The following is a 56631-nucleotide window of genomic DNA, read 5'->3' on the forward strand; positions in this document are numbered from 1 at the left end:
ACCAAGGGTGTTGTGTGCGCTATGACCGAGGGTGTTGCGCTCGCTATGACCGAGGGTGTTGTGTGCGCTATGACCGAATTGCTATTCATCTTGACTCGTCTGAAGTTATGCGTGAGCCATGAGGACTAGATCGAATGCATGGTAGTGAGAAGAAGAAGATGCTCCCTTTGCCCACTTCACTCTCGAGCCACATCCGCCCACCATGCAACTCGACCAACCAGCGGCAGATCGAGAGGCCCAGACCGGTACCAGCGTGATGGCGAGTATCGGCATTTTCTACCTGCTCGAATTGCTGGAAGATCCGTTCTTGATCGGCCGGTGCGATCCCGATCCCGGTATCGCGCACCCAGAGTACCACTTGGTCGGTCTCGGCGCGTGCTCCAACGGCAATCTCTCCCATGTGGGTAAACTTGCACGCATTCGAGACCAGATTGAGGAGCACCTGCCGGATGCGCACCTCATCGGCGAAGACGGTTGGCAATGAGTTATGATACTCACGCCGCAACTGGATCGGACGGTCGCCGATTAACGCTTGCGCCGTGCGGATGGTTTCGTCAAGTAACGGTGGCAAGGCGAGATTCGTGCGATTAAGCTCAAGTTTGCCGGCTTCTATCTTCGCCAGATCGAGAATATCGTTGATCAAACCTAACAAGTGCTGACCACTGCGTCGGATTTCGGCAATATCTTGCAAGATTTGCTCGTCAATTTTGACATCACCGTACATTTCAGGGTGTTCGATCATTGCCGTGCTGAAGCCGATGATAATATTGAGTGGTGTCCGCAGTTCATGCGACATCGTCGCCATAAAGTTCGATTTTGAGCGGTAGGCTGCTTCAGCAGCGGCGCGTGCCTCTTCCAGCTCAAGCGTGGTGCGGTACAGTTGCTCGTTGAGCAAATCCCGTTCGAGCAAAGCGCGCTCAAGCGTGGCCTGCGTCTCGCGCAGTAACTGCTCGCGCCGTTCAGATTTTTGCGCAGTATCAATTGCCCAACTAATGGTGCCACGTACCACATACGCTGCGGCCCAACTCAGCGTTGCAGCGCTGAGCAACAGGATCACGAGAAAGAGAATCTCACCGATCGCGGAAAACCATGTTGGGCGTGGTTGGCCGATGATATCGGCAGCCAGGAGCAAGATGATGTAGAGCAGAATAGCCGCTTGCGTCGCTTGATAGGGTGCGCGCGACGAGACCATAATCCCGGCAGCAAATACCCCCAGTACCGATAGATAGACGAAGTTGTTGTCGGTGAAGCCGAAGGCCGCGCAACTCAGTATCGGTAAGAGGGTCGTTGCTGTGACAATCGTGATGCTAGCCCGCTGCAGTTGACCATGTCGCCGTAGCCGGTCACTGGTTGCAGTTGCCAAGATGAGCAACAGAATGATCGCATATGCCCAGCCATTACCGTCCCAGCGGTTCAGCAACAGAATACCGAGTGCTGCACCGGCCAACGTCGCCAACAAAACGAGCATTGGTGGCAAAAGATCAGCGACGAGACTTTCATCAGGTGTTGCGACGGCGGTGCGGGCGGGAACGATGTTGCGCGCAACCATGATGGGTATCCTTGCTATACGTAGGTGGACGAATGTTCGTTCTTAATATTGTAGCGTGTACATCGCGGGTACAACATTGAAAGCTGATGAATTATCTGCTTAGATACCGGTGACAGCGGTGTCAAGCACCTTACGGAAGACTTCCATATCTCGGCGTAAGTCGGCGAGTCGCGTTTGCACTGCACCGCTGGCCGAAGAGATGGCGACTGCGTCGGCTGTACGGAGCCGAATGATCTCGGCCAGCGTCGTATCAAGACTGGCGTCGATGTTGGCGAGTTGGGCCAGAATCCGGTTGAAGTAAGTTTGTAGATCGTTGATGTGCTGTTTCTGGGACAGTAAGGCTTGGCGTCGCTCTTCGAGTTGTTGGCGGGTAAAGGTGTCGATGGTAGCGCTGATCTGCCAATCGAGCTGAGTTATCTGTTGATCGATTCGTTGTACATCATTCGCTGCCAAATATTTCTCGATAATCTGACCTTTATCGGCCATTACGTAAGCGTCGGTAAGCAGATCACGAGTTTGATTTACAATCGTGCTGAGCAGTCCGGCCAGAGCACTTTGGGCGGTAGCGGCGGCCCGCTCTACCTCACGTTGCGACCGCTCGATCTCGCTAATAGCCGCGCGCAGGCGCGGACTGGTGATCCGTGGCCGTGGTATCGGCGGTGGTGCAGTCAGCATGGGGTCGCGCATCGCCAGCCACGTTGCTACTACGTATACCGCCAGACCGAGCGGTAGCCACCAAATCGTCAGCGTTAAGCCACCAAACAAGGCTGCGACCAGTACGAGCAGGTTTAGTGGTTGAAGAGCAGCAGTGCACAGGATTGTCATACGATTTTACCGATAATACAGGAATTGCTTTTGCAATTATATCACGTTGTTCTTTCGATGCCGAGACAGTCTCACATCACCCGTGTTGCACACATGTGCGATGGTGAGACTGCCGCTTACCGTCCAACATCGTCGGTGGCGTGGGCTGATTAGAAATATCGGCTCAGGTTTTCAAAAATTTGGGCAATATCACCGGTATCGCCGACCACGACAATCGTGCGCGAAAATTCGGCAATCGCATCAAGCACCTGTCGGTCGGCGTCGCTACCATAAGCCACCGGGAAGATGCTGATCCCGCTCTCATCGAATAACGTGCGGATGTCATCGAGTGATTTCTGGCTTGCATTGTCAGCGCCATCCGAGAGCAACACAATCGCGCGAATGCGATCATCGTCTGCAGTTGGTAACTGATCAAGAACCTGCTTCCCGAGTATCAGTGCATCGAACAACGCAGTACGCCCGCTGGCACGCATCGCTTGCACAGCATCTTGTAAGGCGATCCGGTTGTCGCTGAGTGGTGCCATCGGTACCACTAATCGGGCAGTTGAGTCAAAGGTGATCAGACCGAGGCGATCTTCAGGCAAAATCCGCATCAGAAAGGTTTCGATCCCGGCCTTGACCATAGTGAGCTTATCTCCTTCCATCGAACCAGAAGTATCAACTATTAGCACGATGTCGGCCCGCTTGCGGTTGAGTGACCACGAGTTCTTGATTGCGACGATCACCTCTGCCGTCGGCACGGCCAAGACGGTCTGCACACCTTGCGGATCGACACCGAACGCCGGGCTGATCGGATCGGTCAATGGCACGTCGGGGTTGGCCGGGCGAAAGCCAAACGACATTGCGGCCCGCTGGCTCTCTTCACTGAGCAGAAATTCGTAGAACCGCTCGGCAGCATCACGTTCGTCAGAATTGGCACTTGCCATAATGATGAAGGGGTTGTCGTGCCAGAAGGTACCTTCCGCCGGATAGATGGCGACCAGCGGTGTCTGTGGTGGATTGAACTTGTTAAAGTCGATGAGCGTGATCTCTTCCATTGGGAAGGCTGAGATGTAGCTCATGCCAAACTTCTTCATGTTTTCGCTGAAGATCAACGTATTGTAGCCGTAGTGCTTAATACTGCGCCCTAAGTCACGGATGAAGCGGGTTGCCTCCTCGCTTTGGACATCGGCGATGGTTAATCCCTCTCGTTTGCCGGTTGCAGCGTAGAATTCGGCAATGAGTGTACTCAGGGCAGTTGTACTTATTTCGGGATCGGTATGGCCCCATGAGAAGCGGCCCCATTCTGGATGGCCGAAGCGGCCCCAGCCCTGCGGGTCGTTGGTGAGGTCGAGAATGTCCTTCCAGCCAATTGGTTTGTTCGGCCAGCCCATCGCCTCGGCCATGGGCTTCCACATCGCAATTACGACCGGGGTGAGCACGAGCGGCTTGTTGGAAACGGCTACATTCTGATTACCGGTCTCTTGCTTCAGCACTTCCAACCACGTGCTGGCCGATGGACTCCACACTGTTACTTGAAGTGTCCCGTTCTTGATCTCGGTGCGGGCTGCGCCCGAAGACTTGTTGATCCCTTCGACGCGCACTCGGCGGTCGTTGACGATGATCCGCTGTTCGTTGAAACGGGAAATCTGCTCGGTCAGCCATTTGTCCTTTTCCGGGCTGTACGCGATGGTAATCGTGATAGCATTAGCGTCACTTCCATCTAGTAATCCGTCAAGATTACCACAGCCGCCGAGCAGGATGGTCAGTAGGGTCAGCAGAATAAGCAGTTTCAGCGGTCGTGCGAGCATAGGAGTTCCTCTTCATGAAATTACTGTTGTCGTTCTGTCGCTGTGCGCCATGTATTAATCAGTGCCGCGACGACGTCGGTTGTTGGTAGCGCGAGTTGTGATGGAAAATCGAGTTGGACGCCGTTGTCGCGGTATCGTCCGAACAAGGATGATGAATCGTCGAGGTCGATCCTTACTTGCGGATTGACCGGACGAAAGCCATACTCACGCATGGCAATAGTCTGTTCAGTTGGACTGAGCAGAAATGTGCGTAGACGTATTGCAGCTTCGCGTTCAGCGTTTCCCACCCATGGCGCATTCAGAATAACAAACGGATGGTCACTGATAATCGGATTCGCGGGGTACGCAATCCGTAGCGATTGTAGGCCACGCCCTTCACCCTGTCGAAATGCTTGCAACGCGAGATTTTCGTAGGTGGTAATGATGTCGTACACGCCAGGCCGGATGACAAAATCGGTGGTGAGTGCCCCGGTGCTGTCCGGCCAGTTGACGACTTGTCGGCTCAAGCGTTTTAGCCAATCGCGGAATCCGCTGTCCTGAGCTTTGGCGATGGTTAGTTCGGTAGTCTGGTGATACTGAGCAGCGAGCGTAATCAGCGTTTGCAGACCTCCATTGCTTAACACCGGTGACGAGATACCGATCTTAAGCGAGTTGATCTGGTCAGGGAGTTCACGCTGCCACAATTGCCACGGATTATCGATGCCCTCGGTACGTATGAGAGCTACTACTGGCGAGAACGCCAATGGTTGGGCCGGTTCGGGTAACCAATCGGCTTGCCACTGCTGCAATTCGGCCAGTTGGAGGGTACTGGCCGGGCTAACGACGGTTGGCTGATAGCCTTCGCGTTCAATCGCCGTGATCAGATCACGTGATCCGGCGACGCGTATACGTACTTTAATGGCACGACCGTTGACGGTTGGGTTGGTGCTGGCAAATCGTTCGAGCGCGCTGCGTAGCCAGGCCTCTTTTTCCGAACTGATCGCAATATCGAGCTGAATCGGTGGGGCGACGGTTGGTAATGGAAGTGGCGCCCAACCTACCGCCCCACTTATGACGGTAATCGCAACGAGAACAAGGGTCGCGATGAGATAGGTGCCGGCAATCAAGCGGGATAGACGGAGCATGCCAGTTTCTCTCTGACTACTGCGGTGCCTACTTCTATGGTAGCACGTCCTGATTATCAGCGCTCTCCAAACGTGAACTGCTAACCTCTGTGAAAAGATACGTTTGGTGCCCGATCCTCGTTGCACATCCATACCGGTTATCGCTGAGTATTGGTGCTTTAACAGTTGTTTAGTGAAAAATTCATTTTTACTTAATACTTCAATGATGATTGATTAATCTTGTTCGAATAGGATAGCTCAGTTACATGTAAAGACTAAGGATCGTGCAACAATGGCCCTGCAAAAGTCCCGTCAAGAGCGCCATCCGAACACATTACGACGTGAACATCGCGAGTGGTTGCTTTTTACACTCTTTATCGGCCCGAATCTCCTACTTTTTGCCGTCTTTACGTATTGGCCGCTGATATACAACGTCTACCTTAGTCTGGTGCGCTGGGATTTTTTGCGCCCGACAATGACGTTCGTAGGTCTACAAAACTACATTACGGCATTTGGTGATCCTCGCTTTTGGAACATCATCTGGCAAACGGCCACGTTTACCGTGTGGTCGGTCGGTTTAACATTGATCTTGGGGTTGTTGTTGGCCTTGTTGCTCAACCAACCGCTCCGTTTCCGCAACACCGCCCGAGCGATTGTTTTCTCGCCGGTAGTGATTTCAGGGGCAGTGGTGGCGGTTGTGTGGAGCTATATCTTCGATCCACGCTACGGCCTCATCGACCAGTTGTTGGCTTTGATCGGTCTAGATTCACCCAACTGGTTGGCCGATCCCTTCTGGGCTATGCCGGCGGTCATTATCGTGTATGTGTGGAAGAATATCGGTTATGCAGTGGTGATTTATCTCGCCGGTTTGCAAAATATTCCCCGTGAGTTGTACGATGCCGCTCGCGTCGATGGCGCCGGTGCGTGGGAACGGTTTTGGCACGTTACGCTTCCTGGCCTTTCGCCGGTGGCCTTCTTTCTATCGGTCACGAGTATTCTCGCCTGCTTTCAAGCCTTTGACATTATTCGCGTGCTGACCAACGGTGGTCCCGCCGATGCAACGACTACCCTGATTTTCCACCTCTACGAGCTGGGTTTTGTCTCGTATGACGCTGGGAAGGCAGGTGTGGTCGCTGTGGTGTTGTTCTTCATTATGCTTGCGCTGACTATCGTGCAAATTAGGTATCTCGAGCGGCAAGTGACGTATGGATGATGGCCGGAGCCACGAATTTACGCGGGTGTAGGTGTAGGTTAGGTATGGCAGTGACAAATGATCTTGAACGTGTGATTACACTGATGACTGCGCGACGACGATCGCAACCACTTTCGCTGCTGTTGTGGCGTATCGCCGGATATGGCGCGCTTGTTATAGCTGTGGTTACGATCGGTCTACCGGTCTACTGGACGGTAATGGCCGCATTTAAAACGAGCCGTGAGATTTATTCGTTGCCGGTGACATGGTGGCCGGCTAATCCGACGCTGACCAATTTTCCGGCAGCGTGGCAGGCGGCGCCATTTGCTCGCTACTATCTCAATAGCTTTATTACGACCTTTTTCGGAGCAGCAGCCGAGGTGATTTTAGCTATCTTCTCGGCTTACGCTTTGGCATATCTGCACTTCCCCCGTAAAGATTTGGTCTTTCTCTTGTTGTTGGCGGCATTGATGATACCGGTCGAAATCACTATTGTGCCGAATTATCTGACCGTAGCTCGTCTTGGCTGGATCAATACCTATCAAGGCATGATCGTGCCGGGTGCAGCCATTGCCTACGGGACCTTCTTGCTTCGGCAGGCGTTTTTGGCCGTGCCACACGAGATTCTCGAAGCAGCGAAGGTTGATGGAGCCGGTCACTTCCGCGTTCTGGCTAGTATTGTTGTGCCAATCGCACAGCCGGCAATTGTGACGATGGCGTTGTTGTCGGTGGTCAGTAAGTGGAACGATTTTCTCTGGCCGTTGATCGTCACCAATACCACCGATATGCGCACGTTGCCGATAGGTGTTTTCTGGCTGCGTAACAGTGAGGGTTTAGCCAATTGGGGCGTAGTAATGGCCGGTTCGCTCTTTCTCATCGTGCCGGTGTTGATCGGGTTCTTGTTGGCGCAGCGTGCCATTGTCGAGGGGATGACCGCCGGTGCGGTGAAAGGTTAGTCCTTCTTACTTGTGCATGATGGCAAGGTAGCCGTATGCAATAGATGCCTTGGTGTATAACTGTACAGGGGAATGATCATGAACATGAAACGTACATTCACCCGGCGCGAATTGTTGCGCCTTGTGGCGGCAGGGAGCGGTGCGGCGGTATTGGCGGCGTGTGGTACGCAAGGCGGGCAGACGGGAACGCAGACCACTCAAGCACCGGCCGTGGTCAGCCAGCCCGGCTCGAAGGTCAAGATTACCTACTGGGGTTCGTTCAGTGGGAATCTGGGCGAAGCTGAGCAGGCGATGGTCAAGGCGTTTAACGATTCGCAGAATGAGGTCGAGGTTGAATATCAGTTTCAAGGTAGCTATGAAGAGACGGCGCAGAAGTTCACCGCTGCCTTGCAAGCTAATACCACGCCCGATGTCATCCTACTCTCGGATGTCTGGTGGTTTGGTTTTTACCTGGCCGGTGCGATCACGGCGCTCGATGACCTCGCCAAACAGGTGAATCTCGATTTCAGTGACTACGAACCGGTGTTGCTCAATGAAGGTGTGCGCAAAGGTGTCCATTACTGGATCCCATTTGCACGCAGCACACCGCTCTTCTACTACAACAAAGACATTTGGGCTGAAGCAGGGCTGCCCGATCGTGCCCCAGAGACGTGGGCCGAGTTTAGCGAGTGGGCCCCAAAGTTGGTGAAGAGTGATGGCAGTCGGGCGGCGTTTGGTCACCCTAACGGCGCAAGCTACATTGCGTGGCTCTTCCAGGGAGTGGTGTGGCAGTTTGGCGGTCAGTACTCGCAACCTGACTTCACCATGACGATGACCGATCCGAATACGTTGCGGGCAGCCCAGTTCTATCAGGATACGGTAGTCCAAAATAAGTGGGCGATTTTATCGCCCAACCTTAATCAAGATTTCATCGGTGGCGCGATTGCTTCGATGATGGCCTCAACCGGTTCATTAGCCGGGATTCAGGCTAACGCTACCTTCCCGGTGGGCGTCGGCTTCTTGCCGAAAGAGACTAACTTCGGTTGCCCGACCGGTGGCGCCGGTTTGGCGATTGTCAGCCGTGCTCCTGCCGAGAAGCAACTGGCGGCCATGAAGTATATCGCGTTTGCGACCAACCCTACCAGCGCCGGTGTGTGGTCGCGAAGCACAGGGTATATGCCGGTGCGGATTAGCACCAAGCAGATGCCGGAGATGATCGAGTTCTTCAACCAAAACCCCAACTTTAAGACGGCGGTTGATCAGTTGCCTAAGACTCGTGCGCAAGACTCGGCACGTGTGTTTGTGCGCAACGGTGACCAAATTATCGGTAAGGGACTCGAGCGAATTATCGTCAACGGTGAAGCGCCGAGTGCAGTCTTCGCCGAGGTGAATAATGAGTTGACCGAAGGAGCAAAGCCAATCCTTGAAGATCTCAAGGCACGTGAAGGTTGATCGCACGGGAAACGTAGCAGGTACATCGGCATATGCAGGGTGCATGAGCAAAACCCTCTTGTGTCGGTGTACCGCTATCTGGTACCAGGATAGCCGGTCGCTATGTTAACCATCGCCAACCCCAAAATAGCCGGCTTCACCCCACGCTGGGCTACTTTTCGTGGTCTCACTATTCTCTTCGACAATATCGGCCTCCGTCGAGATGGGCCATGGTTACGGCTCGATTGCGCACTCGATGCCATTCCCGAATATACGCTTTACCGTGGTTTGCGTAAGGCGATGTGTGTGCTCGACACCGATCTCCTCTTGCGTCGGTATCTGTTCTGTGCGCTGCCACCGTCTACCTATCACGTTACCCTATGGGATGGACCAAGCGATGGTAATGTTGCTCAGGCCCTACCCCACATCCGGCCACGACTTAATGATCTGCTGATCGATGTACCCGGTGCGCTGCTCCACGGCCATTTTATCAGCGGTACCGTGGCCAGCTCACCGCTCATCCGACGTAAAGGTTGGCGGGTTGGGTTTACCGTTAGTCAGTTGGCGATTGTACATCGGTCGGCACTGGTCGCCTTATTATCCCCTACCGCTGAGATGCACAACGCCTTTGCGATATTGGTCGAACTACGTCGTTCGTGGAATGCTACGTTTCACCGTCGTTTTGGGATTGCCGCCTACGAGCCGTATATGCCACATATAACACTTGGCTACTTCGCCGATCCGGTGCTTGCCGATGAAGCGCAAGCCGAATTGTTGCACTGGGAGGAAGTTGTGCTTCAACAGACTGCCGGTACGCATATCACCTTTACTAGTGCCAGTCTGTATGGTTTGCTGGACATGGTAACGTTTTTTCGTACCGCCCGTTAGTTCTGCTATAACGTGTTCGCTAATGCTATACTACACGTATCGTAGATAGGCTGCGATAATTGTGAAGAGGTGAAAACGATGAGCACAGGTAAAACGTTGGTCGATTTGATTCGGGAGAAGACGGGAGTCAGCGCGGAACAGGCTCAGCAGGCGATTGATGTAGTGATCGGATTTTTGAAAGAGAAGTTGCCGGAACCGATTGCCGGGCAAGTAGATCAGGTATTGAAGGGCGATGTGAGTTCGCTAGCCGAGCAGATCGATGCTGCTAAAGAGATGCTCGGTGGCCTGTTTGGTGGTAAGAAGAATAATTAATTCGGTCAGTGGTGGCACAGCGATGCCTTGGTAGCGCACTTGTGCCACGTGTTGTTATGTGCTAAGTGGGAGGACGCACTACATCGTGCGTCCTCACGTATCCGCGAGAGCGTATGGGTCTGGTTTTTTACCGTGATGCCCACCACGCTGCGACATCGGTGAAGAATGGGTCGCCGGGTTGCAACTGGGCGGCACGCTCCAGATCGGTGTCGATGGCCGGGTCGGTTGGATCGGCGAGAAAACGTCCCCAGGCCCAGATAACGTAAATCGCGGCCCGTTCGGGTGCGACACCGGCAGCTTTTTCAGCTTCAGTGCGCACATATTCACTTAATGTCTCGACCCATCCTTCGGCGACGGTACCGACGATCAGTGGCGACTCGGCATTGAAGATCGCTTGCGGCGAGTACGCACGCATCTCGGCTACAGCGCCGTCGTAATCACCGGCGAACACCTTGTTGAGCAGAGGGTAAGCACTCTCAGCGATTGCGTTCATGTGCGCTGTATGCGTCATCTGGATCAAACGCTGATTCCACCGCAGTGTACCGGCTTGCGTGGTCGGATCGGCGGTACCGGCTTGTGCAACGGCTGCATTGATTGCCGCTAAGGCATCGGCCCATAGATCGGCTTGCGCTGAGGTGATTGCTTGCCGGTTGAGATCGGCGAATGGTTCGGTTTGCCCATCTGTCAGGTCACTAATCTGTAATGCGACCATACGTTCATCTTGCCATCGGTAGACCTGATACGCCGGGTAGTAGACACCGCATGCATAACAGAAGATGTACGGTTCGGAACGATTAAGGACAACCTCACGGATCCCATCGCCGTCGAGATCCTCGGTATGACCAAAACCGGGGTAGGGCGAGAAGGCGGCCACTTCGGTTCGTAACTCAGTACCGTCGAAACTCAGTAGATGATAACTGCCACCGTGTGCACCGATCCCACCTTCAATCTGCAACCAGATGCGTCCAGGGGCGATCGGTACTTGTTGTACACTCCCCACAAAATCTGGTCCATCGCTGAATGACTCTGTGCTCAGCGTAGTTCGTTCCCGTTCTTGCCAGCGATCATTGGTATAGGTGTAGAGTGCTAGCGTATGCGGTACAAGCGGGTTAAGGTCGAAATTGCGCATACCGGTACTGTAGACGATCCAGAGTTGACTGCCGTCGGTGGTTTGTACCGGTTGAGCAGCCAGGTCGTTGAAAGCATTTGCCGGTAGGTTCGCTCGGAAGAGTGCCAGTAGCTCGCCGATCGGTGCGGGGATGCCGGTAGGGTCAGGTCGTATCGTCGTCGAATCATACTGCTCACCGGGGCGACATTCACCACGGTAGAATGCCCATTCTTCGCAGAGGCTGTTATCGGCAAAAAGGCAAACCCCGATTTGCCCACCATCACCAGTAGTCCGAATCTCAAGATAACCACTCTGCTCACTACAATAGACCGCGGCCGGATTCGCGAGGCCGGTCATCGCGGTTGGCACTGGGGTTGTAGTGGGTGGTCGGGACGGAAGTCCTGTCGTGGTTGGCGCGATGGTTGTGGGTTGCGCTGAATTGGGAACAGGGACGCAGCCGGTGTTGAGACCTACCAAGACGATGGCAAAGGCCAGCGTAAGCGTGCGATGTAGGCTAGATGTCATTGGATTTCCCTTTTAATCGAAGTGGCGTCCCATTGCATAGAATTCGTCGTTTGGACGTAATGCGCTCATATTCGCGAGCCGATTACTCATCGCGAAAAAGGCGGCAATCGCGCCGATCTCCCAAATATCCTCTTGAGTGAATCCGTGCTGGTAGAGGGGTTGCCAATCTTCTTCACCGATCCGTGCTGAATCGACGGCGACTTTCAATGCGTAATCGAGCATTACCCGCTGGCGTGGAGTGATCTCGGCACGACGGTAGTTGGTGGCGATCTGTTCGGCGAGACGGGGGTTCTTGCTGCGGATGCGCAGGATCGCACCGTGCGCAATCACGCAGTAGAGGCAATCATTAGCTGCCGAAGTCGCTACGACAATCATTTCCTTTTCGGCTTTGGAGAGGTTCGAGGGTCGTTCCATCAGCGCATCGTGGTAGGCAAAGAAGGCACGAAACTCGTCGGGGCGGGCGGCTAGCGCCAGAAAGACGTTGGGAATGAAACCGCTCTTTTCGGCGACCTTTTCGATACGTTCACGGATGTCTGGTGGTAATTCATTAAGCTGTTTGGGGTACGGAAAACGGCTGAGGGGGCGGTCGTCCATAGTCACCTCACCTTGACTCTGCAATCATCTCATCTAAAATGTGATTTCATTATATACCAAGTGAAGAAGGTGGAACGGATAGTTAACCTGTTCGTTTTTCTGGAGCGCAGTTTTAGCGCTAGATCAGGAACGTTGCCAAGCAGAGGTCATAACGATACAATCGTTTCACGAAACTAAGCGACAAAGGGAAGTTATTCGTATGTTTTACTTCATACTGGTTCGGTATAGGAAATTGTTGTTTGGTATATTACAAATTGTGTTTAGTGTAATCATCGTTCCTTTCATGATATTTATCCTTGCCGCATGGCCGATAGATTATAGTCTTAGTTTTCATCTTCCCATTGATGTGCTATCATCGGGGATTAGCTCAGTTGAGATTGGTGAAAAGGGTGAATTTCGCTGGTTTGCTACCGAAAGTGAGATTGCTTTTCCGCTGCTAAGTCGGGCCGATCATCGGCTCGTGCTTGAAATTCACGGTGGTGGGACCAATTCAAGAACCTTAAAGATCCGGTGGAATGGCGAGCGTTACACTTCTACCGTGCTGCGAGCCGGTTGGAATCGATTAATACTCCACATACCGTCGTCGATCATTCGTGAAGGTGAGAATGTGTTATCCTTTTCAATTCTACCTCTGCCGACTTTGCCACAGGAAAAAAATTTGGTATGGCGGTTACCAAACTACAGGTGCAGCAATGTGAAGCACGGTTAGCACCGGTTACCATTTTAGGGTGGCTAAGTGCCATCGGTTGTATGCTCTACCTGTGGCTAGTGCTTTTACGCTTGTCTGCACACGAACGGCTAGTCATTCCGGTCATTGTCCTTGGCTTCATCGGATTCGGTACAGCGCATATCCGCTTCCAGATGGCCGTGTTGTGGATGTGGTTATTAGGTGTTGCGTTATTTATCACCGGCGGTTTTCTCTTTCTTCGGTTTATCCTGTGGTGGCAACGAAAATCATTATCAATATGGCTCGCGCGGTTGTCTCTACTTGCTGCACTTTGGTTCGGATTGCATGTAGTTGGGATGAATGTACCGGTCTTTATCGATCATCGGGCGCGGGCTAATCATTCCCTTTTGATTGCCCAGGGAATGGCCGATGTGGTCCAAAGTCGGTTGGCGAATCAGTACGAGTGGGGGATCGCCACTATTCCATATTCACTCCTGAGTTATTACTTGTTAGTTCCGATAGCGTTTATCTTCCCGGAGACATACGAACTTACCGCTGCAATGAAATGGATTGTCAGTCTGATACATGCAACAACGCCATTCTTGCTCTATCGGCTGGCAGTTCGTTCTGGGTACAGCGCGCGGGTCGGTTTCTTGGCCGGGGCGTTGTTTGTTAGTCTGCCGGTGACCCATCTCTACTTTCACGACGGTAGTTATCCGACGATTATCGGCGTATGGTGGGTTGTTGTCACCTTGACCTTAGTGAACGAGTTCGTCTATCGTGAAAGGTGGTCTTGGGTTGAAGTTGGTCTTATCGGATCGGCATTGAGTGTTGCTCTGCTCATATACGTTACCCATGTGGTGTTTGTACCACTGGTCATCGGCATTGCGAGCCTGTTGGCAATTTGTTATTCGTCTGCACATTACCGGGACGGTGATCTTGCTCACCCTCATATTCAGCACGCTCATAGCAATGGCCGTATACTATGGCCGCTATCTGGTTCCGGTACTCATCGCCGTGCTTGACCGGTTGGCTACCGGTCAGCGGGTTGGTCACGATCGATTACCATCACCTTTGATCGGTTCGTTGGTGGAGCAGATCTGGGGCCATACCCGTGTTATCCCGATATTGTTGCTTCCTTTAGCATTGGTTAGTATCGTGCGGCGTGGAATAACCTGGAACGGGTATGTGCTGATCGGTTATGTCGTAGTACTGCTAGGGGCAATTGTCGTTGATTGGCAGTTTAGCCTCTGGAATAAACATTGGTATTTTAGTCTGCCGGCGTTGGCCTTTTTGAGAGGCATTGCCCTTGATACGGTGTGTATACGTTCGCGAGCAGGGCGGGTGGTCGCAACCGGATTGGTTGGGTATTTGTGGTATGAGAGTGTAGCCGCATGGCTGGTACGAGAATTCTTGCATCAGTGGTCTTTGCAGACACTGTAAAAATTTGTGCGTTCTTTACTCAATACAAATGTTAATTGCATACTGAGTAAAAGTTTATTATGAAACTAATAGAAAATGATGTAATTGAACTTACGATTGACGGGATTGCGCAAGGCGGCGACGGCGTGGGCCGGCTGGGTGAGCTGGTGGTCTTTGTGCGCGGAGCATTACCGGGAGAGCGGGTACGCGCACTCGTGTACGAACGTCATGCTCGGTTTCTACGTGCAACGGTCAGCGAGATCATCCGTCCTTCACCGGACCGGGTAGCACCCTTGATCACTCCCGGCGACCATGCTCTGTGGCAACACATTGCTTATCCGGCGCAGGTGCGATTAAAGGAAGAAATTGTCGTCGAGCAGATCCGCAAGTTTCTGCCCGGAGTTGAGGTGTCTGTCCAACCGGTCATTGCGGCACCACAACCGTGGGGCTACCGTAACAGTGCTCGCTTACACGCTGATCACGCAGCGCTCGGCTATCACGCTACCGGTACAAAGACGGTTATCGATCTGGTGGATGATCCGTTGCTCTTACCGGCGTTACGGGAAGCTCTTGCCGGACTACGACGCTTACCGTTTGCCGGTCTGATCTCCGAAGTGATATTGCGGGCCAGCGCCGTATACGGCTACGCGGCGGCTCGCCTGTTGCCAACGGCGACAGCGCATCGCCATGAAATAGCGCGGTTGGCGGCGGCATGGAAGGCAACCACACCGGTATTAGCCGGTGTCACACTGGCCGATGAACCGCTCGTTGGGGCCGGTGAGATCTTCGATGAGCTAGGCGGGATGGTCTTTCGTCTGAGCTTAAGTAGCTTCTTTCAGGTCAACCATCCCCAAGCCGAGCGCATGCTCGAAGTAGTACGGACCGCGCTGGCCCCGCATAGCGGTCGCTTACTCGATGCCTACAGCGGTGTGGGTAGCTTTGCGCTACCCCTTGCCGCAGGTTACGAGGATGTCGTTGCAGTCGAAGCGCATCGGCCGGCGGTAGCCGATGGTGAGCAGAGTGCGTTCCTCAACAAGGTGTCGAACGTGCGGTTCGTGGCCGGCGTGGCAGAGCGGGTTGTCGGCAACCTGTCCGGCCCCTTCCATGCCGTAATCCTCGACCCGCCCCGGCGTGGGTGTCATCCGGCCGTGCTCACCGCACTCATTGAGCATGCACCGCGCTGCATTGTGTACATTTCGTGTCACCCCGGCCTGATCGGACGCGATCTGGCACCGCTCGTGGCTGCCGGGTATCGTTGCATTCATGTGCAGCCGATCGACCTCTTCCCGCAAACACCGCACATTGAGACGGTGGTGGTGCTCGAACGTTTGTCGTGACCAGAGAATATCACAGAAACGTTTGAAATTGTCTTCAAATGTGTATTCAGGTTGCTTAACGCGATGATCTATATCTTTGTTGAATTGTTAGTTTGTGGAGGATATGATAAGCGGACTGGATTTTGTGTCCGTGCCTGATTCGCCGGCTTGCTGATCACGCATATCCTTTTCCACGATGGGAGCTATCTCACTATTCGCGCGGTATGGTGCATGGTATTACCCCTCACCGTTATCAATAAACCGTCTCGATACAGTTGATGTTGGCGCAGGAGGTTGTGATTATTAGGTTAGTGATCGGTATTGTATTCCTCATTTTGTTACTCCATGCCGTGATTGTGCTGTTTGTGATCGACTTGGCTAATCTGTTGGCAAGCTGTCGAGGTGATCGCAGTTGCGGTTTTGGGGTCAGGGCACATTGGTAGTGGTGCGCGTTGATAGCTTTATCCCATTGATGCTCTATCCTCCTGTTATGCAATGCGTGACGATTTATGAGGGGTACATGGGTTGGACGTGAAGCGCTTCCCTTTACCCTTGGCGGCGTGGAATAACTGCGGATGAGTATATCCTCATTTGATGTTTAGCGCTATTCCTTGGTAAGCTTATTATCGACCAGTAGGATAGTCTTTAAATATTGGCATGTTCGTCTACCAGTATTAGCGAGTCTTGATGAAATCGCTCTGAATTTTTTAAATAATTGATGTTGTTGATCGATTATTTGTTATTTAAGTGCGTGCACGCATGTTTTTTGCGGTTATTCTATGCTAAAGGTTATTTTGGACGATATAAACAGTTTATGTATCGTTTGATAATCCTGCTTATGCGTAATAATACTATACTGTATAGTGGAAAATCTTCTCTTTTTGATGACAATTCAATAAATGTTGTACGCTCTTGAATGAATACTTTGTGAGAGGAAACCGGACAACCCTTCGGTCTCGGCTCTGTGAACTGTATATCAACAGTTGCAATTGAAAAAGTTTTCATCGCTCGCGAATCTCGGGCAAACGATCTGTGCGAAGCACGTACTAGACTATGTTATACTGTGAGCAACTTGTAATAATAGCACGCCTGCACGGGCTGTTCTATTGGCGAGTGCTGTGAATCGACTTGTTGCCAAAATCTGCTTGATCGGCGAATTCTCCGTCGGTAAGACTAGTCTTGTTCGTCGCTTTGTTGAAGGTATCTTCGACGAGCGGTATCTCAGTACGCTTGGTGTTCAGATTAGTCGTCACACAATGCATGTTGATCAGACCGAGTTCAGCCTCTTGATCTGGGATACGGCCGGTGGTGAAGAACTTAATCAGATCGTGCAGAATTACTATCGCGGTGCCGCCGGCGCTTTGCTCGTCTGCGATGTGACTCGCCCAGAGACATTGCCGGCCCTGAATGCCTACGCTACCGCCTTCCATCAAGCCAGTCCGGCTACCCCGCTTGTGATTGCAGCCAACAAAGCCGACTTGGTTAACCAACGTCGCCTGAGCGATGATGAGATTAGCAGTGTCGCGGCTGTCCTGTCGGCTGATTGGCTCTGTACGAGTGCTCGTACCGGTGAGGGGGTCCAAGAGGCATTTCATATACTCGGACGCAGGATTAAACGGCAAAGGGAGCGTATATGATCAACGAAGCCAATGGTATCAACAATCCGGATGAAGCTGAAGAACTCGAACGGGTGCGGCAAATTATTCTGGGTACAGGAACACGCCAGCCCCGCCAGGCTGAAGTTGATCGTCTGCGCGACATCATCTTCGGACCGCAGATGGAGGAATACGCTCGTGCTTTCAGTGACATCCGCCGTCAGATTGAGCATCTGACCAATGACGTTCGTCAATTGCAAGACCGTCTGGCAGAAGTCGAGAAAGCAATGGTGCGTCGGTTTGATACTCTTGATAACGAGACGCGCCGTATCAACGACGAATTGCGTCGTGAGGTCGAACGAGCACGGGCACGCGAGGCGTTGTTGCAACAGGTGTCGGCCCAACTTCGCCAGCATGAGGCAGCTTTGAACGGATTGAGCGATGGGGTGAGCGAGTTGCGGCGGGTCCAGGGCCATCACGATCTCGAAATTCGGTCGGGCCGCGCCGGTTTGGCCGAGACACGCGATCTGCTCGAACAACGTACCCAGGCCCTGCGCCGTGAGATCCGCAGTGCCGAAGATGTGTTGCGCTCGGAGCTGCGCCGGATTGCTGACCGCCTCGATAATCAGAAGACCGATCGCAAAGCGTTGGCCAGCATGCTGATCGAGATCGCAACTCGGCTTGAGACCGGGAGCCCAATTGCCGGTTTGCTCGATGGTCTTTCCTCGGCGAAGGATGACTAAGACGCGATTATGGCTACCGATCCGCAGACGAGTCGGGAGATCGAAGAGCTGCGGCGTGTGCTGCTAAAGCCAGAGGCGCTGGTTGATAAAATCAGCCCCGTGATCGCCGATATTTTGGCCGAGCAGATCCATACGTCAAAAGACGATATTGCGCGGGCGTTGGCTCCGGCAATCGGTGAAGCAATCCGCCAGCAGGTGTATCAAGCGCGCGATGATATTATCGATGCACTCTATCCGGTGATCGGTGCCATGATCGCTCGGGCCGTCACCGAGGCCATTCGAGATTTGGCCGCGCAAATTGATGCGCGCATCCGTACTGGCCCACTCCTCTGGCTCGATCCCGGTTATTGGCAGGCACGGGCGCAAGGTGTCTCGGCTGGTGAATATGCCATGCGCAAGCAGTTGCCCTTTTCGGTGCAGGAGGTGTTTTTAATCCAACGCGATTCGGGTATTTTGCTTTGCCATGTCGCCGCACCCGGTATTCCAATCGTCGATCGTGATCTGGTCAGTGGTATGCTGACGGCGATCCGTGACTTTGCCCACGATGCCCTTGGTGAAGGTGATGAACTCGGTGCGATTAGCTATGAGTCGCGCCAGATTGTCATTGCGAGTGGGAGTGCAGTCTATCTTGCCGCTGTCATTACCGGCGTCGAACCTAGCGGGTTTCGTGAAACGTTGAGGCAAACTTTGGTTGCCATTCACGAGGGCCGTTACGACCGCTTACGGGAATTCGCCGGTGATGATGACCGGTTAGTTGCCGAAGTCGAGTCGGTTATTCGGGAACGTATTCCGTTGGCGAAGGTAGAGTTTGCTCCTACCAAACCATCTGCGTCGTTCTGGCAACGTGCAATTTGGGTGTTGTTGCTGCTGATCGTGCTTTCGCCGTTTTTCTTCTGCGGCTGGTGGGTACTGAGTGTTGAAGCGCGGATGGCCGCCTTGTTTGCGCCAACTGCCACGCCGACTGCCACCCCGACGGCGACGCCGACTGCCACCCCGACGGCGACGCCGACTGCCACCCCGACGGCGACGCCGACTGCCACCCCGACGGCGACGCCGACGGTGACTCCAACGCCGACGATTACGCCAATCCCTTACGATGGCGTGATGACGGGAAATGTGTATCTGTATAGTTTCCCTGATGAGGCTAGTGAGCGTAGCCTAATTGTGGCGCCACGGAATGCGCCGGTTATTGTGTTGGCTCAGTATGGTGATTGGTATCAGGTGCGGGTCGATGTTCGGGTGGATCAGCAAGCCGTGCAGTTGATCGGATGGGTGCCTTCGCGTTGGGTTGGGTTGGTACGACCGATTCCACCGAATCTCGTGACACCCTTCCCAGTACCCTGATGGTGCGTCGTCGTTTCGTCTCCATGTTTATTTGAGGTACAATACCCTATGACGTTAACGGTTGAACAACGGGTGTTAATGGAAACCGGTAGTGCGTATTTGATCGTTGATCGCGATCTACGGATACACCGTGTCGGTGGTTTGCTGAGTGTGCTCGGTGACGATTCACCGATTGGTTTGTCTTTGACCGAGGTGATACCGGAGTTGTTCGGTAATGAATCGGCATTGGCTGACATCCTTAACGGTCAGCTTGACCGGTTAAGCCTCCCGTTGATCAACCGTTCGCTGCCTGATGGCTCGGTACGTTATCTCGATTTGCTGACGGTACCGCATACCGATGATAATGGTACTATTGTCGGGCTGATCCAAATCGTTGTCGATACGACGCACCGCAGCATAACGGAACAATTGCTCACGCAGCGCCGCAATGAGTTGCATTTGCTGAAAGATCATATTCAGCGCCAGAATGTGGAGCTTGCGCGGATTAATGCTGGTTTGTTGCGTGTGACCAAACTAAAAGATGAGTTTCTCGCCAGTATGAGTCACGAAGTGCGTACACCACTGACCGCGATTCTGGGCTTGGTCGATGTGTTACGCGCGCAATTGGTCGGGCCGCTGAGTGAGGAACAGATGAATGCGATCAATGGGATTAAACAGGGTGGTCAACATTTACTGGCACTGATTAATGACTATCTCGACATTGCCAAGATTGAAGCCGGGCGCTTAGAACTCGATCTGACGCCGGTGTCTGTGCATGATATTTGTCAGTCGCTGCGCCCTATGATTGCCGATATGGCAAAACGCGCCGGTCTCCAGTTGGTCTACGATTTCGATCCCACGGTACAGGTTATGTTGGCCGACGCGCGCCGGTTGCGTCAAATTTTGATTAACCTCCTCTCAAATGCCATCAAGTTTACGCCGGCTGGAGGGAAGGTCGGGTTAGAAGTACGCGGTGATGCCGAACGCGGGGCCGTCCGCTTTACCGTGTGGGATACCGGGATAGGAATATCAGCTGAAGATGCAGCTCGTTTGTTTGAACCGTTTCAACAGATTGAGAGTGAACGCCAAAAAGAAGTAACCGGGAGTGGGCTTGGTCTGGTATTGGTAGCGAAATTGGCCCGCTTACACGGTGGGAGTGTGAGTTTGGAGAGTGAGGTGGGGGTCGGGAGCCGCTTCCACGTGGCGTTGCCGTGGGAACCCGATGAGCAACAACGGTTGTTAGCGTGGTTTTCGGAGGAACGACAGAAAGAGGCAGAGCTGCCTTTCGATGTGCCTCCTGCATCACCGTTGGCCGGTGATCGTCCTTTGCTGGTGGTTGAGGACGATCTGTCTACCGCCGCCCTCTTTTCCCAATACCTGACACATTGTGGCTATCGCGTGGTTCATGTCGAGTCGGGTGAAGAGGCGTTGGCGTATGTCCAAGGTGATATGCCTTGCCTTGTGCTGCTCGATGTACGCTTGCGGACAATGGACGGGATAGAGGTTATGCGTCATTTGCGCAACGATCCGATGACGCGCAACCTGCCGATTCTGGTATTGACGGCGTTGGCAATGCCGGGTGATCGTGAGCGTTGTCTGGCCGCTGGGGCTGACGATTATCTCGCCAAGCCGGTGCGGTTGCGCCAATTGGCCGAGCGGATTGCGCTGTTGCTCGAACAGAAGGCGTTGGCCGCGAGCTAACACCTACGTGACGAAAAGACCTCTCTGTTCGGTCGCCAATTCCAATTGACGAACGTGCCGATGGTGGGTGATTGGAAGTTCGGCCTGTACTTACCACCTATATGAACTGCAACCTCACCGTCGGGTTTGCCATCCCCACCAACTACCGATCCGATCGGCAATGTTGCTGTCGAACAGCCGATCAATTAAGGCTAGTGGCAATTTTGCTAACCGTGGTCGCCAACCCGCTAAGGTGAAGGCATACCCCGCATAACGCAGCGCCATCGGTGGTTGCCCCCTACGTGCTTCAAGATTGGCCATTGCGGCGTAGATGTTGGCAAGGACGGCTCGCCGTGCCGGACGTAGATGTGGGAGTGCAGCAAAGCTCTCCTCGGCGATCTGTAACCATTCGCGGTAGAAACCGGCAAACTGTGCAACTGTCTTTGAGGTAGTGTGTAAGCGATAGGTCGTAAGGATGGTATCGGTTGCGATGAATGGACCGTACCGTGCGATTTGCATCCAATATGCCGTATCGAGTGCGTAACGGAGCCGACAGTCGAGTGGACCGGCTCGTCCCACCGCTTCGCGACGCAGAAAGACCGTTAGTTGCATTGGGATGAGGAGACGTAACAGCGCGAGTGGATGGTAGGGGCGGGCAGCAATCATCCGCAGAACACGTCCCTGTTCGTCGGTATAGCTTGCGCCGGCATAGGCGGCAACTGCGTGTGGATGCGCGTGTAGCGCTGCAACTTGTGTCGCTACTGCATTTGGGTAGTAGGTATCGTCACTATTGAGCCACGCGACAATCGCACCACGTGCGCGCGCCCAGCCGCAATTGATCGCGTCGGCCTGGCCTTTATCTTCACCCACCACGATATGCAGGCGCTCGTCGTCGGCGAAGGTGCGCAGTACTGCCAGTGTCTCGTCAGTGCGTCCCCCGTCGATTACCCATACTTCGAGGTTAGGATAGCGCTGATCGAGGATGCTGCGCAGCGTTTCGCCGATAAACCGCCCCTGATTCGGCGATGGTACGACAATGCTAACCAGTGGTTGGGTCGGATCACGGATGACCGGTGGTGGGAGTGCAGTTGTCCGTTGCATATAGCCGACCCAGGCCGGATATTCCACGGCAAGTGGCACCATGCAATGAGCCACCTTTAATCCATCCGTCGTTCGCTGAAGTCACGACCATCGAACGACAGTAACCGACGCTTTTCTTCGATCACCGTCTCCAAATGCACCGGACGAGTCCAAATCTTGTAGAGGTTGCGCATGGTCTCACGCGCATAATCCATCTTGAGATCAACCCCTTCGTGACGGTGGCGCAAGTAGAGTTCGCCGCGGTTGCCGTAGTTTCCATCCTCAACCAAAATCACCGGCTGCCCGAAGTTCGTCAGGCGGAAGAGCAATTTCTCCTTCACTTCCTTGAATTCGCGTGACGCAATCTCGTACAGGTCGGTATCGCGATTGTAGCGGAAGGTGAAGAGCTTCTGCTCCATCACAAATTCCGGCGTGAGGAACTCATCAATAAACGTGACATCGTTGTAGAGCCGGCGTACCTCAAAGATCTTCTGGCGGCCAAGCCCTAGCTGCTTATCCCACGAGCGTTTGAGCGCGATGTCGTCGCACTCTTCGTACTCTTTGCCGAACTTCCCTTTATTCCAACGATCCTCAATGTCGCGCAGCAATTCTAACCCAAGCTTATAGGGGTTCAACCGACCACCGCTCGTGGCAACGACTCCGGAGTGCAGGTCGGCAAACGCAATAATCTCGGCTGCCGAAGCCACATGCCTGGTCATGATGGTGCTATGCCAGTAGCTGTTGTGATTGATGAAGCCCTGCGCCGCGTAGCGATGCGTTTCAGTAACTGAGATATCGTAGACATCAGTAGTGCCGTGTTCAATCGCAACGACGTCATCAGTCCATGCGACGGGCGTGGAAGGGACCAGCAGAGCGCGCTCAAGTGCAGCAGCATCAGCAATATACAAGCTGGCATCTCGTCGTGTCGCCAGTACACCCAGATTGAGGAGCAGCAACTGAACCGTTGCGGCAACGCTGTCGGTGGGGCAGGTGATCGTCATGCTGTTGTCGGCCAAGCGTGGAGCACCGACGCAGAAGGTACGCAAAAATGCGACCACCTGTGGTCGTGGTGAACGACAGATGGCAGCGAGCGCACGATGATCGGCACGGATTGCGCATGATCGACCGAGCTGAGCGGCTAGTGCCTCGTCGACCACCACCTCAGCAGTGCGTCGGTAGGAGCGGTGATGCGAGGGAACTGGCTGTGTCACGGTGTTAGCCGGCACGTAGGCCAACACCCGCTTGAGTTTTGGTCGGCGGCGCAGCGTAGCCGGCGTCGTCGCCCACAGCTCGGCGCCACCGGCGATTCTCACCTGATCACCGCAGTGCAATTCATCGAGTCGACGCCATTCACCGTTGGCAAGTAGGATACGATGATTATGTGAACCGGTCAGCGTCAAACCGGTACGGGTACGGATCGTAACTGTCGGATAGGCCGTAAAAACATTCCAGTCGTAAACCGTCTGCTGGCGCTGACCATCGCTCACACGCGCCGTGAGGCGTTGCGTGACTACGTCGCGGATCGGGATCAGGCCACGGTCAGTCACTATCAGACTATCGCCATGAAGGCAAGCCCACCCCTCATTGAGGATTTTGGTCATACCTTGTGGGGCAAAATAATACGCCTCATCGCGGATAATTTCGAGAACAGTATGTTGCCAGTTCTCAAGCGGGGCAAAATTCATGAGGAAGAGCAGTACATCGCGCTGGGGGTTTTCAGGGAACCGGCGCTGACGAGCGCGTTCCTCTTCAAGTTTACGGCGTTGGACTTCGAGAAACTCCGGTGGATTGATATAATCGCGCATATACTCACGCTCTACCGGCAAACCCTCAACCACCGGTGGTTCCTCATCGTTAATCAGCGGGCGTGGGGTGACGGCTTCAGGCCGACGGATATACGGTGCGTGGTAATCGATCAGGTTTTCCAACGACAAGCACGTATCGATAAACTCCTCAACCTGATCGTAGCCGATTCGGTCAATAATTCGCTGGATCCGGGCAGCGTGGTTTGCCATCGTATCGAGCATCTTACGGTTGGTATGGGCAAACCACATATTGTTCTTGAAGAAATCGACGTGACCGGTGACATGAGCCATCACCATTTTCTGGGTCACATCTTCATTCCCTTCCAGCAGATAGGCATACGCCGGGTTATTGTTAATCACCATCTCGTAGATGGTGCTGCCCGCCCAAATATGGCCCTTCAGCAATTGGTCATACTCCATACCAAAGCGCCAGTGTGGGTAGCGCGTCGGGAAGCCGCCGAATGCCGCCGTCTCATAGAGCGTGCGGTAATCGAGCACTTCGTAAATAATCGGAAAGAAATCGAGGCCATAGGAGCGGGCGATCTGCTCGATTTCCTGACGCGCCTGTTCGAGATGAGCGGGAAGGCGGGTACTCTTCATAGACACACCATCAAAACCTGGAATTAGCGACCTTTGCCGAGAAAGGCGCGGATCGCGTCGTAAATATCATCACGATCGGCAATCTCAGCAATAACGATCCGGTCATCACCGCGCAGATACTCTTCCAGATCGTGCGCAAAGCGGCCCGAACCGTAAAGTGAGCGAACCTGACCGTAGCAGAACAGGTTGACCTTGAGTAACAACTCACGCTTGAGCAGCTCGACACATTCACGTGTATCGCCGCCGCCCCAGTTATCACCGTCGGAGAAGTGGAACGGATAGATATTCCATTCGCTCGCCGGGTAGCGCTCGTCGATCATCCGATTACAGAGTTTATACGCCGACGAAATCTTGGTACCGCCACCTTCGCGAATGTGGTAAAAAGTCTGTTGATCGACCTCTTTGGCGGCTGCATCATGCACGATATAGCGAATCTCTATGGACTTATACTGCGAGCGCAACCAAGTCTCGATCCAGAACGCGGTCATGCGCACCAGCTCTTTCTGCTCGGATCCCATCGAACCCGACACATCCATCATATAGATAATGACGGCGTTACTTTCGGGCATGAGGGTTTCTTTCCACGAGCGATAGCGCATATCCTCGGGGATAGGGACGACGAGCGGATTATTTATATCATACTCACCAGAGGCGATCTGGCGTCGAAGGGCCTCTCGGTAGGTGCGCTTGAAATGACGCAAGGAGTTCGGACCGGTACGGCGAATACCGCTATACTTATCCTTCTCGCTGATCAGATTCTTCTTCCCTTTTGGCTGAATATTGGGGAGTTGCAGCTCTTCACCGAGAATCTGAGCCAATTCTTCGATGGTAATATCAACTTCGAGAATATGTTGACCGGGTTCGGCGCCGGCCTGCCCTGCACCTTGTTGGCCGTCACCTTGCGCGATCGGATCACCGACATCGCCATCACCCTGCCCAACACCACCGGCTTGTTTGGCGCCGTAGCGGAATTGGGGAATATCGATCTGCGGCATGGGAATACTGACGTAGCGTTGTCCTTGTCGCCCGATCAGTTCTCCCTGCGACATATATTTGCGCAGATCTTTTTTAATCCGCCCGCGTACAATTTCGCGGAAGCGGCTCAGATCGCGTTCAGCGCGTTTCATTGACATCGACATAGGCGTACCCATCTGGTAAACGAGGGAAGGATGGTCTTATCCTGTCATCTTCCCTCACCATGCGACTGCGATGGCGGAACGACATAAGCGTACCCACAGCTCTCAACGGGTACGGGTTGGGGCGGCTATTAGAGCCGCCCCGGTGACGCTCTTTCATCGTAGACGCGAGCAATCTCATTTGTCACGTGCCGACTCTAGCGGCGTGTATCACCGCGGGCAAAGATCGACGCCACGTAATTCAGAACATCGGTCGCCGACTGCTCGTTGTAGCCGAAGTCACGGATCAACCGGGCCTTGACGACATCGATCTTCTCTTGGGTATCTTTATCGATCACTCGTGAGACGAGCGAGGTGAGCTTGATACTATCCTTCTGATCCTCGAACAGTTTTAGCTCAAGGGCCTTATGGAGTCGCTCGTTGGTACGGTAATCGAACGTCTTCCCCTCGATAGCTAGCGCCCCGATGTAGTTCATAATCTCACGACGGAAGTCATCCTTACGCGACTCGGGGATATCGATCTTCTCCTCAATGCTGCGCATCAGGCGTTCATCCGGCTCTTCGTACTGACCGGTATAGCGGTTGCGAACCTTTTCGCGCTGGGTGTAGGCTTTGATGTTATCGATATAGTTTGCGCACAGCCGCTTGATCGCCTCTTCATCAGCCGAGATAGCGCGTTGGACTTCATTCTTCACGATCTCAGTATACTCCTCGCGCACGACGGCCAGCAGGTCGCGGTAGCGTTTGCGCTGCTCTTCGTCGGTAATCAGGGCATGGTTCTTGAGGCCGCTCTCGAGTTCGTTCAGCACCATGAAGGGGTTGATGTAACCCTCTTCCTGATTGCTGACCAGCGCATTCGAGATCTTGTCTTGGATGTAGCGCGGCGAAATGCCCTCCATACCTTCGCGCACCGCCTCTTTGCGCAGCTCCTTGATGTTGTCCTCAGTAAAGCCGGGCAACGTCTTCCCGTTGTAGAGCTTAAGCTTTTGTAGCAGGGTTAGGTTCGGCTTCTTCGGTTCTTCGAGGCGGGTGAGCACCGCCCACATGGCGGCCATCTCGAGCGTATGCGGCGCGATATGGACACGCACCTTCTTCTTATTGAAGTCGCGCTCGTAGATCCGTACCTCATCGCGCAAGCGGGTGACGTAGGGAATATCGATGCGCACCGTGCGGTCTTTCAGCGCCTCCATAAACTCGTTATTTTCGAGACGGCGATATTCCGGCTCGTTGGTATGGCCGATGATCACCTCATCAATGTCGGTTTGCGCAAACTTCTTCGACTTGATACGATGTTCTTGTGACGCACCGAGCAGATCATAGAGGAAGGCGACATCGAGCTTGAGCATCTCGACAAACTCGATGATGCCACGATTGGCGATATTAAACTCGCCGTCGAAGTTAAAAGCACGCGGATCAGAGTCCGATCCGTAGATCGCAATCTTACGGTAATTGATGTCACCAGTTAGTTCAGTGCTATCTTGATTCTTCTCGTCTTTGGGCTGGAAGGTGCCAATCCCGATCCGATCTTGCTCACTAAAGACAAGACGCCGCACACGAATATGGTTCATGACCTTAAGCCAATCACCATCGTAGCGCTGCATCAATTCGCGGAAGTGGAAGCGGCAGACCGGACACAGATCACCCTCGACCCGGATATGGCGATCGGGATCAAGGTTTTCGTTAATCCGCTCGATGAACGGCGCACGCAACTCACGCGGAATGAGGTGCAGCGGTTCTTCGTGCATTGGGCACTTTTCCCATTCCGACTCGGGGACCTGTTGCCAATCGAAGGTGTCATGGTTTTCGATGACACCGGTGTACCAGTCGTAGGTGTACAGTGCGCCTTCTTCGGTGCGGGAATAGTGCTCGAGACCACGTTTCAGTCGGCGCACGATGGTCGATTTCGACGAACCGACCGGCCCGTGCAAGAGCAGCACCCGCTTTTCGGTGCCATAGCCGCGTGCCGCTCCTTTGAAGAAGTTAACCAGCCGCATGAGCGGGATTTCGAGGCCGAAGATGGCATCATCGCCGTCGAAGGACTCGTCGGAGAAGAACTTGTAGCGAATGAGTCGCTTCTTGGCGTCGATAAATTCCTCGGTGCCATACGACATAATCATGTCGTAGACCCGCTGAAAGGCGTTACGGGCAACTTGTGGCTTGCGGACGACAATGTCGAGATACTCGGCAAAGGTCCCGCGCCAGTTAAGCTGTTGAAATTGGCGGCGATCCTGCTGCTCGCCGATCATCTTCATCAGCTCGAAACCGGATAAAGTCATGCTCATACATCCTCCTGCTGAGGGGTATTCTCACCGACGATCCGGTGAGGTGTGTGATGGGGCGCGGATGAGCATCAACATCGGGGGTGATGCTCTCCCACAACCAGGATGCCAACGTGCAGGGTACGAACTGGCAGGTGGGCGGTGGTGTTACCGCATGCCAGTGAGCTCGCGCGCCGTATGTGACAGCTTTGCGTGCTCTGGGAAGCAAAACGAGGAATCTTTCAGGTGAAGGTATTATATCAAGGTGTTTATCGCCCGTCAAGAACTTTATGTCGTGTTGATCATTTGTTCAGGGAGGTCATCGGTGACAAATGTAGATCTGGTGATAATTGTGGTGGTTGGACTGTTTACGATTTTCGGGATGTATTGGGGTATCATCCGCCAGGTGTTGGCCGTGGTTGGTTTGGTGGTGGGTTTGATGCTGGCCGGTCAGTATGGCTCTGAAGTCGCCGTATGGTTAGGCTCGTTTATCACCGACCCAAATCTTGCCCAGAGTGTCGGGTTTATCCTGGTATTGTTGACGGTCAGTAGTGTGAGCAGTTTGATTGCTTCGTTATTACACTCGTTAGCGGGCCTGGTATTCTTGGGTTGGCTCGATCATCTCCTGGGTGGTGTTCTCGGTTTGGTGCAGGGGGTCTTGGCGGTAGCGGCGGTATTGATCGTGTTGGTGGTATTTCCGGTTGATCCGTACAGTGGTTGGTTACGTAGTTCGTTGCTGGCCGGCTGGGTGTTGCGTTTGGGTGAGCCACTAACCTTACTGCTGCCGGATCTGTTTGCCGCGGCCGTGCGTACATTTAACGAATTTGGTATCTTGCCGTAAGGCGTGCGGGCATGTTACCGGCTGCTATTCCGGTGAGCTAGTGCTGTATAGAGCGCCTCGTAGCGGGGTAGTAACCGGTTGGCATCAAAACGTTCAGCGGCGGTGGCGCGCGCGGCGGTGCCAAGGCGTTGACGCAGAGCCGGGTCGTTAAGTAGTCGGATAACCCACTCTACCATCGTCGTGACGGTTGGGGCGAGGATGCCGGTTTCACCATGCCTGATGATGTCGGGGGTACCGCCGGTCGGCATCGCGATGATCGGTGCGCCGAGCGCGGCTGCTTCGATGAGTGCACGGGCTAGCGGTTCACCCCAATTCGATGGGAAGAGCAGGACATCGCAACGGGCCGTCAGGCGGAGTAATTCATCGTGTTCGACCCATGCCAGTACCCTGCCAGATAAACCACTGGTTGCCAACGCATGATCAATCGCAGGGCGCAATGCACCATCACCGGCAATGAGGAGGGTGAAGGGCGGAAGCTCGTTCCGACGGGTGGCAAGGTCGTTGATCACGTCGATTAGGAGTTCTGCACCTTTGTTTGCTTCGAGTTTGCCGGCAAACAGCACAAGGGTACCTTCCCACGTGGTCTGGGGTGGCGTTGCAGCGATTGCGTCACTCGCGGCAATATCAACCATGTTGGGTAGCACGTGAATGCGCACCGGATCGACGATCCCGGTCAGTCGGCGGGCGATGTAGTTGCTGGGTGCGATCACAGCATCAGCTTGAGCGAGCAGGGTTGCACGCTTGCGCAGATGGGCGACAATGTAGGGAATGGCCGGCCACGCCAATACCCCGCGTAGTGGACCGAGACGACCGATGAGATCGGTGGCAATCGCCGGGAGCGATCGACCCGGGTGCGGAATCCGGTTGCCGTGTAACCCGGTGGCAAAGTAGTCCCACGGCCAATGGTCACGGACCGTCACGACGACCGGTACGCCGAGGGAAGTACCGGCTATTACGGCGGCAGCAGCGGTTTGGGTGTGTTGGGCGTGAATGACATCCACTTCACCGAAGTCGCGCACGGTGGTCATTATGGTCTGGGCTAAGCGCGGCCAGAAGCGTTCGTAGCGAAAATAGTTTTGGATGAAGGGAATGGTTGGTGCCGCATATGGTACACGCTGCACCGGCAGATGACCGTTATGGTCAATGAGAGGCCTACGGCACGGCGTGCGGCAGGGTACGATAACCCGTACCTGATGACCGCGTGCTTGTAAGCCGGTGGCTAAGGCATAAGCACTCCATGCCGCTCCGCCTCGCCCGTCGGGTGGGAAGACATCTGACGGAATGAGGATACGCATTGTTACTCATCCGACCTGCTTAGCAAATTTCTCCACCGCCACGGCAAGATCAGAGAATGTGCGCTGCAAATCGAGCAATTGCTCTTGCTGGGCACGAACAAAGCGGATGAACGGCGCATTGCGCTCACGAATCTGGAGCACGGTCCGTTCGCTCTCACGGTCGATCTGTTGACGCAACGAGGTGCGTAACTGCTCACGCACTTCATCGATCTTTTTATGCAGCGTCTCTTTGGCTTGACGGCGTTTGGCCGGTAAAATAGCGAGACCGAGGCCGGCAACCGTTAATGCCGCCAGAATACCGGTCATATCAAGCAGGACGGTGTGAAAAATAGCGACCAACGTTGCACCAAGGCCCAATGCTCCAACACCGGTAATGGCTGTGGCCGCAACTGAGGATTGGAGTTCACCGGCGAGTTGGTGAGCCTCGGCTTGCCGGTCGTAACCGGCGATAGCGGTATGTGCTGCCTGGCCGATACTTTCGAGTAATGCTTGTCGGTTGTACGCGAAGCTCCCGCCGACACTCCCCACCATCTGTTCGCGATGTGCTAAGGTGCGTTGCCGGATAAACTCATCGACGCTCTGTTGGAGGCGAAGGTTCTTTTCCATCAACCAATCGATGAGTTTTTGCACTTGTTTGTCGATCTGTTGATAGGCATCACCGATCACCGTTTCCTCAAACGCGGCGCGCAGACGGTCGGTGTCGATCAACTCGCGAATACGAGTGAGACGGATCGTCTCATCGCAAAAGCGCTCACCACGTTCTTGTATTGATGTGAGCACACGGTCGATCTCGGCGAGATAATACTCGGCATCTTGGCGCAACTCATCACCAAACAGCACCAATTGGCGGTCGATCTGGTCGAGGGCTTGAATATCATCACGCAACGTCGCCAGACGGTCTTCGGTTGCGGTGAGATACTTGGTCGTAATCCGACGAGCTACACCGATTGGTGACAGTACCTTGAGGCGGAAACGGGTCTCTTCGTCGAGCGTATCGATGACAAAATGTTCGATGGCCGCCATCCCACTCGCTTGCCACTGTTCATCGGCATCATTGCCGGTTTGCTGACGAGCTTGTAAGGCTCGGCGTGCAGAGACCATAAACAGTTCAGGCGATTGTTCGAGAACACGGTTGACGTGTTCGCGTACAAATTGTGCCACTTGATCTTGCTCGGCGGCGGTGAGAATATCCGCTTTATTGATCACTACGACGATCTTTTTGCCCCACTCTTTGATCAGTTCAAGAAAAGCGCGTTCGCTTTCGGTAAAGGGGCGGTCTGCCGATGTGAGAAAGATCACCAAATCGGCTCGCGGAATATAGTCGCGAGTTAACCGTTCGTGATGACGGATTACGGCGTTGGTACCGGGTGTATCGACCACCGTCAACTGGCGGAGGATTTCGGCCGGATAGTGGTGCAGTCGCAGACCGGGTTCGATCAGCTCGTCGAACGGTTCGGGGCCATATTTGAGCAGCGTAATCGCATCTGTCGTCGGTGTAACCCCTTCAGGAAGAACTTGCGCACCGAGCAAGGCGTTGAGGAACGTTGATTTGCCAGAATTAAACTCGCCGGCTACCACGATCAAAAACAGTTCCCGCAAACTAGCCCGACTGCCTTCGAGCGCGTTACGGTCGGCAGGATCAACATCGGTGAAGCGCTCCAGGGCAGCACCGATCTGTTGTAACAGGTGCTCTAATTCGGTTAGGAGTGCGTCTTGTTGCTCGGTTGTGAGACGACGACGGCGAAAGAGTCCAAAAGGTAGTGTTATCACATTCCTCCTCAGACGTGTTGCAATGTGTGCTCTACACACCAAGATTACGGGTCACGACTGCCAGGGCTGCCAATGCGAGGGCTAACCCGAAGACTCCGTACAACAGGCCGGGGACGAGGTTGGCCCGATTCACTATGAAGCGTCGGGGTGGTCCACTCGTCTCGATGCGACGGCCTCGCCAATAAGTGACTCGGGTCGATGAACGGGTGCCGGGTAGATCAATCCCAAGCGTTTGGGCTGCCTGGTAGAGTAACCAACCAGCGGGTATGGCTAGCGCCAGCGCGGTGAGTGGCCACGGCAGACTGCGGGTGTTCGCGAGCACAACAATAATGATAAGTAGCGCAATCCAGCGCCGGTCAAAACGGAGCGCAGGCATAGATCACTCCTTTCCTACATGGGCATGATAGCACATCTGGAACAGTAGGGTAGTGTGCAATTGGAACGGTGGCGTGGCGGTTGCCGGAGATGAGGCAGTGATTGGAGGCTGGTCGAGGAGAGGCATAGCTCCCTATGCCCCTCCCTTTCTCCCCACCTATCACCTAATTGTTCACCACACCATTGGCCGAATGATGCAATGCCTGGACAACCAACGGTGCTAGTTCACGCAGCTCGATTGGCTTGGCTGCGTACAATTCCACTCCAAGTGCCTGCATCCGTGCTCGTAAACCGGGGGTATCGTAAGCGGTGAGGGCAAGGATCGGCAAGTAGGGCCGGTAGGTGCGCACGGCCCGGATTAGCGCAGCAGCGGCGCCATAGGGACTTGGATCAACGATCAACAGATCAACATTCCCGTTGGCACACGCTAGCCACGCCTCATTTGCGTTCGTGGTTGCCTGCACAATCACCTCATCGCCAAGCAATGTCTGCAAGCCACGCTGGGTGATGAGCGCTGCGGTTGGGTCATCGTCGTAAATCAGAATACGATAAGCCGCCATGGTACCAGCTTCCAGCTTATTGGCGTGTATTGGAGGGAGCCAAAGACTATGCTCTGAGGGTATGCTACTCTGTTGCTCGGCGGTCGGCGATACTTGAGCTAACAACGTATAGTGGTGAAGCGATAACAAAAATAAACTGCGAGCATCGTATGACGATGCCTTCCTTACTCAATCCGTCTCGTAGCGATTACTACCCCTGAGCAACTGCCGTTGGTGGCGGTTCCAGTGGTAGCAAAATCGTAAAGGTCGTACCAACGCCGGGTTGACTGTCGACGGTGATTCGTCCGCCGTGCTGTGTAATGATATGTGCGCTAATCGCAAGACCAAGGCCGGTACCGTGGGGTTTGGTGGTGTAAAATGGCTCGAAGAGATGGGGAATGTGCTCAGGATCGATCCCGACACCCGTATCGCTAATCGAGACAGCCAGTGTCATCGGTTTCTCAGATCGGGTAGCGATCAATTCGCTACGCACGGTGAGGGTGCCACCACCGGGCATTGCATCACAGGCGTTCAGAATAATGTTCAAAAACACTTGACGCAACTGATCGGCATGGGCCACGATCGGCGGTAGATCGGACGCTAGCTGGGTATGTATCGTGACGTGGCTATGGCGTAGATGAGTTGTCACTAATTCGAGCGTCTCGCGCAGCAGCGCATTGATGTTCGCATTGGTCAGTTCACCGCGTGAAGGACGGTAGAAATCGCGCATGCGGGTAATGATGCGTGCGATACGGCTCAGCTCTTGTTGCGCAATCGTTAGAAAGGTACGTTGTGGTGCGTCGGGGGGCAAATCTTGCTCAACCAGATACAGGCTATTGCGGGCTGCGTAGAGGGGATTGTTGATCTCGTGGGCCACTGAAGCGGACAATTCACCAACCGCAGCCAGCTTGGCACTTTGTAGCAGTTGTGCTTGAGCTGCATTAAGGCGAGCTTCAGCTTCGGCGCGCAGCGATTGGGTGAGGGCTAAATCGTGCTGCAACGCGGCAGCACGCTGACGCTGTTGGATTTCATCGATCGCAATGACGGTCAGATCGGCGAGTGCCTGTACAAATGGCAGATCACGCGGGTGATACAGATGCGAGAGTTGCTCGCTGCATACAATCAGCACTCCCATCCGTTGCCGTTCAATTCGCAACGGGGCTAACAAGACGCTCTGCGGCCATTGACGACTGTCACGTACCAACGTCGCCTCAGGTTGCTGCTGATGCAAGAGATACTCCAACTCCGGCCCGTTGAGCAGTAAGGCGCGAGGTACTTTAGCCCCCATCTCGGCCAAGATCGAAACGGGAAGCGATGGGCTATGTTCGGGCACCGAGACCCGTAGTTGCAGCCGCTCTTCCGGTTCGTGCTCGAACAAATAGATATAAGTCGTCGCTGTTCCCGGAAATAACTCTATGGCTCGTTGTGCGACGATCGTGACAATCGTATCAGTATCGTGGGTGATCAAAAGCGCAGCCGATACCGACAACAGTACTTCTAGTCGTCGGTTCAGATCACGGGTGTGTTGCATATGTAATGCGACCTCTCTTTCGAGAGCGGCAATGCGACTGTGGGCTGTCTGCAATTCTCGTTCGAGTTTGGCAATATGTGCAATTGCATCATCGCGCTCGATCATAGCGTTTCACTCCCCTCTAGGGACTGCACCACACGCGCCGTTGACCACACTGCTTGCTCATGCTATGATAAACCAATAATAATCCCAACTATAGTCGCAATTCAGACGGAGTGCAAATGACTATGACCAACCAGCCACGAGTGTTGGTAGTCGATGATGAGCAGAATATTCGCCTAACCCTCAATGCCTTGCTGAGCCGGGCCGGCTATGCGGTGACGACAGCAGCGACCGGCGAAGAGGCTGTTGCGCTATTTGAGCGTGAATCATTTGATCTCATGCTGGTCGATTTACAGATGCCCGGTATGAAAGGGATGGAAGTGGTAGTGAAGGTCCGTGAAGCCGGTCACGATACGATAATTATCGTCTTAACCGGTCACGGTTCGCTCGATTCGGCCGTTGAAGGTATTCGCTATGGTATTTTTGATTATCTCTTAAAGACCAGCGATCCGAACCAAATTTTAGCCCGTGTCGCGGCAGGACTTGAAGAACGGGCTGCTCGCCGGCGCCAAAGCGACTTGCTTGGTACGATTGGGGCCGCAGTGCAAGAGTTGACTGGTGGAAAGGTGACGGTGACACCACCGGTATCGGCACCGCCGACCGCAACCCCACCTTCGTCGCCAAACCCACCTGAACCAACCGGGCGTATCTTGACGATTGGTCCGCTCACCCTCGATACGTGGCATCAGACAGCAACACTTAATGGTCGTTCGCTCAATCTCACCCCGACCGAGTTTCGGCTGTTGCTTTGTCTGGCCGAACACGCTGGACAAATGCTATCGTATACGCAGTTGGTACGATGTGCGCAAGGTTACGAGACGACCGATCTCGAGGCAGGAGAGTTGATCAAGCCACATATTCACCATTTACGGCAAAAGATTGAGCCGGAGCCGAGCGCACCTCGTTATTTGCTTAATGTCCGCGGGAAGGGGTACATTCTGCAAATTTAACGGCTGCTTGACCTTGTCTGTCGCAGTGTTTTCCTCTGTGGCTCAGGTCTTGTAGGTGTCAGGGATATCGTCATGGCTGACGAGTGGCTCTATTTCGATGAGGTGAATGCGAGCTGTGGTGAGTATGCCTACAAGCCACTCGTTATTGTCGAGTTAGCGCACTTCATTGTCGGTGAACGAACATCGTTCGACCAAATCGATCCGAACGCCGAACAAGGTGCTGCACTGCGTGAATGCCATGTAGTCAATACGAGCGTTGCGTTTCAGCCTAGCGAAGGGATCGCTTCGAGCAATTTCGCTCAGGCCGACTGGGGTGTGATCGTTCTGGCAACCGTTGATGCAGCCCGCCCCCTGCGTAAGGTTAAGTAAGCCGTGCATTGGGCGAACGACACGGTCGCTCTGCATGACCACGAGGGTTTTGGCGCGCAAGGCTATCGCCCCGGCGAAAGCAAAGGGCGTTTCTACTCCGACGAGGTGCTGATCAGCGATCTTGCCCCTGCTCAAGCGGCGTTACACCAACATAAGCTTTGTGCTCGCAAGCCGACTTGGTGGCGCGAGGAGGAGCCATCGCCGCCATGATTGCGTCGCCAGCCTGCAGAGCTGGCGTTACTGGCCGTTTGGCAGTTGATCCATGGCTGAAGTTCTCTAACCGATGGTATGATGATCGTAGATAGATCAGAAACCCTAGAGGCTAGCGAGCTTGAAAACGCTATCCGTAGTGCTACAGCGAAAGTTGCATTGTATGTTGCCAATGCCGCGGTAATGGGCGACCGCAATGTGTTGTGGTGGGCCAAATGCTACCACAGACACGCCATGCTCTGCTGCCAAAATGTTCTCCGGCTCGACGGTAACCGTGAGGCGCCGGTGCCGATGTGGAAGGGTCGGGAGGGGTGTTTGACGCTGGCAGTAGTCTATTCGAGATGCGTCAGGCCAACGTTGCCACCGCTATCGGGTGTCGAACGCGGGTCCTTGGTACATTGATTGGCTTTCTGCAACGATGATAAGGTGAGGAGTAAGTATGAACGACCAGACCTTCATCCCGCCGCGCTTAGCCGAGATAGCGGCTGAATTCAGTGCAGCGAGTCGGGAAGAAAAATTAGAACTTTTGCTTGAATTCTCAGAGCAATTACCGCCATTACCCCCAGAATTGCGTGACCATCGCGGCCTGGAGCAAGTTCATGAATGCATGTCACCGGTATTTGTGATTGCACAGCGCCACGGTGAGCAGATTGAATACTACATCGATGTACCACCAGAAGCACCGACGATCCGCGGGTTTGCCGCGATTTTGCGTCAAGGGATGAATGGTCTAACGCCGGAACAGGCACTCGCCGTGTCGAGTGCATTCATTCAACAGATGGGGTTACATCAAGTGCTTAGTCCGCAGCGGCTAAATGGGATTAACGCGCTGCTGGTGTACATGAAACGACAGGCGTTGCGTCTGCTCGAAGGGGAACAAGTGGAAACAATTTAGACGCGCGCGTTGCGCAGCACCTGGGCAATAGTATTGAAGACAACCGCCGGTCGGCGACCATCGGCAATACCAAGCCGGTAGAGTAAAGCGCGCCGGTATACGTGTGGTGAGTTGTGGGCCAACCGACACCGCCGCCGGTGGCTGCTACAAACCGGTGAAGTGGTTGATGAGGTTGATGGAAAAAGTCGTATGATCATTTGAAGTCTCCATCATTTGTGCTATTACTCACAATCTTACTATAGAAGCGACATAAGGCTTCGTCAAGATGAAAAACCTTGACATTTGCTCGACAAAAGGTTGCACTATAGTGAACAACGTCATATTGTCGCGTGTGATCTTCGCAACGTTCACGATGGTCTAGTCCGTTGTTGTATCACAAAGACACTTGAAGGAGGTTTTATGCCGGCAATGCTCATTAACGGTCAATGGCGGGCAGCAGCGCAGGGTGACGTATTCCCGGTACACAACCCGGCGACCGAAGAGATAATCGACTATGTGCCGCGAGCCACTGCTGCTGATGCTGAACAGGCAATGATTGCCGCCGAACAGGCATTTCGTGAGTGGCGACGAACGACAGCTCACGACAAAGCGCATGCGCTCCACGAAATTGCCCACAAAATGCGCGCGCATGCCGAAGAGCTGGCAACGCTGTTGACCCTTGAAGGCGGCAAGCCGCTCGTTGAGAACCGTGATGAGATTGGCTGGTGTGCAGCTTGTTTCGACTACTATGCCGAATTGCAGCGCAATACGCGCGGGCGTGTTATCCCCTCCGTCGAACCGACCCAACTGGCAATGGTGCTGAAAGAGCCGTATGGGGTCGTAGCGGCGATTGTACCTTGGAACTATCCGCTGTTGCTGATGTCGTGGAAAGTAGCACCAGCGTTGGCAGCCGGCAATACGGTTGTGCTTAAACCGAGTGAAATGACACCACTGGCAACGTTACGCTTTGCCGAGCTATGCTGTGACCACTTACCACCCGGTGTTCTTAATATCATTACCGGCTTTGGTGACGTCGGACGGGAATTGGTGGTCAGCCCTCGCACGCAGATGATCGCCTTCACCGGCAGCTTCGCGACCGGGCGCGAGATTGCCCGGCTCGCCGCCGAGCGGGTGAAGAAGACGCATCTTGAGTTGGGTGGTAAAGACGCCTTTATCGTCGCTGAAGATGCCGATCTCGATGTGGCTGTGCCCGGCGTCGCATGGGCGGCGTTGCTCAATGCCGGTCAGGTTTGTACCAGCACCGAGCGAGTGTATGTCCACGAGTCGATTGCGCGTCCCTTCACCGAGCGGTTGGTCGAGTTTGTACGGTCATTGCGGTTGGGGCCGGGCATGGATCCCGATACCGATATTGGTCCACTCATTGGTGAAAAGTATCGCGCTAAAGTTGAGGATCACGTCGAAGAGGCACGGGCACGCGGTGCAACCATCTTGACCGGTGGTCGCCGTCCGCCACAGTTTACCCGCGGCTTTTTCTACGAACCGACGGTACTAACCAACGTCGATCACAGCTTCCGCATTATGCGTGAAGAGACATTTGGCCCGACAATCCCGATTATGACCTACCAAACCTTCGATGAAGCAATCGAGCTGGTTAACGATTGTGATTATGGGTTAGGGGCCAATCTCTATACAAATGATCCGCGTAAGGTCAAGCAGTACTATGAAGAGGTAAAGGCCGGTACCTGTTGGGTGAACGATCCGCTTACCGATAATGATGCTGGCCCGTTTGGTGGTATGAAGTTCAGTGGTGGTGCGCGTGAGTTGGGCGAAGAGGGGTTAGAAGAGTTTTTAGAGACCAAGCACGTCCATTGGGATTTCACCATGGCATACAAACCGTGGTGGTATCCGTATGGCCGCAAATCGTCGTAGATCGCGAGAAGTCATACCTGTGGGCGTCGCACAGGCGTGCGGCGCCTGAAAATCGGGGATTCGCCACCAAATGTTGATATGTATATAATACAAAAACGTTGTCATTTGCTGCCAGAAAGGTGTGCGTAAAACCGTATGGAAGTCTATCCTACCCCGTCCGATATTTCCCTGATCGATGTCTACCATCTTGGGCGTGCCCACGTGATCGGTACGTTTCTGCTCCTTGGTGATGCGCCGGCACTGATTGATCCGGGGCCGGCCAGTACTTTACCCGCCCTGAAGGCCGGTCTCGATGCCCACGGACTATCGGTGGCCGATCTACGCGCAGTAGTACTCACCCATATTCACCTCGACCATGCCGGAGCAACCGGATTGTTGGCGGTGGAAAATCCGCATTTGGTAGTACACGTGCATGAGCGTGGAGCGCCGCACCTGATCGATCCGTCTCGCTTGCTGAACAGTGCTAGCCTATTGTACGGTGATCGGATGGCGCAGCTCTGGGGTGATGTGCGTCCCGTCGCGCCGGAACGCATCCGTGTGTATACCGGCGGTGAAACATTACGGCTCAATGGTCATACCTTGCGCGCCTTTGATGCTCCCGGTCATGCCAAGCATCATCTGGTATGGTTTGATGAGGCAAACGGGGCTGCCTTTGTGGGTGATAATACCGGCGTGCGTTTGCCCGGTGTGCGGATGACCCGCCCGGCTACCCCACCGCCCGATGTCGACCTCGAAGCTTGGGGGCGCACACACGATCTGATCGAGCAACTGCATCCGCAATGGCTGTGTCTCACCCATTTCGGCGCGTATGATGATGTTGCCTTTCACTTAGCCGATGCACGGTTACGGTTGCGCCAGTGGGCCGAGATTGTACGGCAGAGTCTACTTGCCGGCCATGATGAAGCGACCGGAGTTGCCACCCTCGAAGCAGCACTGGCAAGTGAAGTAGCCACCCTTTCGCTGGTCGAGCAAGCAGCGATCATCCAGCAGACCGGTCCGCTTACGCTCAGTTGGCGCGGCTTAGCACGCTATTGGCAAAAACTAGGGGTATCAGGAGTACGTTCATAACGCGCCATGGGTGCGCATACGTGCAACGGATTGCCACGGCTCCAATCCTCCAATTCCCTCCGTCGCATCCGCGTCCTCTGGCGAAAGACGGGCGAGGCAGCACCTCGCCCCTACCCCATTGCCGTCCCTGATCCGTCGCATCCGCGTCCTCTCCCACTATATTTCCCTACAACTTCACCTCACCGCGCAAGAAACGCAATGCCGTTTCGGCCAAGATAGCAGTACCGATCGGTAATGCCCGCTCGTCGATATCGAAGATGGGTGTATGGTGAGCACGTACTATACCGTCGTCAATCGCAGCACCGAGCATCAACATCGCGCCAGGCGCTTGCTGGGTCATGTAGGCAAAATCTTCCGCGCCCATACCGGTGCGCGAGCGATCAATTGCGTTAGGTCCAAGGAACTCACCGGCGACCTGACTCATCCACTCAGCCACCCGTTCGTCGTTCCAGCCAGCAGGATAGCCACGGGTGATCTTCACTTCAGCGCTACCACCGAACGCTTCGGCTACGGCAAACGCACGCTCAACCTCTTTGGCGAGTTTCGCCCGTACCTCTTCGCTAAAACTACGCAGTGTTCCCTGCACGAAAATCTCACTAGGAATAACATTTGAAGCATGACCACCACGCACCGTCCCCACGCTGAGGATCGCCGGCTCCATCGGATTGATCAAGCGCGAGCGAATGCCAAACAGGGCGTTCAGCACATGCGACAGCATAAAGACCGGATCGGTGCCGAGGTGTGGGTACGCCCCGTGACCACCTGTTCCGCGAATATACCCTTTAAAATCATCAACGGCCGCCGACGACCAACCACCGCGAATCGTGACTTGTCCAACGGGCAGGGTTGAATCGACGTGCAGCGCAATGACGGCATCGACCCCTTGCAATGCGCCTTCTTCAACCATACGGAGGCCACCGCTCTTCGCCTCATCGTCCCATCCTTCTTCAGAAGGTTGAAAGAGAAAACGCACACGCCCACGCAAATGTTCGGCGGCAAAACGCTCGCGCAAGAGATGGGCAGCGCCGAGCAGCATCGCCGTATGCGAGTCGTGACCACAAGCATGCATCACGCCGGGGTTCGTTGAGGCATACTCCACGTTGTTCTCTTCCAGAATGGGCAGCGCATCCATATCGGCCCGGATCGCGATGACCGGCCCATCGCCATCACCGAGTTCACCGATCACACCGGTCTTGGCCACGCCGGTGGTAATCTTGATCCCTCCGATCTCTTGCAACGTCTCAACGACAAGTGCAGCGGTACGGTGCTCTTGAAAACCAAGTTCAGGATGGGCGTGAATATCGCGACGGATGCGGATAAGCTCATCGGCGAGTGCCCGAGCGCGTTCAAGCAGCATACAAACTCTCCTGTATTCTTTTCAACCTAACAAAACATCGGCTAAGGGTTATGCCACGCGCGATGGTCGCGTTTGTCCATCATCGCGGTGTTTGAGAGCGTAGAGAATACCGTCTTGCAGCGTTGCCAACGTGCGGATATGGCTCAGATCCAATCCCAAGCCGACAATCGTTTGCGCAACTTCAGGTCGAATGCCGGTGAGCAACACTTCTGCGCCGAGCAAGCGGACCGCTTGGGCTGAACGGAGCAATGTATTGGCGACTTGGGTATCTACGACCGGCACACCGGTGACATCAAGAATCACGATCTGCGCGTTGGTTGTGCTCACACCATCGAGTAGAGTTTCGATCACCTGTTGAGCACGTATGCTGTCGATACTACCAATGAGCGGCATCGCAATAACGCCTTTGCTAATCGGTACAATCGGTGTACTCAACTCGCGCAGGGCCGCTTGTTGGGCTACGATGATCCGTTCATTGAGGGCCTGCCGTTCTTCGGCAGCTTGTCGTTCGGCAGTAACATCGGTCACGAAACCTTCAATAGCCAACAGTTGACCGTTATCATCATAGACCCCTGATCCGCGCTCCCATACCCAACGGATGTTCCCGTCGGCGCGGACGATCCGATACGTGATTTCGTATTGGCGTTGTTGGGCTAGCGCGGTCCTGATGCTATCTCTAACCGGTCCCCGATCTTCTGGTACGATCAGATCGACATAACGACGGCACGGCGGTGATTGATCGGTGGTTTGAAAATCAGAGGCTGGATAGCCGCTGATCTCGGCGACACCCTCACTAAGAAACTCTGGTACCCAACCGGCAGGTGTGTAGCGTAGCCGATACGCGATACCGGGTAAGTTGCGAACTAAACTGGTCAGACGGCGCTGGCTCTCCCGTAACGCTTCCTCAGCACGGATCTGATCGGTAATGTCTTCGGTCTGCGATAACCAACCGGCGACGCGGCCATCAGGGTAGTAGAGCACCGCGTTATACCACTGACAGATAATGATACGGCCATCTTTGGTGATGTTTTCGTTCCGACTATTTTTGGCTTGCCCGTTGAGGAGAGCCTTTACCACATCTTCAACGTGCTCGCGGGCAATGTTGGGTACAAGCAGTTCAATTGCATTTTTGCCGATGGCCTCCTTCGCGCTCCAGCCGAAGATCCGTTCGGCCGCAGGGTTCCAGCGCGTAATGATTCCGTGTTCATTTGCTTCGAGGGTGGCTAACGGTGAGGTGATGAAACTCTGCTCGAGCCGTTGGTTGAGCATATGCTCCTGGTGAAGGAGCTCCTCTTCCTCTTGAATCAGCGTCCGCTGTGCTTCAGCCACAATATCTGCAATAGGGCCGGCTGCGGTCGGTATATCGTTCAACAGTTCGGTTGCCTGCCGACGAATCCTATCGAGTTGATTGAAACGGCTGATGATCGATCCATCTTGTTTGATTGCAACCAACAGATGTGAGGGGTTATCGGTACTAAGTGCATCGGCCAAAGCAATCAGGACTGGCCGTTCAGCAAGGGGAAGATCGACACAGCGGGTACGTAGTGTATCGGCAATGAAGAGTTTGGTGGTATTCATACGATCGGAACCCTATGACCGTAACGTCAAAATATTTGTGACTTAGTATACCATAGAGGTAAAAAAGATGATTCATCAATAATTATGTTGCTCGCTACGGTGCTATGTGCCGATGACGTAGAAAAAAGCCGGTTTTGCGCAAGCGGTAAAACTGCGAACGGTGAGGGAGAGCCTCACCGTTCCTGTGGTTTATTAGCCAAGCAAATCATCAGACCGGCTATTCAGCATTGCGTTTGATCAGCCACACTCCGGCAGCGATCAGCAGTAAGACGGCTAAGCCGATCACAACCGGTAACGGTGGTGGACTGGGTGGAGTCGCTGTTGCCGGACGTTGTTCTTCGGCCTCGGGTGGTAGACCGGCATTACCTCCGCCCCCGGCAAGTGGTGGCCTCACCGCCGGTATGCCGCTTTCTGGGGTCATTTGGACGGTCATCGTCATGGGTTCGTGTTCTGTTGAGTCGGCCTCGCGAGTCGTTGCCTCGTCTTTCAGATTGGCACCTGGCCGACTCGTCTCGGCTGACGACATCGCCATTGCCGGTTCACTCGCCGGTTCGGTTTGCATGACCGCGACCGTCGCTGATGAATCTTGAATGCCACTACGCAGTATCTGCCATCCGAACAGAATGACCAGCACGAGGGCAACCAATCCACCGAACGGTTGCCACCAGTTGACCAGGTTGAACCGCCGTTGACGTACTCCGGCCATTTCTGGGGTCAGCGTGAATGAACGTGGTGGTGTGAGCCATGGTTGCTCGCGCAAGAGATCGCGGGTTGCCTGCAATTCCTCTAGTTCACGGCGCAGACGTGACTCATGTGCCAACCGCTGCTCGAGAGCAGTCCGTTCGGCCTCCGTCAGCTCACCATCTATGTATGCCGAGAGCAATACTAAATCGCGTTCTGGTAGTTCTGTAGAAGAGGGTTGCCGTGTCATTGATTTCTCATCTGGGTATTAGCCGGGTATCATCTTGATGCACCCGTCTCATCATCTAGACGGAATTTTGACGGTAAGTGTTCCCCGGCTCGCAAAATATCACGCAATTTGGCACGTGCCCGGCTTAACCGTGATTTGACCGTACCTAACTGGACGCCGGTAACGCGGGCGATCTCTTCGTAGGCCAAGCCTTGGATATCGCTCAAAATAATCACAATTCGCTGGTCATCGGGTAATTCGGCCAGCGCACGTTGGATGGCTGCTCCCAGTTCTTGCCGTACCATGGTGTCATCGAGACTTTCGCCCGGATCAGGAAACTCACCCCGATGCCCATCCTCTTCATCATGCTCGCGATCGAGTGAGACAACCGGTCGTCGCTTTCGCGCCCGCAGGACATCGTAGCAAGCATTTGTTGCAATCCGTAACAACCAATCCTTAAATGTACCACCGCGGAAGCTTCGGAGGTTGCGAAAAGCGGCGATAAACGCATCTTGGGTGGCATCAGCCGCTGCATCAGCATCGCCAAGCATCCGGTAGCAGAGATTGTAGATGCGCGTCTCGTACAAGCGCACGAGTTGGTTAAACGCATCGAGGTCGCCCGTCTGCGCCGATTGGATCAGTCGTTGTTCTTCGTCTGCCATGTAATCGCTCTTTCCCCGTGCCTACCCGGCCTTATTATATAGTGTTTCGCCGAATAGCCATAGAGCGACTGCGTCTCTGTTTGCCAGGGGAATGGTGACACGAACTGCTCACTAACCGACGAGCACCTATTGTGCTCCCAATGTGAATGACGCCACCTATCCGTCAGTTGGAAAGACGATGCGAGCTCGTTGGAAGAGAACATCATCTACGCGGCGCAGACTAATCAGGCGAAGACGGGGCGGGTGTTGTGGCGCAAAGGCGACACCTTCGACCAAACCGGGCCGGGGTGGTGTCGGTGGAGCAGGATTGCCGACAATGATCGGGCTGATGGTCAGAAAGACTTCATCGATGAGCTGGTGGACGAGCAGCGAGCCGTAGGTACGTCCGCCACCTTCACTGAGCAAGGTACGGATACCGTACTGTTGACGGAGGGTGGTCATGGCAGCGGTGAGATCGAGTTGACCATCGGCGCCGACCAAGCAGGTAAGATGTGGATGACGGCTACGTGCGCGTTCTGCCCCTTGCGCAGTGGTGATGAGAAACAGGTCACGTGGCGAGGTAAGGGCAGTTGCTGCCGGCACATCACCACTTGCCGAGAGAATGACTAATGCCGGCAATGGTGGGCGTTCTTCGGCGGTGCGGAGCTGGGTAAATGCCGGCCAATCGATCAATTCGCCTGGTACCCACCGATGGCGACGAGCAGCACGTAGGGTCGCAGTACCAACCAAAATTGCATCGGCGCGTGCTCGGATCACTTCCATCAACCAGTGATCGTGGCGATGGTTACGGCTGATCGCATTTCCGCCGTTCCATCCCGGTTGGTTGAAGGCGATCCGACAATCGTGTGAAACCACAAAGTTCGTCCATATTACAGGACGCCGGTCGGGAATAGTCGGTAGTCGCCAATCGCCACGGTAAAGCGTGCGGATCGAGAAGGGCAAGCCGGGACCTGGGTTTGGATCTTCTTCAAATAAAAGGGTGAAGGGTGCGATCATGGTCGCCGATCTCAGACTACCACCGCACCCAACCGGCTTTCTCCGGCGAACATACGTTCACCAGGCGCAACAAGCGGATCAAGCACATCGCGTTGAATGTAGAGATCAACCTGGCCGCCAAAACGCACGCTGGCAATTCGGGTGCCGGGGGTAAGTGTCGCACCCTGTGTCGTCTCGCAACGTAACCAGCGCCCTAGGGGTGCTGCGATAATTGCCAACAGCACCGGCCCCCAGGCTGTCTCGATCCCGATATACAGACGTTGATTACGTTCGGGTGCTTGCGGATCGCGTAGTGGTCGATATTCACCGTCGATATGCTCAAGGTACGCAACCCGACCGGCAACCGGCGAACGACAGATAGGTACGTCAAGCAGACCGATGATGGTGGTTATGCGAAGGCAGTCGCTATGTACAAAGCGATGTTCATACACTTCGCGCACGCCTTGGAGCCGGCCATCGGCAATAGCAAAGATGGTACGTGGTTCGTCGGGTGGGATACGGCGTGGATTGCGAAAGAGTGCCGCTGCCACTGCGGTAAGTGCTAATGTGGCCGGGGCAAGCCGGGGACGCAACCCAAGGGCAAGACCGGTAAGACCTAGACCAATACCGACTACGGCGGTTGCTTCGGCATCGAAACCGGGGAGCGCGACAGGGCGCTGATTGGTTGTCGGCTCTAACTCTGGCATATCCTCACCCGACAGCGTATGCGAAGTTTTGCTGATAGTGTAATCTGATTCTAGCATGAATGGGAACGTGGTGCAAATGCGAGGTAGTACGCGCGTGCATACGAAGTAACGAGAAATTAAATACCGAACGATCTGCCAATTCGTTTACAGCAGATGATAGGTACGATGCACAAAAGGGATCGTAAACGTCATTTGCGAAACCGAACGATGCACCATCTTGGTTTTTGTGTAGCATAAAAGATCCCTCACGGCCTACCTATTGGCTCTCGGCGGATCATCAGTGGTGTGTGCGCATCCGTGGGCGACTATTCGGTTGTGACTCGACCTTCTATCATTAACTTACACTGGCCCAATTGCATATTGACGCGATGTGTCAGATTGAGTACACTATCACAATCATAGCGTTGAAACCGAATACTGTGTCGTGAAAGGAATGTCCTATGGAGCGAACGGTTGGCGAGGTGATGCACGTCGGTGTATTGACTTGCAAGCGCGAGACTCCCATTCAAGATGTTGCCCGTCAGATGTCAGAGCAAGATGTGAGTGCGCTGGTCGTTGTTGATGATGAGGGGTACATGGTTGGCTTGGTGTCGCGCACCGATCTAGTCAATGCACGTCTGTACGAGCAGTATTGGAAGCATTGGCGCGGCTTAACCGCCGGCCATATCATGATTACCGATGTGGTTTCGGTAACACCCAAAGACACGCTCCAGCATGCCAGTCGCCTCATGATGGAGCGACGCATCCATCGGGTCGTAGTGGTTGAACCGGGTGAGAAGGGGCTTCGCCCAATTGGGGTGCTTTCGGTGACAGATGTGGTGCGTGATATTGCCAATGAGTAACTGCAACGCTGGCGGGGCGGTGTTTTGATTCGTCCCGCCTAATGTAGGTAATCGCGGATTTGTCCGATCCACAACGTGAGTCCTTGTCCCCAGATTGCTACGAGCCAAGCCACTACCATAACCTTCCCTAACCTACCCTGTTCCGCAATGCGGTCAAAGGCAATGCCCGCCGTGATGCAGAGGGCCGGGTAGAGGAAGAGTGCCCAACGAATCCCTTGATCGGCTATCAGCAAGAGCGCAAGGCTGCTGAGAGTGCTCCCCCACCATGCGCCGAGCAGCCAGCGGAGACTGCTGACCGTCGGGGTTGTGGCGCGCCACAGGAGCCAGCATCCGACCAGATTGGCAAGCGCTAATCCTACTGGAATCGGCAAGCTACGCCGTTGAGGTGGTTGAAGCCCAAGCAAGGCGCCGGTTGTGTCGGTGATAATCTGGAGCAGTGGTTGCCCGCCATTCGCCCCCTGGCTACTTCGATTGATGACCAATTCAAGGTACGGTGGGGCGGTGTACATAATCATCAGGGCCAGTGCTAACCCACCGGCAGCAGCAACGAAGAGGCGCAACGGCGAGACGATGGTTGACGGCTGTCGCCATGCCAGTAGCCACGCCCAGCCAATGAGGGTACCAAAACTCAGGGTAAGGCCAGAATGTGTCATTAGGCCGGCGGCGATTGCTAATGTTAGGCCAACCAGTGCGCGTCGATCGCTGCTTGGCGCTGCTGCTCCTGCACTGAGACCGATCAGGGCCGGTATGAGCAAGGCTTGACCACCTACATTGGCCAATTCACCAATAGATATTGCCTCGAGCGCTTGGGTTGCCACGATGTAGCCAGAAGCGCTGAGTAGCGCTGTACGCTGTTCAAAACCTGCTTGCCTAACCAACCACCAAATCACCAGACAAAACAGACTATCAAGCACTGCCGCTATCACCGTAACCAGCAGTCGTCGGCTAGCAAAATCATCGTTCAGGAGGAGTTGAAATGGTAACGCGATCAGATAAAATCCGGCCGGATATGGGGCGAGGCCACCTCCCGCTTCAGCAGGCAGTCCGGCGGTGAGGAGGACATGACCAATACCAAGGCGTAACAGATTGTTGGCATGAAAACCGACATCACTACTAATGGCGTGTGGATGGAGTAAGCCGGTGAGACGCACAATCACGGCGATAAGGGTGAGCGAGATGGCTTGCCGCCACGCCAGTTGATGTGGCCGGCGCAGCGTTACGATCGCACTGATGGACGTCGCGAGGATGGTCAGCGTAGTGAGGATCGGCATAAGCAGCGCGAATGCCGGTCGTACCAAGCCAATGGCGAAGAGCGCCGCCCCACCTCCGATCGCCAATGCAGTCATGCTCCAGCGTGCCGGCAGACCGACCGTTCCCCCCCACACCAATATTGCTACCAACCATAGCCCAAGCCAACCGAGTTGACCCCAGTCTGGTGGGCGCCAGCCATTGACCGGTTGCACGTGTACTGCGTACAACACAAATCCCAACACACGCGGATCGGTGGCAACCCGTAGCGGTTCGCTCCGCAACGTCAGGTGAACTGCACCATCGGACGGGACGAGGACGGTATAGCGACGAGGAGCAGTTGCCGGAAGTATCAGTTCAAGCGGCGGCCACGTGCCGGCTTGCCAGTGCGTAGCAGTCGGAGCACCATCAGGTCGTCCTCCCTGGGCGCGTACCGTGATCAACCAGTGTCCGCCCCCAAGACCGGGCACGTGGATCACACTTTCCGGTTGGGTCCAGCGGTAGGGGTTGTCGGCACCGGGCAAAGTCCACCACTCCACCGTCGTAGGTGCAGCCGGCTCCGCTGCGTGGACCATCTGTAAAAACGGGGCATCATCTTCACGCCGGTGGCTCGTTGGATCACCGCCGACCGCCAAATGGACTGAGGTCGGTATCTGATACGCCAACCCACAGCCGATCATGATTAGCGTGAGTAATCCCACCATAATCGGCCACGTCTGGCGATATGCTGAACAGATAACGGCTAACAGTGACATAGGTCGGGTGAGTGTCACGATTTTCCGCTACCCCACGTAATCACGATCACCCCGATCACGATGATTAATGCCCCCACGAGCCGCATCCACGAAATTGATTCATTGAGTAGCAGGCGTGACGGAATGAGGATAATCACATAATTCAACGCCAACAGTGGGTAGGCAAACGAGAGATCAACTCGTGAAATCACACCAAGCCAAAAGATGGCACCGCCAAATACGAGTACAAAGCCGAGCACAACACGCCAGTCGGTGAAGGTTGCCCAAAGAATCCGTGGATCGAGCGAAAACGCTCCTACCCGCTCGGTGACGTGGTTGATCCCTATCTTGAGCAACACCTCACCGGTGACGGTCAAAGCACTTGCCGTCAGCAACAAGGTGAGAACTAGCAGCATAGTTCGTACATTGGGTGAATGAGCAAACAACTTCATGATGGTCGCCGGCGCAACACAAAGACTGCGTAATCGCAAATACCCGAACGGAGATGATAGTTTCGCACAATATCAAACCCATCACCGAATATTGCCTGATAGTCGGACTCGAACCGAATATACCCACCACGATCGAGGGCATGCATCAGATGACCAAGAGGGTTTTCATTCGCCGGCGGCGGCGTATCCTCCATTACGAGTATCGTGGCTCCCGGACGCATCACCCGATAGACTTCGTGCATGACTGTGCGAGCCGTTGCATCGGGCAAATGGTGTAATACGCCCAGAATGAGACCGGCATCAAACGTCTGGTCGGCAAATGGTAGTGCTTCGCCGTTTGCTGCCAGATAATGGCCGGGCCGGTGTCGAACGGCAAAGCGCAAGTAGGTAAGCGAAGGATCAATGCCAACGTAGCGACGTGCCGGAAAATCGCCGGCAAATTCGCCGGTACCACATCCGAGATCGAGAAACCAGCGTTGATCACCTCGCCATGGCCGTAATTCGCGGGCGATTGCCATATGCTCGCCGGTAAAACCGGCTTCCACCAGCCAGCGCAGTCGATTCCAAAGGGTTGGAGTCGTACTTAAGCGGTCAAGAACAGGGTTGAGCATGCGTAGTGTCCACCGTGTATTTGCAATGGTTGTATCCAGACGACCTATTTATGTTCTTGGCCGGATCCATCACTGCGATGATGGTCGATCTGGGCTAGGGCCACGATTGATAATCCAAACGGTAATCTGCCGCCATGCGCAAGATATGCCGCTTCAAGCTGCATCGGTAAGCGAAGTGCGGCGTTGATTGGAGGCGAAGGTAATGCCATCGCCGATTCGCTGGTATTGGCCGGCAACACGCGCTCGAACAAGCGGATGGCTGCCGAGAGTGGGAAGAGGATGGTCAGTGCGTAGGTCAACTGTTCGATGACAAAGCCATTCGCTTGTAATAATCGGGTCACTTCACCGGCCGTATACCGATGACGGGTATGTACTTGGCGGTCATGATGCGAACGTAACCACTCATACGCCGGTAACCTGAGGAGCAGCCGGCCATTGGGACGTAATACGCGCCGTACTTCAGCCAACGCTTGCCGCTCGTCAATGACCGCACGATGGTACAACACATCGAATGATGTGACAAGGTCGAAGCTCTGGTCGGCGAAAGGTAAGTGCAATACTGAGCCACGCACTAATCGTCCCGGAATCCGTTCCCGCGCCAGTGCAATCGCCGCTACCGCCAGATCGAGTCCGACAACGGTACCGTAGCGTTGGAGAAAGAGTGCATCGCCGCCGGTACCACAACCGGCATCGAGAATGCGGAGGTCGCGTCTACCGGCAAAAACGCGATTGAGCAAAGCGGCATTGATCGCTCGCATCCCGCCGTACCACCAATGTTGCAGCTCGACTGCTGCCATTGTTGTGTATTCGTTTGGTTCCATACGTGAGGTGATTGCACGGCGATGTCGTTCCCGACAGCCGCTCCCTTCTGGAGATGTACTTGTTCGCCGGTAACCCTACGTTCGTTACCACCGCGCGGACTATACCAGATGGCGGGCAAGCTGGCAAGTAACTATCCTTATCGCTACTGTGCTCATAGCGTGTTTGCACCTGTTTTTACGCCGAATCTACGCTAATCGCCATCGTCTGGTATTCGCTGTGATCATCGTGTGTCAAAACAGCTCATCCGTCTGCCCGATCGGTGAGCGTAGGCGACCGAGTTCATGACACTCAACCACGATCTCGTCACCGGCGCGCAGCCATGGGCCTTCATCACCGTAGTGATCGAGAAGACAACCACCGGTCGCGACTCCACTGATCAATACCTCACCCGGGTAGAGGGTTGTATCGCGGCTCGCGAATGCAATCAGTTCACCAAATGAAAACCGCATGAGAGCGGTGTTACACTGCCCAATCTCACGCCCATTCAGCAACAGTCGAAGGGTCAACATCAGCCGACCATCGTCGTCGCGGTAGCATTCTACTTCATCAGGTGTTACCAGCCATGGTCCCAATGAGGTACCAACATCACGCGGACGTAGAGCAGCTTGCACCGGATCGCGGATAGTCCACGCATTGACGAGAACATACCCGGCGATGTAGGCATCAGCTTCATCGGGAGGAATATCACGACCGACCTGCCCGATCACGCACCCTAGTGCCATTCCGCAATCAAGTGGGCCGCTCATCGGTAATGGGATAGGATTGTCGGGGCCATAGATCGCGGTGTGATTAGCAAAGCGGAATGCCGGCCAGCGTTGGTCACCTACCCAATAGCCGGCTGCTCGGCGTAGGGCAGTCGTTGGCTCATCGACAAGCGTATCAAATTCACGCAGCGACAGCGCCTGTGGTAATGGGGCAACAAGGCGTACTTGAGTCGCCGGCAACACCAATGCCGTCTCGCCAATGGTTAGACCGGCCTGCCACGCAAATTCGGTCAGTGGTGCTTCTGCCGGCTCTTCACCAGCCATCACATTCACAACCGCCTGCACAATATCGGTAGCCGTAGCGATAGTAACCTCAGGGTGATCACCACGAAGGAGGGTGAGCATGTCCCAAGGTGCTGCGGCTGTTTCTTCACTCACCAGTGCTGCTGCCGCCGCTAGATCGATAATTGCCTCACCGAGCAAAACGCCGGTGCGGGCTGTAGTTTCTGCAGGCGGAATGAAACTTACCAGTCGCACGGATGTCTCCCGTTTTCAATATAAGTGCAACAATGACGCCGATAGACGGGGTGCCGTCCTATTATACTCTTTGCAGTCTGCTGCACAGTAAGGTGTATCTGAGTCTATCTCCATAGCGGTGATATTTCCTCTAGGCAAGATGTAACTGGTATGCTAATATATTGCATATAGACAATTCTTGTATATCACAATAAAAACGATGTGGAGTACTTGCTTTATGGAGTATGAACTGACGAAACAACGCACCCTTAGCCGTCTTGATCAGTATATTGTGCTCTACTGGCTGATTTCGTTAGTCATCGGCATCCCACTCCTCGGTGATTGGCTCCGTAGTTGGAATGTGCCGGTTACTCTCAGCAATCCCTTGTTTGTCGCCTTTCTGCTCATCAGTTTTGCGTTCAGTCAAGTGTTATATGTCATGGTCGCCCGCCATGATGGTCGTCCATTTTTGGTAGGGCCGACGGTAATCTTTAGTATTGGCAATGGTGTGATCGAGACCTTTGCGTTTGCGACCGTCTATCGGATCGGGGCGTGGATCGGTGATGGGCTGGCAGCGCAATTTTGGCCTAGTCTGGTTGGTTCACTCGGTTTTGCGGTTGGATTTACCGCGTTTGTGATTTATGGCGGTGTTATCCATGGGATGTTTTGGTTGCAACAACTCCCACCCCATCTCGATGACACGCCACGGTCAATGCGGATACGCAAACTGCGACCTCTTGCTGAGATGGCGCTTGTGTTGGGCTGGAGCCTCTGTTTGTATTTATATCAGGATATTTGGACGGTCATTTTTATCCATATTTTGGTCGATCTTGGTTTGATGTTGCGAGTACGACCACCGGTCTTTCTCGGTGCAAGCCGACGCTCTGATCAGGCGCTTGATTAGTGTTGTGTACGGACTAGGTTTGATGCCCGTTGTATAGATGCTGCCGGCGACGGTTAGTGTGCGCGCACCGCCGATGGAGAAGCCGCAACCGGGTGGAGGTTAGTAGTTCCATCCGTGTTGGAGTTACATCTAATACAAAACCACATTCGAGGAAGCGGTTAATGTTACGGCATCTCTACGGGTATGCGGTTCAGACGGAGGCGAACTGTTGCTCCTAACCAAATATCTTCATGAGCGACATATGTAGGTGTATGGGGTCGTAGCCGTTGTCGTACTGGTCCACTGAACACGCCCGCCGGACTGGCGAGATCGACAATCTGCGCTGTCTGCTCACTCAAAATAATCTGCGCGTGACGTGGCGCGATGTCCGCTGCGATCACGATCAGGTGGCAAGCCGGATCACTGCCGACAGTGAGTAAACTGGCGGCGAGCGTGATTGTCCGTTCACCTTCTTCATCACAAATCTGGGCTTGCCAGCGTGCAGTGGTGGGTACCACTGAGGGTTGGCGAGGTGCTGCACGCGGCATTCTGAGTAGCCGAAGGCTGAGCCATCCAGTAACGGTGATACCAATGATGACAAGGCCGCTGAGCCATTGTACAGATCCCGCTGCAACGATCAGCGCGGCTTGTTGACCACACCCGTATACCGTTGCTGAAGCCGGTAGTGAGCCGGTAAATTGTACCCGCCAGCGATGGTGGCCCGAGGCAGTAATTGTTTGTGGATGCTGCGGTGGTGCCGTCTCTGTCCAAACGCGGATGTCGTGCGGTGAATAGTGGCAACCGACCAACAGCGCCCATGCAACCGGTGAGATTCGTTCAACACCGAGAATGAAAGGAAGGGGCGATGCAGATGGTACCGACGGCGGGAACATGGCAGCGGTGAGAGTCGGCCAGCTTACCAGTAGTACCAGCAGACATAAGACAAGGTTACGGTGACCCATAACGCTCTCCTCAATACGGGTAGTGCTCTCTTCATGTACACCGTATGAGGAGCGTAAAAGTTGCGCGATGACGCAATAGTTGTTAGTCGTTCATTCGTTGGTGGTGGGCATCAAGCGCAGCGCGATGTTATTGCAAGGATAGGCGAATCAGAACGTCTTGTGGTGAGCGTGCCGTATTGAATGTGGGAATGCCGGCAACATCGATCACCACCAGCTTGATGCGACGCGAACTAACAACTTCGAGCAGTCGTTGCGTTAGTTTCGACGTGCGTTCACTATCGATGTGGCCGACGATCGGTGCGAGCATCACATCTTGACCAATCTCGACAGTTGGCGTCTCGAGTGATTGCACGAGATCGCGTGGGGGCGAGGCATGCCTCGCCCCTGTGTTGCGCATTGAGGCGGGCGCGTGCGGCTTCGGCTGTAGCCTGATGCGCCAATCGTTCTAACCGCTGCACAAGTATGTTAAACGGTACGATGATCAGTAGTGCGATTGCGGGGTAGAGGAAGATTGAGCCGGCCCATTCTTCAATCGAATCTTGTACGGTTACAACGTCGGTGAACGCCAAACCGACGTTACCGGAGATGTAGAGCGCTGCTGCAATGACCAATGTGATGAACGAGATCGCTAAGGTGATGATCCCACCACGGAGGCCAAAATAGCCTAGCGCCAGTACGATGACACCAATCCAGAGTAAGCGACCACTACCGACTAACCCAAAGAAGATGAGCAGAAAGGTGGAGCTTGCACCGAGGACGCTCAGCATAAGGATCGCCCGTATGTTCAGGCTAAGTTGCCGAAGGGCTGCTGCACCAACAACAAGCCCGTAAGTGAGCGCGTAAACGGTAATGTACGGCCAGGCACGATGACCCAGGGTGAGGTAATCTGACCACGATCCGATGATTAGTGCTAACCCACCAAACACAGCGAGGACCTATAAGAGGTTATTGAGAATCTGTAGGCGCCATTGGGTGATGAGGCTGGTCGCATTCATTGATTGGTCAGTGGACGATGGTTGAGACACGCTAATCACTCCAAAAATTGATTACATCTGCAATTATAACATTGCTACAACGGATGGTGCCTCGGCCTGAGAGATTGGTAAACAGACGAGGATACCATCACGGAGTTGCAGCATGATCTGGTTACCGTGTACCATCACAGGAACCGCGAGTTGTTCACCGACACGATAATCGATCGCGTCGCCAATCGTAGCCGTCTGACCATTGGCAGCAACGTAGGTGAAAGGTTGCCCCCATTCGGCAATGGCACGCACGAAAGCGTAAGCTTGCACTACCGACCATGCCGTAGTGAAGTGTAAATCGGTGGCTTGTGGCGCTGGGTAGGTGCTACCGCCGGTAGCTTGCGGTTGCGGCTGCCACGTCGATGTTGCCAGATCGGTTAGTACGGCCGGGAGTAAGTGTGCCGCGCGTTGTCCGGCCACCGTCTCGATCACACTCAGTCGTTCGCCGAAAGGAAGATCAAACCATGCTTGACGCACAATTGGGCCGTGGTCAAAGGCTGCATCCATCAGATGCCACGTGATCGCAGTACGCTGCCAACCCAACCGCAAGGCCCAAAAGAGTGGTTCTGGCCCGCGCAGTTCTGGCAACGGAGAGGGGTGCATATTGAGAAAACCTAGCCGTGGTATCGTGAGCAGTGGTGGACGAATGCGCCACGGCCAGCACACGACGACGGCTAGATCAACCCGTTGTTGCTCCAATTGTGCGGCTAATGCGGTCATACCGTCACGGCTGACGGCGAAGCGAGGGACGTTAGCTTGTGCTGCGCGTGAACATAGCGTGATCGGTGTTACGATCTCTTGACGGGGAATTGGCGATGTCGGCGGCAGGATGGTAAGCGCCGGCATACCCGGTGGCGCCGGATGAACCAAGCCCACAATTTCTACCGGCAGCTTGGTGAGCCTGTGCCATACTGTCCATGCTAATGGCCCTGGTATAGCAAAAAAGACAATTCGCATGCTCATGCTTTTCTTTCAGGTATAATGGAATAGATACCGCCGATTGAAAAAGTGAAAGAAGAGCCTATGCCTCGTATGGTACATTGTGTGAAGCTTGGTCGCGAACTACCCGGTCTTGAACGCCCACCCTTCCCCGGCCCACTCGGTCAGCGGATTTACGAGCAGGTCTCGGCGCAGGCATGGCAGATGTGGCCGCAACAGGCGACACTGATCATTAATCATTACGGTCTTAGCTTGGGCGATCCAAATGCGCAGCAGATTCTGATGAAGGCCATGGAAGAATTCTTCTTCGGCGAACATGCGCAGGTGCCTGAAGGGTGGACGCCACCAACCGCTGCCCCGGCCAAGGGTGGACCACGCCGTAAGTAATTACATCCGTGCTTCGGTCAATTCAATTGACGGCACGATTGTAAACTGCAATTGGGCGTGGGCCGTGCGCAACGCTGCTTCGACCGTTGTCGGATCAGGGCCATGGGCAAAGATAAAACCGAGATAACTATCGCCCTCCGGCAGCGGCGTCAAGGGGTAGTGGAGTGGGGCGGTGATCTCTACCGCCTCAATTCCGGGAATTGCTTGCGCTGCTTCAATACCGGTAACTCCGCGCAAGATGCCGGCTTGTGGGATGGGGATCATCATCACACCCCCCGCCTGACTGGCTCGGCTGAGTGACTCGATTGGCAAGCCAATCGCTTGGCGCAAGATCAACTCTTCGAGCGATGCGTCGATGCCAAAGCGCAAGGTGCGCGAACATAAGCCGCCGATACTGCGATTAGCCAGCTCGATCATCCATGGCCCGCGCTCGTTGATGCGTAATTCGGCATGCAGCGGCCCCTGTTCGAGACCGACAGCCTGTGCCGCTGCTGCCGTTACCGCACAAATCGCCGCCTGGATCTCTGTTGGTAACCGCGATGGTGTAACGTAGATCGTCTCCTCAAAGAATGGCCCGTCAAGCGGATCGGGTTTGTCGAAGAGAGCCAAAACCTGCACTTGCCCAC

Annotated in this window: 55 protein-coding genes (1 of these 55 only partly in view); 23 read left to right on the top strand and 32 right to left on the bottom strand. The window is 54.4% G+C overall.

What is annotated here, in order from left to right:
* Positions 1-85 precede the first annotated feature (85 nt).
* The 4 genes from AC01ZF_RS14850 to AC01ZF_RS14865 all read right to left on the bottom strand — a co-directional run bounded on the left by AC01ZF_RS14850 (position 86) and on the right by AC01ZF_RS14865 (position 5288).
* Positions 86-1549, bottom strand: a complete 1464-nt coding sequence (locus AC01ZF_RS14850; RefSeq protein ID WP_476575463.1) for a sensor histidine kinase — start codon at positions 1547-1549, stop codon at positions 86-88.
* A 99-nt stretch (positions 1550-1648) separates the two neighbouring features.
* A complete protein-coding gene (locus AC01ZF_RS14855) occupies positions 1649-2374 on the bottom strand; it encodes a hypothetical protein (protein WP_424676753.1) in 726 nt (241 codons plus the stop codon).
* Between the two features lie 149 nt (positions 2375-2523).
* Positions 2524-4164 carry an extracellular solute-binding protein gene (locus AC01ZF_RS14860; RefSeq protein WP_476575464.1) on the bottom strand — a complete coding sequence of 547 codons (1641 nt, stop codon included), beginning with the start codon at positions 4162-4164 and terminating at the stop codon, positions 2524-2526.
* A gap of 20 nt (positions 4165-4184) precedes the next feature.
* Positions 4185-5288 carry a substrate-binding domain-containing protein gene (locus AC01ZF_RS14865; RefSeq protein WP_424676755.1) on the bottom strand — a complete coding sequence of 368 codons (1104 nt, stop codon included), beginning with the start codon at positions 5286-5288 and terminating at the stop codon, positions 4185-4187.
* A gap of 271 nt (positions 5289-5559) precedes the next feature.
* Between AC01ZF_RS14865 and AC01ZF_RS14870 the strand changes: the two genes are divergently transcribed.
* The 5 genes from AC01ZF_RS14870 to AC01ZF_RS14890 all read left to right on the top strand — a co-directional run bounded on the left by AC01ZF_RS14870 (position 5560) and on the right by AC01ZF_RS14890 (position 10025).
* Positions 5560-6480, top strand: coding sequence for a carbohydrate ABC transporter permease (locus AC01ZF_RS14870; RefSeq protein ID WP_424676756.1), 921 nt, complete (start codon positions 5560-5562; stop codon positions 6478-6480).
* Positions 6481-6524: 44 nt separating this feature from the next.
* Positions 6525-7415, top strand: coding sequence for a carbohydrate ABC transporter permease (locus AC01ZF_RS14875; protein WP_424676757.1), 891 nt, complete (start codon positions 6525-6527; stop codon positions 7413-7415).
* A gap of 84 nt (positions 7416-7499) precedes the next feature.
* Entirely contained in the window at positions 7500-8846 is a 1347-nt protein-coding gene (locus AC01ZF_RS14880) for an ABC transporter substrate-binding protein (RefSeq protein WP_476575465.1), read from the top strand.
* A gap of 102 nt (positions 8847-8948) precedes the next feature.
* Positions 8949-9713: a hypothetical protein gene (locus tag AC01ZF_RS14885; protein WP_424676759.1), complete on the top strand. Its 765-nt coding sequence runs from the start codon at positions 8949-8951 to the stop codon at positions 9711-9713.
* Between the two features lie 78 nt (positions 9714-9791).
* Complete coding sequence (locus AC01ZF_RS14890; protein WP_424676760.1) at positions 9792-10025, top strand: DUF2267 domain-containing protein; 234 nt, start codon at positions 9792-9794, stop codon at positions 10023-10025.
* 127 nt (positions 10026-10152) lie between these two features.
* On the opposite strand, the gene AC01ZF_RS14895 is transcribed toward AC01ZF_RS14890, so the two are convergent.
* Both AC01ZF_RS14895 and AC01ZF_RS14900 read right to left on the bottom strand, forming a co-directional pair.
* Entirely contained in the window at positions 10153-11658 is a 1506-nt protein-coding gene (locus tag AC01ZF_RS14895; protein WP_424676761.1) for a putative hemolysin, read from the bottom strand.
* Between the two features lie 12 nt (positions 11659-11670).
* On the bottom strand, positions 11671-12252 hold the full coding sequence (locus AC01ZF_RS14900; RefSeq protein WP_424676762.1) for a peroxidase-related enzyme: 582 nt from the start codon (positions 12250-12252) through the stop codon (positions 11671-11673).
* 663 nt (positions 12253-12915) lie between these two features.
* On the opposite strand from AC01ZF_RS14900, the gene AC01ZF_RS14905 reads away from it, so the two are divergent.
* The 8 genes from AC01ZF_RS14905 to AC01ZF_RS14940 all read left to right on the top strand — a co-directional run bounded on the left by AC01ZF_RS14905 (position 12916) and on the right by AC01ZF_RS14940 (position 21019).
* A complete protein-coding gene (locus tag AC01ZF_RS14905; RefSeq protein ID WP_424676763.1) occupies positions 12916-13944 on the top strand; it encodes a hypothetical protein in 1029 nt (342 codons plus the stop codon).
* Positions 13892-14362, top strand: coding sequence for a hypothetical protein (locus AC01ZF_RS14910; protein WP_476575466.1), 471 nt, complete (start codon positions 13892-13894; stop codon positions 14360-14362). The genes AC01ZF_RS14905 and AC01ZF_RS14910 overlap by 53 nt, the downstream gene beginning before the upstream one ends.
* A 59-nt stretch (positions 14363-14421) precedes the next feature.
* Positions 14422-15678, top strand: a complete 1257-nt coding sequence (locus AC01ZF_RS14915) for a class I SAM-dependent RNA methyltransferase (RefSeq protein WP_428113637.1) — start codon at positions 14422-14424, stop codon at positions 15676-15678.
* Positions 15679-15953: 275 nt separating this feature from the next.
* A complete protein-coding gene (locus tag AC01ZF_RS14920) occupies positions 15954-16100 on the top strand; it encodes a hypothetical protein (protein WP_424676766.1) in 147 nt (48 codons plus the stop codon).
* A 675-nt stretch (positions 16101-16775) separates the two neighbouring features.
* Positions 16776-17294: a Rab family GTPase gene (locus AC01ZF_RS14925; RefSeq protein WP_424676767.1), complete on the top strand. Its 519-nt coding sequence runs from the start codon at positions 16776-16778 to the stop codon at positions 17292-17294.
* Positions 17291-17995: a hypothetical protein gene (locus tag AC01ZF_RS14930; RefSeq protein ID WP_424676768.1), complete on the top strand. Its 705-nt coding sequence runs from the start codon at positions 17291-17293 to the stop codon at positions 17993-17995. Before AC01ZF_RS14925 ends, AC01ZF_RS14930 begins: the two co-directional genes overlap by 4 nt.
* Positions 17996-18004: 9 nt before the next feature.
* Positions 18005-19339, top strand: a complete 1335-nt coding sequence (locus tag AC01ZF_RS14935; protein ID WP_476575467.1) for an SH3 domain-containing protein — start codon at positions 18005-18007, stop codon at positions 19337-19339.
* A 48-nt stretch (positions 19340-19387) separates the two neighbouring features.
* Entirely contained in the window at positions 19388-21019 is a 1632-nt protein-coding gene (locus AC01ZF_RS14940; RefSeq protein WP_476575468.1) for an ATP-binding response regulator, read from the top strand.
* A gap of 114 nt (positions 21020-21133) precedes the next feature.
* Here the strand turns inward: AC01ZF_RS14940 and AC01ZF_RS14945 are convergent, their stop codons facing one another.
* The 4 genes from AC01ZF_RS14945 to AC01ZF_RS14960 all read right to left on the bottom strand — a co-directional run bounded on the left by AC01ZF_RS14945 (position 21134) and on the right by AC01ZF_RS14960 (position 27895).
* Positions 21134-22141: a glycosyltransferase family 2 protein gene (locus tag AC01ZF_RS14945; RefSeq protein WP_428112676.1), complete on the bottom strand. Its 1008-nt coding sequence runs from the start codon at positions 22139-22141 to the stop codon at positions 21134-21136.
* Between the two features lie 14 nt (positions 22142-22155).
* Positions 22156-24483 (bottom strand): SpoVR family protein, encoded by a 2328-nt coding sequence (locus AC01ZF_RS14950; RefSeq protein WP_428112678.1) that lies wholly within the window; start codon positions 24481-24483, stop codon positions 22156-22158.
* 23 nt (positions 24484-24506) lie between these two features.
* Positions 24507-25610, bottom strand: coding sequence for a DUF444 family protein (locus tag AC01ZF_RS14955; protein WP_476575469.1), 1104 nt, complete (start codon positions 25608-25610; stop codon positions 24507-24509).
* A 206-nt stretch (positions 25611-25816) separates the two neighbouring features.
* Complete coding sequence (locus AC01ZF_RS14960; RefSeq protein ID WP_424675434.1) at positions 25817-27895, bottom strand: PrkA family serine protein kinase; 2079 nt, start codon at positions 27893-27895, stop codon at positions 25817-25819.
* A gap of 307 nt (positions 27896-28202) precedes the next feature.
* On the opposite strand from AC01ZF_RS14960, the gene AC01ZF_RS14965 reads away from it, so the two are divergent.
* Complete coding sequence (locus AC01ZF_RS14965) at positions 28203-28718, top strand: CvpA family protein (RefSeq protein WP_424675428.1); 516 nt, start codon at positions 28203-28205, stop codon at positions 28716-28718.
* Positions 28719-28732: 14 nt separating this feature from the next.
* On the opposite strand, the gene AC01ZF_RS14970 is transcribed toward AC01ZF_RS14965, so the two are convergent.
* The 5 genes from AC01ZF_RS14970 to AC01ZF_RS14990 form a co-directional block, all read right to left on the bottom strand.
* Positions 28733-30013, bottom strand: a complete 1281-nt coding sequence (locus AC01ZF_RS14970; protein WP_428112680.1) for a glycosyltransferase family 4 protein — start codon at positions 30011-30013, stop codon at positions 28733-28735.
* A gap of 6 nt (positions 30014-30019) precedes the next feature.
* Positions 30020-31783: a dynamin family protein gene (locus AC01ZF_RS14975; RefSeq protein WP_424675426.1), complete on the bottom strand. Its 1764-nt coding sequence runs from the start codon at positions 31781-31783 to the stop codon at positions 30020-30022.
* A gap of 31 nt (positions 31784-31814) precedes the next feature.
* Positions 31815-32159, bottom strand: a complete 345-nt coding sequence (locus AC01ZF_RS14980) for a hypothetical protein (protein WP_424675425.1) — start codon at positions 32157-32159, stop codon at positions 31815-31817.
* Between the two features lie 163 nt (positions 32160-32322).
* Positions 32323-32718: a response regulator gene (locus AC01ZF_RS14985; protein WP_424675424.1), complete on the bottom strand. Its 396-nt coding sequence runs from the start codon at positions 32716-32718 to the stop codon at positions 32323-32325.
* A 190-nt stretch (positions 32719-32908) separates the two neighbouring features.
* Complete coding sequence (locus AC01ZF_RS14990) at positions 32909-34333, bottom strand: sensor histidine kinase (protein ID WP_428112683.1); 1425 nt, start codon at positions 34331-34333, stop codon at positions 32909-32911.
* 116 nt (positions 34334-34449) lie between these two features.
* On the opposite strand from AC01ZF_RS14990, the gene AC01ZF_RS14995 reads away from it, so the two are divergent.
* The 4 genes from AC01ZF_RS14995 (at position 34450) to AC01ZF_RS15010 (ending at position 36754) form a co-directional block, all read left to right on the top strand.
* Positions 34450-35280, top strand: a complete 831-nt coding sequence (locus AC01ZF_RS14995) for a response regulator transcription factor (protein WP_476575470.1) — start codon at positions 34450-34452, stop codon at positions 35278-35280.
* A gap of 72 nt (positions 35281-35352) precedes the next feature.
* A complete protein-coding gene (locus AC01ZF_RS15000) occupies positions 35353-35649 on the top strand; it encodes a hypothetical protein (protein WP_424675422.1) in 297 nt (98 codons plus the stop codon).
* A gap of 3 nt (positions 35650-35652) precedes the next feature.
* Positions 35653-35859: a hypothetical protein gene (locus tag AC01ZF_RS15005; RefSeq protein WP_424675421.1), complete on the top strand. Its 207-nt coding sequence runs from the start codon at positions 35653-35655 to the stop codon at positions 35857-35859.
* Between the two features lie 439 nt (positions 35860-36298).
* Positions 36299-36754 carry a SufE family protein gene (locus tag AC01ZF_RS15010; protein ID WP_424675420.1) on the top strand — a complete coding sequence of 152 codons (456 nt, stop codon included), beginning with the start codon at positions 36299-36301 and terminating at the stop codon, positions 36752-36754.
* On the opposite strand, the gene AC01ZF_RS15015 is transcribed toward AC01ZF_RS15010, so the two are convergent.
* Positions 36751-36951 (bottom strand): hypothetical protein, encoded by a 201-nt coding sequence (locus AC01ZF_RS15015; protein WP_424675419.1) that lies wholly within the window; start codon positions 36949-36951, stop codon positions 36751-36753. The two genes, AC01ZF_RS15010 and AC01ZF_RS15015, sit on opposite strands and share 4 nt — an antisense overlap.
* A gap of 202 nt (positions 36952-37153) precedes the next feature.
* On the opposite strand from AC01ZF_RS15015, the gene AC01ZF_RS15020 reads away from it, so the two are divergent.
* On the top strand, positions 37154-38623 hold the full coding sequence (locus AC01ZF_RS15020) for an aldehyde dehydrogenase family protein (protein WP_428112686.1): 1470 nt from the start codon (positions 37154-37156) through the stop codon (positions 38621-38623).
* Positions 38624-38758: 135 nt separating this feature from the next.
* Positions 38759-39691: an MBL fold metallo-hydrolase gene (locus AC01ZF_RS15025; protein WP_428112688.1), complete on the top strand. Its 933-nt coding sequence runs from the start codon at positions 38759-38761 to the stop codon at positions 39689-39691.
* A gap of 166 nt (positions 39692-39857) precedes the next feature.
* Here AC01ZF_RS15025 and AC01ZF_RS15030 read toward each other — a convergent pair whose 3' ends face one another.
* From AC01ZF_RS15030 to AC01ZF_RS15055, 6 genes are all read right to left on the bottom strand, one after another.
* A complete protein-coding gene (locus tag AC01ZF_RS15030) occupies positions 39858-41048 on the bottom strand; it encodes a M20 metallopeptidase family protein (RefSeq protein ID WP_424675416.1) in 1191 nt (396 codons plus the stop codon).
* Positions 41049-41096: 48 nt separating this feature from the next.
* Positions 41097-42626 carry a PAS domain S-box protein gene (locus AC01ZF_RS15035; protein ID WP_424675415.1) on the bottom strand — a complete coding sequence of 510 codons (1530 nt, stop codon included), beginning with the start codon at positions 42624-42626 and terminating at the stop codon, positions 41097-41099.
* Between the two features lie 217 nt (positions 42627-42843).
* Positions 42844-43557: a zf-HC2 domain-containing protein gene (locus AC01ZF_RS15040; RefSeq protein ID WP_424675414.1), complete on the bottom strand. Its 714-nt coding sequence runs from the start codon at positions 43555-43557 to the stop codon at positions 42844-42846.
* Positions 43558-43586: 29 nt separating this feature from the next.
* Complete coding sequence (locus AC01ZF_RS15045; RefSeq protein ID WP_476575471.1) at positions 43587-44198, bottom strand: sigma-70 family RNA polymerase sigma factor; 612 nt, start codon at positions 44196-44198, stop codon at positions 43587-43589.
* A 156-nt stretch (positions 44199-44354) separates the two neighbouring features.
* Positions 44355-45194 carry a RibD family protein gene (locus tag AC01ZF_RS15050; protein ID WP_424675412.1) on the bottom strand — a complete coding sequence of 280 codons (840 nt, stop codon included), beginning with the start codon at positions 45192-45194 and terminating at the stop codon, positions 44355-44357.
* An 11-nt stretch (positions 45195-45205) separates the two neighbouring features.
* Positions 45206-45880 (bottom strand): phosphatidylserine decarboxylase, encoded by a 675-nt coding sequence (locus tag AC01ZF_RS15055; RefSeq protein WP_424675411.1) that lies wholly within the window; start codon positions 45878-45880, stop codon positions 45206-45208.
* A 440-nt stretch (positions 45881-46320) separates the two neighbouring features.
* Between AC01ZF_RS15055 and AC01ZF_RS15060 the strand changes: the two genes are divergently transcribed.
* Positions 46321-46722 carry a CBS domain-containing protein gene (locus tag AC01ZF_RS15060; protein ID WP_424675410.1) on the top strand — a complete coding sequence of 134 codons (402 nt, stop codon included), beginning with the start codon at positions 46321-46323 and terminating at the stop codon, positions 46720-46722.
* A 38-nt stretch (positions 46723-46760) separates the two neighbouring features.
* On the opposite strand, the gene AC01ZF_RS15065 is transcribed toward AC01ZF_RS15060, so the two are convergent.
* From AC01ZF_RS15065 to AC01ZF_RS15085, 5 genes are all read right to left on the bottom strand, one after another.
* On the bottom strand, positions 46761-48743 hold the full coding sequence (locus AC01ZF_RS15065) for a hypothetical protein (protein WP_424675409.1): 1983 nt from the start codon (positions 48741-48743) through the stop codon (positions 46761-46763).
* Complete coding sequence (locus AC01ZF_RS15070) at positions 48740-49120, bottom strand: EamA family transporter (RefSeq protein ID WP_424675408.1); 381 nt, start codon at positions 49118-49120, stop codon at positions 48740-48742. Before AC01ZF_RS15070 ends, AC01ZF_RS15065 begins: the two co-directional genes overlap by 4 nt.
* Positions 49121-49152: 32 nt before the next feature.
* On the bottom strand, positions 49153-49767 hold the full coding sequence (locus AC01ZF_RS15075; RefSeq protein WP_424675407.1) for a class I SAM-dependent methyltransferase: 615 nt from the start codon (positions 49765-49767) through the stop codon (positions 49153-49155).
* A 44-nt stretch (positions 49768-49811) separates the two neighbouring features.
* Positions 49812-50588 carry a class I SAM-dependent methyltransferase gene (locus tag AC01ZF_RS15080; RefSeq protein ID WP_476575472.1) on the bottom strand — a complete coding sequence of 259 codons (777 nt, stop codon included), beginning with the start codon at positions 50586-50588 and terminating at the stop codon, positions 49812-49814.
* A gap of 231 nt (positions 50589-50819) precedes the next feature.
* A complete protein-coding gene (locus AC01ZF_RS15085; protein ID WP_424675405.1) occupies positions 50820-51830 on the bottom strand; it encodes a fumarylacetoacetate hydrolase family protein in 1011 nt (336 codons plus the stop codon).
* 217 nt (positions 51831-52047) lie between these two features.
* Here AC01ZF_RS15085 and AC01ZF_RS15090 point away from each other — a divergent pair, with 217 nt between their 5' ends.
* Positions 52048-52713 carry a hypothetical protein gene (locus tag AC01ZF_RS15090; RefSeq protein WP_424675404.1) on the top strand — a complete coding sequence of 222 codons (666 nt, stop codon included), beginning with the start codon at positions 52048-52050 and terminating at the stop codon, positions 52711-52713.
* Positions 52714-52877: 164 nt separating this feature from the next.
* On the opposite strand, the gene AC01ZF_RS15095 is transcribed toward AC01ZF_RS15090, so the two are convergent.
* The 4 genes from AC01ZF_RS15095 to AC01ZF_RS15110 all read right to left on the bottom strand — a co-directional run bounded on the left by AC01ZF_RS15095 (position 52878) and on the right by AC01ZF_RS15110 (position 55642).
* A complete protein-coding gene (locus AC01ZF_RS15095; RefSeq protein WP_424675403.1) occupies positions 52878-53654 on the bottom strand; it encodes an FHA domain-containing protein in 777 nt (258 codons plus the stop codon).
* 127 nt (positions 53655-53781) lie between these two features.
* Positions 53782-53961, bottom strand: a complete 180-nt coding sequence (locus AC01ZF_RS15100) for an STAS domain-containing protein (RefSeq protein WP_424675402.1) — start codon at positions 53959-53961, stop codon at positions 53782-53784.
* Complete coding sequence (locus AC01ZF_RS15105) at positions 53930-54580, bottom strand: hypothetical protein (protein ID WP_424675401.1); 651 nt, start codon at positions 54578-54580, stop codon at positions 53930-53932. Before AC01ZF_RS15105 ends, AC01ZF_RS15100 begins: the two co-directional genes overlap by 32 nt.
* Before the next feature lie 132 nt (positions 54581-54712).
* The gene (locus tag AC01ZF_RS15110) at positions 54713-55642 is read right to left on the bottom strand and encodes a formyltransferase family protein (protein ID WP_424675400.1); all 930 of its coding nucleotides are present in this window, start codon (positions 55640-55642) and stop codon (positions 54713-54715) included.
* Between the two features lie 60 nt (positions 55643-55702).
* Between AC01ZF_RS15110 and AC01ZF_RS15115 the strand changes: the two genes are divergently transcribed.
* Complete coding sequence (locus AC01ZF_RS15115) at positions 55703-56005, top strand: oxidative damage protection protein (RefSeq protein ID WP_424675399.1); 303 nt, start codon at positions 55703-55705, stop codon at positions 56003-56005.
* Here AC01ZF_RS15115 and AC01ZF_RS15120 read toward each other — a convergent pair whose 3' ends face one another.
* A protein-coding gene (locus AC01ZF_RS15120) for an ATP-grasp domain-containing protein (RefSeq protein WP_424675398.1) crosses the window boundary here: on the bottom strand, positions 56006-56631 show its 3' portion. The gene runs 622 nt beyond the window's last position; 626 of the gene's 1248 nt are visible here — the last part of the coding sequence; its start codon lies off the right edge, out of view; its stop codon occupies positions 56006-56008.

This window comes from Chloroflexus sp., from assembly GCF_056331925.1.

What these genes read in the sequence shown, in the direction of transcription:
- AC01ZF_RS15080 (WP_476575472.1), bottom strand. Translation starts at nt 50,588, where the DNA reads ATGGAACCAAACGAATACACAACAATGGCAGCAGTCGAGCTGCAACAT.
- AC01ZF_RS14875 (WP_424676757.1), top strand. Translation starts at nt 6,525, where the DNA reads ATGGCAGTGACAAATGATCTTGAACGTGTGATTACACTGATGACTGCG.
- AC01ZF_RS15075 (WP_424675407.1), bottom strand. Translation starts at nt 49,767, where the DNA reads ATGCTCAACCCTGTTCTTGACCGCTTAAGTACGACTCCAACCCTTTGG.
- AC01ZF_RS15100 (WP_424675402.1), bottom strand. Translation starts at nt 53,961, where the DNA reads ATGCTCGCACCGATCGTCGGCCACATCGATAGTGAACGCACGTCGAAA.
- AC01ZF_RS14950 (WP_428112678.1), bottom strand. Translation starts at nt 24,483, where the DNA reads ATGAAGAGTACCCGCCTTCCCGCTCATCTCGAACAGGCGCGTCAGGAA.
- AC01ZF_RS14970 (WP_428112680.1), bottom strand. Translation starts at nt 30,013, where the DNA reads ATGCGTATCCTCATTCCGTCAGATGTCTTCCCACCCGACGGGCGAGGC.
- AC01ZF_RS14885 (WP_424676759.1), top strand. Translation starts at nt 8,949, where the DNA reads ATGTTAACCATCGCCAACCCCAAAATAGCCGGCTTCACCCCACGCTGG.
- AC01ZF_RS14880 (WP_476575465.1), top strand. Translation starts at nt 7,500, where the DNA reads ATGAAACGTACATTCACCCGGCGCGAATTGTTGCGCCTTGTGGCGGCA.
- AC01ZF_RS15110 (WP_424675400.1), bottom strand. Translation starts at nt 55,642, where the DNA reads ATGAGCATGCGAATTGTCTTTTTTGCTATACCAGGGCCATTAGCATGG.
- AC01ZF_RS14915 (WP_428113637.1), top strand. Translation starts at nt 14,422, where the DNA reads ATGAAACTAATAGAAAATGATGTAATTGAACTTACGATTGACGGGATT.
- AC01ZF_RS14995 (WP_476575470.1), top strand. Translation starts at nt 34,450, where the DNA reads ATGACTATGACCAACCAGCCACGAGTGTTGGTAGTCGATGATGAGCAG.
- AC01ZF_RS15015 (WP_424675419.1), bottom strand. Translation starts at nt 36,951, where the DNA reads ATGATCATACGACTTTTTCCATCAACCTCATCAACCACTTCACCGGTT.
- AC01ZF_RS14935 (WP_476575467.1), top strand. Translation starts at nt 18,005, where the DNA reads ATGGCTACCGATCCGCAGACGAGTCGGGAGATCGAAGAGCTGCGGCGT.
- AC01ZF_RS14855 (WP_424676753.1), bottom strand. Translation starts at nt 2,374, where the DNA reads ATGACAATCCTGTGCACTGCTGCTCTTCAACCACTAAACCTGCTCGTA.
- AC01ZF_RS15025 (WP_428112688.1), top strand. Translation starts at nt 38,759, where the DNA reads ATGGAAGTCTATCCTACCCCGTCCGATATTTCCCTGATCGATGTCTAC.
- AC01ZF_RS15070 (WP_424675408.1), bottom strand. Translation starts at nt 49,120, where the DNA reads ATGCTGCTAGTTCTCACCTTGTTGCTGACGGCAAGTGCTTTGACCGTC.
- AC01ZF_RS14985 (WP_424675424.1), bottom strand. Translation starts at nt 32,718, where the DNA reads ATGGCGGCTTATCGTATTCTGATTTACGACGATGACCCAACCGCAGCG.
- AC01ZF_RS15115 (WP_424675399.1), top strand. Translation starts at nt 55,703, where the DNA reads ATGCCTCGTATGGTACATTGTGTGAAGCTTGGTCGCGAACTACCCGGT.
- AC01ZF_RS14945 (WP_428112676.1), bottom strand. Translation starts at nt 22,141, where the DNA reads ATGGTGCCACTTGCCGTGGAATATCCGGCCTGGGTCGGCTATATGCAA.
- AC01ZF_RS15055 (WP_424675411.1), bottom strand. Translation starts at nt 45,880, where the DNA reads ATGCCAGAGTTAGAGCCGACAACCAATCAGCGCCCTGTCGCGCTCCCC.
- AC01ZF_RS15010 (WP_424675420.1), top strand. Translation starts at nt 36,299, where the DNA reads ATGAACGACCAGACCTTCATCCCGCCGCGCTTAGCCGAGATAGCGGCT.
- AC01ZF_RS15035 (WP_424675415.1), bottom strand. Translation starts at nt 42,626, where the DNA reads ATGAATACCACCAAACTCTTCATTGCCGATACACTACGTACCCGCTGT.
- AC01ZF_RS15060 (WP_424675410.1), top strand. Translation starts at nt 46,321, where the DNA reads ATGGAGCGAACGGTTGGCGAGGTGATGCACGTCGGTGTATTGACTTGC.
- AC01ZF_RS14990 (WP_428112683.1), bottom strand. Translation starts at nt 34,333, where the DNA reads ATGATCGAGCGCGATGATGCAATTGCACATATTGCCAAACTCGAACGA.
- AC01ZF_RS14850 (WP_476575463.1), bottom strand. Translation starts at nt 1,549, where the DNA reads ATGGTTGCGCGCAACATCGTTCCCGCCCGCACCGCCGTCGCAACACCT.
- AC01ZF_RS14910 (WP_476575466.1), top strand. Translation starts at nt 13,892, where the DNA reads ATGGCCGTATACTATGGCCGCTATCTGGTTCCGGTACTCATCGCCGTG.
- AC01ZF_RS14980 (WP_424675425.1), bottom strand. Translation starts at nt 32,159, where the DNA reads ATGCCTGCGCTCCGTTTTGACCGGCGCTGGATTGCGCTACTTATCATT.
- AC01ZF_RS14860 (WP_476575464.1), bottom strand. Translation starts at nt 4,164, where the DNA reads ATGCTCGCACGACCGCTGAAACTGCTTATTCTGCTGACCCTACTGACC.
- AC01ZF_RS14930 (WP_424676768.1), top strand. Translation starts at nt 17,291, where the DNA reads ATGATCAACGAAGCCAATGGTATCAACAATCCGGATGAAGCTGAAGAA.
- AC01ZF_RS14865 (WP_424676755.1), bottom strand. Translation starts at nt 5,288, where the DNA reads ATGCTCCGTCTATCCCGCTTGATTGCCGGCACCTATCTCATCGCGACC.
- AC01ZF_RS15000 (WP_424675422.1), top strand. Translation starts at nt 35,353, where the DNA reads ATGGCTGACGAGTGGCTCTATTTCGATGAGGTGAATGCGAGCTGTGGT.
- AC01ZF_RS14895 (WP_424676761.1), bottom strand. Translation starts at nt 11,658, where the DNA reads ATGACATCTAGCCTACATCGCACGCTTACGCTGGCCTTTGCCATCGTC.
- AC01ZF_RS14955 (WP_476575469.1), bottom strand. Translation starts at nt 25,610, where the DNA reads ATGAAACGCGCTGAACGCGATCTGAGCCGCTTCCGCGAAATTGTACGC.
- AC01ZF_RS15040 (WP_424675414.1), bottom strand. Translation starts at nt 43,557, where the DNA reads ATGACACGGCAACCCTCTTCTACAGAACTACCAGAACGCGATTTAGTA.
- AC01ZF_RS15020 (WP_428112686.1), top strand. Translation starts at nt 37,154, where the DNA reads ATGCCGGCAATGCTCATTAACGGTCAATGGCGGGCAGCAGCGCAGGGT.
- AC01ZF_RS14900 (WP_424676762.1), bottom strand. Translation starts at nt 12,252, where the DNA reads ATGGACGACCGCCCCCTCAGCCGTTTTCCGTACCCCAAACAGCTTAAT.
- AC01ZF_RS14905 (WP_424676763.1), top strand. Translation starts at nt 12,916, where the DNA reads ATGGCGGTTACCAAACTACAGGTGCAGCAATGTGAAGCACGGTTAGCA.
- AC01ZF_RS14890 (WP_424676760.1), top strand. Translation starts at nt 9,792, where the DNA reads ATGAGCACAGGTAAAACGTTGGTCGATTTGATTCGGGAGAAGACGGGA.
- AC01ZF_RS14960 (WP_424675434.1), bottom strand. Translation starts at nt 27,895, where the DNA reads ATGACTTTATCCGGTTTCGAGCTGATGAAGATGATCGGCGAGCAGCAG.
- AC01ZF_RS15050 (WP_424675412.1), bottom strand. Translation starts at nt 45,194, where the DNA reads ATGATCGCACCCTTCACCCTTTTATTTGAAGAAGATCCAAACCCAGGT.
- AC01ZF_RS15045 (WP_476575471.1), bottom strand. Translation starts at nt 44,198, where the DNA reads ATGGCAGACGAAGAACAACGACTGATCCAATCGGCGCAGACGGGCGAC.
- AC01ZF_RS15090 (WP_424675404.1), top strand. Translation starts at nt 52,048, where the DNA reads ATGGAGTATGAACTGACGAAACAACGCACCCTTAGCCGTCTTGATCAG.
- AC01ZF_RS14940 (WP_476575468.1), top strand. Translation starts at nt 19,388, where the DNA reads ATGACGTTAACGGTTGAACAACGGGTGTTAATGGAAACCGGTAGTGCG.
- AC01ZF_RS15030 (WP_424675416.1), bottom strand. Translation starts at nt 41,048, where the DNA reads ATGCTGCTTGAACGCGCTCGGGCACTCGCCGATGAGCTTATCCGCATC.
- AC01ZF_RS15095 (WP_424675403.1), bottom strand. Translation starts at nt 53,654, where the DNA reads ATGGGTCACCGTAACCTTGTCTTATGTCTGCTGGTACTACTGGTAAGC.
- AC01ZF_RS14870 (WP_424676756.1), top strand. Translation starts at nt 5,560, where the DNA reads ATGGCCCTGCAAAAGTCCCGTCAAGAGCGCCATCCGAACACATTACGA.